Here is a 48,202-nt window from a genome sequence, read left to right as displayed (position 1 = left end):
TAGACACTATTTATTTGAGTCTGTATATCATGACATGTAGTTGAGTTTCTAATATTATAAGTTAGATATAAAATGATAATTTAAGAGTAAAGCTCCATCTGTTTGTATCTCTTAGTAACTAATTTGTGGTCATTTACGTGGTCAGTGGTCAATTTTTATTGGCCACTTTCTTTTTATACAACTAGCATCTGTATTATAGCTTTTGTTAGCACCGGCAGCAACTGAATAAATACATAAGCTATAGTTGTTTTTGTTAGCCAAGAAATACTTTTCTCTTTGAAGTTTACAATGTACATTAATCCAGCCATTGTTATTATGATACTGGCAAGTGGATAAGACACGACGCATATAATATCCAAGAAAGGTTCAATTTTATCATATGCTACATTGGCGCCCATCTCCTTTGTCTGCTCGACAGGATGGAGTGCCCAATCTAGCAACCCATTGAAAGAGGCTGCCGTTCCTAGTGTAGCCTCTTTATTTATGAATTCTGTAATCGTTCCTACGGTTTGAACTTTGCCCCACATGAGAATACCTCCTTAGAATCCTGTTGTTACTGATACGAGCAATCTCATAAGCATCGGTGATAACTGGACAATGATATAACCAATTGTTGCACCTTGCATCATTTCTAATGCTTTAGGTCGATTTCCAAGCAGCCAATAGATGCCTGCTGCACTAAAGGCTAAAAATGCAAGTGGATAAGATAAACCTTGAACTAATTCAGTTAGTGGATTAAATGCATCGATGACTTTTCTGGAGACTTCTTCTTTAACAGAGGCTGAAGCTGTTGTAGCTGCAAATGACATAGAAGGTTGCATAGTGAAGAAAACAGGAAACATAGCACCGAAAACAAATGGCATACCTTCTTGCCCTGTAATAACTTCTGTGGATTCTTTAACTGGAGATGGATTTAAAAACTCTTTGATTGTACCAACCGTTTGAATTTTCTTAGATGTAAACATATGAATTCCTCCTAATAAAAATCTGTAATGGTAAAGATCTGTACGTCTAACCCTTCACACATTTTCAAAAGCTGCTTACGACGATATTCAGTAGTAGTCATCCAGATAAATGTTGGAGATTTTAATTTTCCGTAAGATATTAATTTTTTATATTTTTCAATTTTGGTTTTATTGGCACTCATCTTCTGAGTATGATCAATTTCGATTAAATAAAATTTTCCTTCTTCTTCGAATAATGCGTCTGCAACAACATTGACATCTTTGTACTTCAAACGCATTTCATTTTTCCATCCGTCAGGACAACCATACGCAATAAACAAATAGTTGCGCATAATATAGTGCTTAGCAGTTGTAAGCTTTTTGCAGACTTTTTTGCACCCCGTTAATTTTCGCCCTTCTGCATTTAAATAATAGATCTTCTCGCCATCCATAAAACTAGAAACATATTCACTAAGCTGTTGCATAACTCTTTGCGCAGTGCGAGTAGAACCAATATTGTGCATCGTCTGTATCTGTGAACGACTTAGATAACTACACTGGCTCAATGATAAGAGTATCTTCTCCTGTCTCTCCTGAGTCTTCACCAGTTGTTTCATCTTCATCATCCTTTCGGGCTTTGATTACAATATGAGGAGTTATAACCTTTTCAATTTGTTGGTCATCTAAAAAATAGCTTTGAACCTGCACTGTACCATCAGGTGTACGAACAATAGCACGACCTTTAATAGTTATCTCTTCTGCTCCAGTATGATCAAGAACGACATAACTTTGTGTTCCGGTGTCCAATCTATAGCAAATCTTAGTTATTGTATTAGCTTTGACTTGGCTATCTAAAATTTCAGCTGTTGGATATTGAGTTGAGAAAATCAAATAGATTCCAAGCGATGCTGCTTCACAGGCAATCATTTTCATCCATGATTTACATTGTTCATACATAAACTTAGCAGCTTCAACATCTTTTTTTGATTTTAATTCCATTCGTCTATAATCTAAATTACTTGCTTCATCAATGATGACGTAATGTCTTGTGATGGGTTGTTTAACATCTTGAATTTTTTCGACGCCTAGCTTCTTAAACCATGCTTTACGATGTTTCATCTCTTGTAAAACGTCGTTGAAACAACTATGAGCACTGGATAAATCCTCAGCCATATTTATAACCTGTTTACAATCTTTATAACGTTGAAAAGATAAACCTGATTTTAGATCAATTAGACTGAATTCCACTTCATCAGGATGAAGCTTTAAGAATGTAGCAATTAATAGATGGAGAAAGGTTGTTTTTCCGTATCTAGTTGTGCCAGCTATAACCGCATGCCCGTCATCCAAACGGATAAAATGTACACCATCTTTTGTTTCTCCAATTGGGACATGCCACTTCTTACATTGTTCCCACACAGATTCTCTAAATGGAAGGTAAGTTGGCATTGCACGATCATAAACCTTTATTTTTAACATTCCGTCAAAGCTCATTTCAACACTTTTTCGGATTAACTGCTTTTCACCAAACATCCGTTTAAATTGTTCGGGCAACTCTTTGAACGAATTGATTTTCCTTAACTCTTTCCAATCAACCTTTTTCAAATCCTTGAAGCTTAAAAAATATCTTGTTTGTTTATTATTTAATCCATCTTCGAACTTTTGATGTTTTTCTTGGAAGTCTTCCAAGGATAAGCCCAATGGTATTTGATAAATATACTCCGTATAATGCTTATTTTTAGGACGATATTTTCGATGAATTCGAATTGACTGACCATTCTTTTTTAACCCAACTGCATCAGCAATCATTTTGATTTTCTGATGATCATTTGTAGGACTCTCTCCTCCTTTTAATTTTGCTGCTAAATAAATACCGCCAATAATTGAAGATGAAACCACTTCTAAAATCATTGTTGCTCCCCACCCCTCTAGAGTATCTACATAGTAGATAGCCCCGAATGTAACGACAATTTAAAATACCTAGAATCATTATGATCATTAGATTTGGAGTGGCGCTTATTGTGCGTAACTACGTCATACAGTACGTCACGATAACCGCCACTTAACTCTTTGATAAATAGTATGGCGGAGAATGATATATCAGAATTTGTCCTTTAATTTTTTTTACAGAAAAATTTAACCTACACTAAAAAGGGGTTTAAATAAATGTAAAGAATATATAACTTAGGTGATGGAAATGAAATCAAATATTGACAAGTTAATCAGTGAAAAAGGGTACCAGAAAAAATTCGTAGCTAAACAGGTAGGCGTTTCGCCAACTCAACTATCGCTTTGGATTTCTATGAGGAATTTCCCTCGAGCAGATAAGTTGTTTAAATTGGCACAAGTTTTAAATTGTAAAGTAGATGACTTGTACGAATATGAGGAAGAAAAATAAGATATTGTCTTTAAAATCTTCACTAAGGTGGGAGCTTTATGGTACGTACACTCATAACTTTCGAGGGACTCGAAGCAGAGGTTTTCAACTCACAGATGGAGGAATTATTTAAAGAAGCTTATAAGAAGGGAGTGGAAGATGGTAAAAATCATTTTTCTTATCCGCCAGTACTGACAAATAAAGATCTTGCAGAAATCTTTCAGATTGCTGATTCGACCGTCACTAAGTTAACAGCAGATCCATCATTCCCTCGATTGACCAAAATTAAAGGAAGATACCCAAGAGATAAAGTGTTTGAATGGATTAACCGAAATTCCACAAAGAGTAAATAGAATGTTATAATTTAAAGTTCTAAACCCTCTAAATACATACATAGCTTTGTAAGAGACAAAGGAGGGTTTAGTTATGCAGAGAATAAGTAAGATAGGAAATTTAATTAATTTATGTGAGGATTTACAGGTGAAAGTCCATTTAAACGAAATAGATAGAGGACCAGAATGTTTGCAATTTCCGTGTGATCTATTTCTAAGAAGTATACTTATGTTGTTCGATTTAAGCCAACAAGGGGCATCAGCAGAAAAAGAACTTGATTACTTAACAGGAAACCTTGTTGCAGCGTATTCCCGAATAACAAATGAGGATGTAGATGTTATACTTGAAAGATATAATTTAGAATTGTAATTTGAAATAAAATAAGCCCACTACTCATATGAGCAGTGGGCTTTACCTTTTCTGCTATCAAACAGAAAAGGATTTGCTAAGGGGATTGTTTGCTATCAGGGGAGATAACAAAGGGTTTCAACAACATTACATTGTCAAACAGTAAAGTGATGATAGTAAAACAACCATCGTTATAAAGTGTACTCCTGTAAAATACAGCTGTCCACAATTCTGCTTCAGATGTTCTTTTTCATTCCGCAACTCGTACATTCGCGTAGAAACTTGCCGCCACCTACGCTGCTTTTGAATTTAACACTGCCGCAGTTATCGCAACGACCAGAGACTTTATCCGGTAGATCAGCGTATTCATAAACCTTGTTTAAATCGATATTGGCATATTTGTCTTCTTGGTTTTCCATCGTTAATACCTCACATTCTTTACTTATCATAGCAATATGTAAACAATAAAAAAACCTTTGCCCAAACAGACAAAAGCTTTTATATATGTAAATTCAGATTATCTAGAAAACTATAATTATAGGCTTTCTCCTTCATCGTCCTCGTCTTCGTCTTCAAAACTTAAACCGTAGAATCCTTCTAATAAGACTTGAAGTTCAACTTTCTTATCATCTGATATTTCCCCTTGTTCCTCGTACAAGTCAACTTTTAAAATGGGTTGGCTTAGTTTAAGTTGTAACAGACAATCCACTTTTACGTTATCATTAGATTTCGAAAGTTCTAAGTCAAAAGCTCTTTTTAAATCGACTCTATGAGATAAAGGCGCAACTGTCACAATAGGACAAAGTGGATGATAGTTCTCATTATTATTTGAGATAACTACCACCCACCTTTCCGGATGCACATTCCTTGTACTGCTCAGCTTATCTATCTGTGGAATTGATACATCTCGGTCATCAACTTTCCATACAGAACCAAAATGGAATTCTCTAGTGTCTCTTAAATCACTTTTAGAATTATAATTACTGCTCGGCAAGGTTCGCTCTCCTCCTTGTATCAGAGAATTTTTGATTTTGATCTACAAGGTGAGCATAATATTCAATGTCCGAACCTCTAGACACCTCTTTAGATTGCAATCTTTTCTTAGCTTCCATTCGGGCTTTACGACTTGACTTAAAAACTGGACCTGATTTTGCCATGTCAATCACCCTTCCATAAAGTTGAGATCCTGTTTGTATTTCTTCCTCTAGGATCTCTTTCATTGGCGGAGTACTATATGCTATGTCTAATACTCCCCTATAGTTTTGATTCCACAAAGTATCAACTACGAAACCTGCCACGAGCTCAGCATTGGCCGCAAGCTCATAATCAGGAAAGCTATCTTCTAATAGGTGATGGTCGTAGGATGTCCCATCATAAAAGTTTTTATACGCTTCAACAGCAATTAGCCCCTCAGCTTCAAGAGCGTAAGTTGCTTCCACAACAGATGATTGATTAGGACCAAACTTATACCTTTCAAACACTAAGTCTGTGTATTGCTTTCCATACATTTGAAAATAATAATACTCGAATAAATAAATATACTTCATTAATTCTGTTCTTCCTAGAGTTTTATGTCCGTTCTTCATAAAAAACAGAATCAACCTTTTTAAATCCATTCTATTCATCCCCCCTCTAATAATGACAAAATCGAACTAAATTCTGTGATTATTAAATTAGCCAAACAATAACAAATATCCTTCCATATATTAAATGTTGTTTGACTATTTAGCAAACTTTCAACATTATATTACATAAATCTACAAATAGAAAGAGAAAAAATAGGAAAATAAGGAATAAATACATGAAATGACTCTTTTTAAGCTTGAAAAGAGTTATTGAGCTAAACTTCTTTTATTTATGTTTTTAAATCCGCACGAAAGGATATTATCTACTTTAAAAGTTCGCTTCTCATTTCTCAATAAGCACCAAACTTTAATTGATTTGCCACTAATCTCATTAACAATAATTGACCTTTGTGTAACAGAGCCATTATCAGCCATATAGATTACTTCAATAGGTTTTTTAGAAATACGACTTTCTTGCAATAAACGTAGCATGATACCATCTCCTTATATACCTATTATACCGAACAGGCGTTCTTATTTCAAGCAAATAAAAAGCCCTCACTCCTAAGAGCAAGGGCAATGTTTAATATCCTTTTGATTTCAAAACAGCTTGTAATTTCTCTTTTGTATCTAGTCCATAAATGCCATCTACTTGATAAGGTAAATAAACTTTTTGGAATCGTGTTACTGCATCTTTTGTGTTGGCTCCATAAATGCCATCAGCTGTACCACATTTAAAATAAACAGCATTTAAAGCGTTCTGTAATTGTTGAACGGCTGTTTTATCCGTTGAACCTGTTTTTAATACACCAGAAGGTAACGGATACTTATATTCAGATTGTTCTTTTTTAGGAGCTGTTGCTACTGGAGTATAAGTATTTTTAGCTGCGCCAAGTTTGATTGTTTGGCCAACTTTTAACTCCGTAGGATTTACATCTGGATTAGCAGCAATTAAGTCATTAACTGTGATACCGTCTTTCTTTTCTTTTAAAGCAATACTCCAGAAAGTATCACCCTCTTGAATTGTATAAAGACCTGGAACTACAGAAGGTTCTTGTCCTTTAACCGGCAATGTAACTACAGCATCTTTAAACGCCTTTTTATAATCATATACACAGCAAGCTTTCCAGCTGTATCCTGGCATTTCATTGTGTGCTTTATCGTATTTACCAATGCCGTCTTTAATTAAGGCTGCGTGTAAATCTTGAATGGACTTAATTGTAGCAGCATCCAATTTGTCAGTGCGATAATCACCAATAACACAGATACCTAAACCAATCGTGTTGCTGTTACCTACATGATAACTACGCTTAGCAATATCTACGCAATAATAAATAGCTGCTTTACCGTCAATCACATGCTTTGGATCAATGATTAAAGCATAAGCGATTTCTGGCCATCCATTTGTACGGACGTGAAAATCTGCAAAGGATTCAATTTTGGAACCGCCAGCTGATAATTTGGTTAAAGAATGATGCCATACTCGGATTGTAATAGAATCTACACCTTTAGAACGTTTACTATACCAACCGTTATGAACTAACTTTCCTCGTTTATCAACTAACTGCGGTAACTTTTGAAATTCGTACATATCCATCTCCCTTTCGAATTTTAGTTATATAAAAAAGCCACCCATAAAGAGTGACTGAGTTTTATTTATTCTGTTTTTTAGCTTCTCTCTTTCTTATCCAATCTCTAAGCCCTTGAACAAAGTGTGTATTCTTCCACACTGCATAGATATTAACAACAAGTGCTGCAAAGGCTGAAACAACAATGACAAAGGCATTAATACTCTCGGTTGTGAACCAATCAAAACTCACACCAATTGTTCCAAAGAAAAACAAAAGAGCTGTTAAAAAACCTCCTAACAGCGTGAATACGTCCTTTTTCATTTTCAACTACCTCCTAGTTTTGTAAAACGGTATAAAAAATAGCGATTGCACCGCCAATAACTCCGGTACAAATCGCTGTAATAATTCCACCCATGATAGTTCGTTTAATCCAAGTCGTGTTATCTTCAATTTTGCTTAATTTTTCATTTAGCATAAAAATTTGTTGGTCCTGTAAATCTGATTTCCTTTCAACCGCATAAAGTCTAACACTTATTGATTCAATTTTCGCTTTTAATTCAGTTACGATATTTTGTGGTGCTTCCATCGTCTGCCCCTCCACAGTTTGTGACATCCCCCTCACCCCTTTTATAAAATAAAAAAAGACCCTAAAAGGTCTTTTTCACACATCATTTCTTTCATATCCATATCTATCAACTAATGGTTCATCTTTGCGGCCAGGATTAATTTGAATGCGAGCGTCAAAATAAAGTTCTTCTCCGTTTTCGCGCCAAGAAAACTGATAATCAGTACCCCACTTAGTTTCCACACGTACTTTCTCTAGATTTTGAGAAAGCAAATTTTCTATTTCCTTGATTTCCATTGACCCATACCCTGATAATCCTCTAGTACGAGCTATATACTTTAATTCTGACTTTATTTTTCTTTCAAACTCATTCACAACCATTTGACTCATAATAAAAAGCCTCCCTCAATCGAAACATAAATACAATTATAGCCTAGAGGAAGCTTTGTTTGCCACAAAAACACAGTTTATTCCATTTACTCACATCAATTAATTAGTATTTTGCCCAACCTCTAACACATCTATAGCATCTTTAAATTGATCCAATGTTTTTAAGTACTGATAACCTTGCTTGATAAAGTTATATGAATAATCAGCTAAATTAGGTGGACAAGAAAACGTTTCTTCTCTTAATGCTGCTTTTCCTTCTGTAGCTGCCGTTTTATCAAGATAAGATACTAAAGTAAACTTTAACTCTTTTTTGTCACCGTTGTACGTCTCAATTCGATGATAAGCATCTGTTACTTCTAAACCACTTTCTAATAAGATTGACTTGTTAAGAGCCATATAGCATATACCTCCTGATTAATTAATAATGGTTCCATCTTTCACACTTCGCCAGTCTAAGCCATCTGAGTAAGCTGGTGTTGGTCCTCCTGTCGCATCTCCTACAAATATAAGACCAGAATATCCCTTAGTTATATCAGGTAACTCATTCTTTTTATAAGTTTTTAGTTGAAGGATACCATGGACCTTTGTTAAATCTGAAAACAGGTTAACAACTCCAATGTTTCCTCCACCGTCTTTTACAACTCGTAGTTCTGGCGAGGTGCCTGTCATAACAATTTGTGACAAAGCACTTAGAAACTTTAAATCTTTTGCAACTTCAACCATTTGTCCATATAGAAAGATTTTAGGAATTGGCTGGCCATCATACCCCATAATTCCAATACTATTGGTTGTTTCCGTTCCAAGAATCGACCAATCTTTTTTATAAATATTCATTTCACTCATTACATCGAATTTACCTTGAATCGAAGTTCGCCCTTTAAAAACAATGTTTTTAGATGGATCATCAGGATGAAAACGCAAATCTCCCTCCGGTGTGATTTCTAAAAATTTTAAGTTTGTATCATTGTTGAATAACTGTAATAGGCGATTGATAGGGTCAAATTCTGTTCCTAGTCCATTTAAGTTAGTCCCTCTATTTTTGTACGTGTTGGCAATAAACATCTTATCTGTATTAATAAATTCACCTACGATATTATCAACATATGAACAAATATAAATGTTACGAGAAAAAGAGGCTGACTTCTTTTCATTAATAATGTCAAAGTATTTTCCTGGTGTATTATCTTTACCTGACTTCAAAGAAAGAATAGTAGCTGTTTTAGTACCGTTAGAAATGACCTCTCCTACTCGATAATCAAGGGTATCTACCTTAGCTAACACGTAGTATTTAGCATCTCTTCTGTATGTTGCTACTACCTTACTTGATGCCTTGGACGATTGACCTGTGATAGTATTGTCCGTTTGTATGTTGCCTGTTACATCTACTTCGATTTCAACTAACCCTTTTCCGTTGAAATCAAGGGCTGAATTTACATACTGGAATCCGCATCCTTCACGAAAATAAATGCCACCCCACGCGTTATTTGCGATGAAGTTATAATTGATTCTTGTGTTTTCGCAATGATAGTTAACAGCATTCATGTAGAAACCATAATTATTTTCATTCACAAGGTTCCCATTAAGACTGATATCACAACATAAGAAATTAGGATTTTCTACATAATAGAATTTGTCCATATTTTCTGCATTACCTACATAGATATCAGAGTAGCTTAAACCACGGTTATGAATCCCGTTGACCTTTCGATTCACTCCATCCAAACGCTGAATAGTAACCTTTACCTGTCGCTGTTCAAACGTAGAGTGTGAACCAAATATAATAAGGGATTGCCCTGTGAATACATCTGTTGGCTTGAGTTCTTGGATATCTAGCTCAAATCCTTTAGGCAGATCATCTAGAAGAATGGGTTTACTAATCGCATGTATGCCAGAAGCAATAATTTTCTTATGACCATTATCTAGTGCATATTGAATAGCCGTTGTAATGGCACTCCAATCATCGGCTACTCCATTGCCTTGCGCTCCGAACTTTTTAGCGCTAATACCTCTATACTCCAGTTCATGATTGATGTCATTAAACTCAGACATAAAACGTTCCCTTGCAATTGAGTACCAAGTACCGTCAGAGCCTTCACGCAAGTCTTTTATTTCTTGAGGCTGATCTACTGATGTTATTTGTTCGTCAATCCGTCTAATCTGTTGGGTAATCTGTTTTTGCTGTTCATCCATATCTTCGCCAATATAACGAAGAATTTGATTTAACCAAGTGATAAACTTGCGACCAAAACCTAGACTACTATTGAACGGATTGTATGGGAATTTAGGCATCTTTTCACTCTCCTCTCTTAGTTCATGGAGAACTAGGGGTTTCAAGAGCTGCTACACGCTCATTCAATTGCGTGATTTCCTCTTGTTGTTCTTGAATGGTTTGCTTTTGTACTTGGATATCTTGTTCGTGTTGAGAAAGTAGTTGTTCAATATTTGATAGGTCTACAATAACTTTTCCGTCCTGATCCACTTGAATTACATTGAGCTTCTGATACAACTCTGCACTCATCAATCCTGCATTCAAAGCAGAGGCTAATGGGATATTCACATTCCCATCGTCACCCACGTTTAAATTCGTTAATTTCACGTAGTCTTGAGCGCTAATCAGCCCATCTTTCACAGCTGAAGCTACTTCATATACAGGAATTGAAAAAGACAACTGCGTTTCATTCAGTTGTCCTTTAGCTTTAGCGAGATTGACTTCAATAGTTGATCCGTCAATTGCGGTTGATTTTACTTTCTTTTTACTTGGATCATAAATCACATCTACATTCTTAGCTGTTTGTTGTAAAGTAGCCATAATTGTAGATGCTTTCTTTTTTATAGACCCTAATGTAAAAACAGGTGACTTGTTTTCATCTTCATAATCTTCAATATCTACTACTCGAATACGTACATCTATATCAAATGGATCTAAAATACACCATAAATAATCACCTTTACGTACATCGCTTAAATCCATTTCTGCCAATTGCACACCTGTTAACTTAATAGATATTTCAATCGTATCGGTCAGTGTTTCTTTTAAATGGTTTTTAAGTGAGGCTTCATCAGTGAAACGTTCATCCGGTTCTGGATCAGCAATTAATATGCCATAGACACTAGCTAAAGGTGAGGTGTATTCTGTAACAGCCATGTAAATTTCATCACCAATTAACTTTCTATAGACTTTAATAATATTGCCGTCTAATAAATAATTGTGAGGCTTTACATCATCCCCTTTGGTATTGGGATTACTGGAGTCTTTACCCTTGAAAGTAGCAACAACAGAGTGTGTCTTATCTTCAAGCCCTCTTACGACTTCGTATGTCTGTGGCGCTGCTACTACATCTTTGTATGTGGAAATGGTTTTTGTCTCTGTTCCGTCAATGGAAAACTCCCATTCTCCACCTAAAAAATGAGCCAGTGTATCAAAACTAAACCCTGTACCTGTGAAAGAGAATTTGAAAGTTGCGCCCACTTCCCAAGTAGCTAATTTGTTTTGCCCTGGCTCAATCTCGTATTTCCCTGTTCTTGAAGCATAAGGAAGAGATACCCCACTTAATGTGTCTGTCTCTTCTTTCACTTTACCTGTACCACGGATATGTGTACGAAGGTTCGTTGTATCAATTTCTGTAGATGGACTGTTCACATTAAATCCATAACGTAATTGTTTATCCGTTATACGTCCTATTTGCTTGGCCACAATGACTTCTGTATTTGTATAATCAAATTCACCTTTTAACTTATTTGGCACTAAATCTTGCAACAAAGCCAAAGGGTTATTATTACCGAAGTTTTCGACCTCTATTTTAGATGGTAAATCTGTTGTATCAAGTACTAACGTATAACCAGTTCCTTTTAAAGAGAAATCAAGCAGCTCTTTAGGCGTAAATGTTCCTGTGATAGTTTCATAAATACGACTACGTAGCTTCATATTCTGATAAAAAATATGATCAGCTGAAATATTCTTCTTTACTCGTTTACCAACTGTTACTTCATTTGCATTTTCAATAACATATGTTTCCCCTTCAAAGACCAAATACGCTTTATTTTGGATTTGGTTATACCCTAATTGATTTTGCTCTTCTTGAAGCACCGTAACCTTGATAGTTCGACTGGCATTATCCGTGCTACAATTACGCGTCACTGTATAAAGGCTTAAAGGCCATTCTTCACCTGATAAGGACTTTACATATAATTCCCTCATAAAGCACCTCACAAATAATAAAAACGAAAGTCGAATATAATTTCAAAACTTCCACTTGTTCCTGTAACCTCAAAGTCATTCCATCCTGTCAAAAGAGAAATCCGCTTATGGTTTGTATAGGTGAATATATTCGTATTGTTCTTAAAATGCTGTATACGATCTAGCAAAATAGTATCATTAGGACCTGACGAACTTGAATAAACAAATGTTTCACCTGTTGTCTTATTTCTGATTGTTAGATTGTTTGATGCTCCTTTAAACAAAATGCGTAAAGGAAGCTTTTCAGGATCCAAATACACACCAGCGTTGTAGATTTGAAAACGATTTGTTGTATGCCTATAAATCAACTCTCTATCAGCAGGTAAATTCATCCCTACCTGCCACAAATCTGAATCAAAATTAAATTCATCTAATGTAGTTCCAACCGATTCACAATAGGGACGAGGCGATAAAAATGCAATATCGAACTTTCCTGTTTGTGGGTTGACATAATCAACGTCGTATGTGCTATTAACTACAGCTTTCCAACGCTTACCTGGTTGACGTGAATCTATAATAGAAATCTCTTCTTTTGTAGCAAATAATTGATGAAGTTCATCGATTAATAATTGGAGCAGAATATGGCTATCTCCATTTAATTTAAAAGTGGCTTGTAAATCTCTTGGCCCAAATGTTGTACCAGTTCGAATAGCCCCGTCATAATTATCAAATTGTTCAGTTTGATGATTGTGAGCGACAGACTGCTTTCTGAACTTAGCTAACTCTAAACCATAATCGCGGGAGTCGATTGTACTCCCCAACTTCTCAATGATTAAATGCACAATCGACTACCCCTTTCTTCTAATTATTGAATTAATTTCTGTATTTTGTTTGTCTTCCATATAGTTAAAAGCGAATTCTCCTATCTGGTCGCCATCAAGATAAACCTTTGCTGTTGCTGGTTGAATATTAACCTGAATAGCTTGTCCTGAGCTTCCAGGAACAGATGAAACTACTTTATTAGAGACGTTACTCATGACGTTTTGCATACCGGAGAAGTTACTAGCACCCAGCCCTTGAGGTTGCGCATTAAACATTCCTGTCATATCAAAGCCAAGCTTTTCAGCTGCATACATCAGTAGCTGAATAGCACGGTCTTTAAATTGTTCTAAAGGAATGATGACTTCTTTCTTGCCACCTTCTCCTACACGAGCAATTTGATCACGGTCAATGACGCCACCTTTTGCATACCAGTTATGACTTCTCCACCAGCTTAATGCACCACCAATACTCTTATAACGGTCTTTGATGTATTTAATCCCCCAATAGATGTTGTTAACAGGGTTATACGGATCTCCTTTGTAGTTGAAATGTTTCAACTGCATCAGACCTTTTGCAGTTCCGTCAGAAGTCATCGCGCCTTCAGCTCTTGGATTACCAGTTGATTCTTTATTGATGATCCACGCTAGGCCGTTTTTCCATTCAGAACCGGATACACCGCGCATTTTCATTGCTTGGTCAATCCAGTTTGAGAGTTTACCACTTATAGGGCCACTATAACCGCCACCACCTTGACCTGCTGGTGGGAAGAAGTCTGCGTGAACGTGATCAGTATGAGGATTTTTTCCTCCTCCACCATAAGGACGCCACTTCTTTCCTTTACCTGGTCCCGAAATTCTATGATTATAAATAACGTACTGTAAATTACTTGCTGTAGTTCGTAAGTACTCTGCGATTTTCGACATCGTACTCTTGGACCCGGATATATCAAAGGCTCGGCCATAAGCATGCATTGATTTTGAGCTTCCCCCAACCATGTTACGGTTGTTATAACCACCAGCAAATGAAGTTTTTCCAAACATATCTTTTACTCGGTTGTACCAGGTTTCAACATATGTTCTCATGCCGCCATAACCACTACCTGGACCTACCTTGTTTGAATCGCCATCATCACCAAATGAAGGCATGAACTCATCCATTTTAGACTTAATAAAGCCTACGGCTCCATCTTTAATTTTGGAGACACCTGATTTAGCAAGTTGCCCCATCATTCCACCAACATCCGGCATTTTAAGGTTTAGGGCGCCAAATACTTTCTTCATAAGCTTTCCTGGATCAGATGCATACGACCATACATCACCAATAACGTCAGATACTTTGTCTTTTGCTTTTCCCGCAAGCTCTTTTGTTTTATGAGCAGCGTCTTCAGCTTTAGTTTGCACCCATTCTTTAGCCTTCTTAGCTCCACTAGCAAACTTGTTTGTCCCTTTCTTGTAAGCAGAAATAGATGAAAAGAACTGTTTAGTTTGCTGTCCGCTTAAAACTTCTGTCCCTTTTGGCATGTTTGGGATAAGAGTTGTCTTATTCGGGCTTAAATAGGTACTCCCATCAGGTAAACGAATTAACTCTTCTTGCCCACCATCGCCTACAAAAGCAGGTCCGTCTTGTGGATGCCCACCGGTGCCTTTTTTGTAGCCTGGGATCTTCAGTTCTGGAATCCAGTTATCTTCATCAACGCCAATTTTATCTAATACCTTATTAATACCTTGTTGAGTAATAACGTTAACGACTGTTTTTAGACCACCAGCTAGTTTTTTACCGATAGCATCAACGCCATCTTTTACCTTGCCAGCCATCGCTTTAATACCGTCACCAATACGTTTAGGTAAACCTTTAGCTGCAGATACAATATCATCAAAGATGGATTTCACTTTTGATTTAATGCTATCAAATATCTTGGTTGTTTCACTCTTAGCTGTATTCCATCCATTTCTCATGCCTTGCCAAATCATTTTGACTGCACTGGCCACAGAATTATAAATGCTAGTGAAAACAGACTTAATGAAGTTCCAAATAGCGTTAAAAACGGACTGGGTAGTTGATCTAGCATTATCCCAATTTGTTTTAATGACTGTATAAATCTTACGGCAAATCGTGACGTAGAAATTATAGATTGTCGTAAAAATGCTTTTTATAAATCCCCATACAGCGTTAAAAACCCTAGTTGTTACTGATTTTATTGCATCTAACACTGTGTAGAAAACAATGCGTATGTCATTCCAAATCGTACGATAAAAATTCAATGTACGTGTGAAATTCGCTTTAATGAAATTCCAAATAAAATTTAATACAGATTGTACAACCGCTCTAATACCAGCTAAACCATTCGAGAATGCTATATAGATACGCTGGAATATCGAAACGTAAAAATTATAAACGGTTGTAAAAATAGTTTTAATGAAATTCCATATAGCGCCTACAACGGTACGTACAACATTCAACATACCTGTAAAGTTATTCTTGGTTCTTGTTAAAATAGCTGTATATATTTTACTGATAAATTCACGGATTAATAGTAACCAATACTGGACATTGTAACTAATCGCACCCCAACCGGATTTAAACAGTGCTAATGCTCCAGTGAATAAAGATTTAAAGATTCCAAGTACCTTACCTAGCATCATTAAGTTGATGTAGTTCCATATCAGAATTACGACATTCTTAACGATTTGCCACAGGTTATTGAAGGCTGACTTCCAATTTCCTTGCAGAATGTTTGTGAAGAATTGAAATAAATTTGTGATGATAGCAATTCCACTAGTAACAATGTTTTTAATGTTATTCCAAGCGCTTTGAACCAGGAATACAATAACTGACCACACAACTTGGAATATCTTACCAATAACAGTGTTCCCGTTTGTTATAGTGCTGACCAATGTTTTCACAAAACCAACAATGGACTTCACCATTTCCCCAATTCGTGGAGCAATACCAATGATGAAACCTACGATATGTTGCAAGGCGTTACTGAATTGAGGTAGCAAAAAGTTGACAACCACATTTATGACTTTTGCTATAATATCTCCAAGCGTTTGCCAAAAGCTCTTTATTGAATCGCCTTTACCACCCGTCATATGGTTTAATGCTTCTGAAATTTCCTTCCCCATGTTCCGCAAAGCAGGCATTAAATAACTTAACGCTTGAGATATACTTTGTTTAATTCCATCCCAGGCTCCTGTCACCGCATTTCTCAAGTTTTCAGAGGCTTTCCACATCTTCATGAAGCTTCCAACTACAATAACAATTGCGGCCGATAGGATTGATGCCATACCCGCTATTCTGAGTAACCCAAGCACAAACGGTTTGATCGTAGTCATTACAAAGGTAAAAGCCGCAGCCATCCCTTCTGCTCTTCCAATTCCAATTGCCATCGGGGCTAAGAAGAGGGAAATACCCGTAAATAAGTAAGAAAACATTCCTATAGAAGAAGAAATGCTAGGATTTAACTCATTCATTTTGTTGATGAATTCACCAACAGCTGTTGCCGCGTCTACTGCTTTAGCTGCAATCTTCCCCCAGAGTTCTACAAAAGGAGAAAGTGCTTCAGCCCACGTTTTCTTAAACTTCTCTACAGATAAACCAAGTGGCGTTAAGGAATCCTGAAGTTCTTTGACTTTTTGCTCGGTTTGCAACTTTAATTTTTCAAGTTCGGTAACAGCAGCTTGCCTTGCGAGTTGATATTTTTGCCTCCATAGTTCAACGTATTTATTTAATTGACCATTGGACATTTGAGTTAATGCTGCTATTTGAGAAGCGGCTTCCGGCCCCATCTTACGTAAACTTTGAATAAAGCCTTCATCTAAACCTCTACTAGCTAACCCAGCTAGGTTTTTGGACCAATCCTCTAGGACTTTTATTTGCCCTTGTAAATTGGACATCAGTTTAGCAGGATCTAGCTTTTCAAACTGTGCTTTTTCAAATAGCCCCCATGTATCAATAATCTCCTGTGTACGTTTATCAACAGCCTCATGGTAATCAGCCCAAGCTTGTGCCTGTGACTCTAACGTTTTAGCAACATCAGGTCCTTTTGCAGCATTGAACATAGCTGCTGTAAAGCCAGCAAATGCAATACCTACCCACAATGCTACTTGTTGCATACGCATTAGACCTTGGTTAATTAGCATGATGCGATCATTAAGATCTTTCATACTTGCGTTAGGGCCTAGCATACGCAAAGCGATATTGGCTGCTGTTCCTCTTTTAGCCATGTCCTCAAGACGATTACCAATACCTAAAAAGAACTTATCTACTCGCTGAATATGGCTGACTTCAGGTAGAATATCCATCATCTTTTTAGATTGATTACTCTTTGCGTTCATCATATCGACTGAACGAATGAATTGATCTTTATAAGCTTCCATAGCAATAGCTGCTTGGTTCGCTGTATCAGATGTATTTACACCCAGTTCGTTAATCATCTTTTGATAAGCCTGTCCACCTTTAGAAGCCGCGTACATTGCTCTATTCACATCAGCCAACTTCTTCTCTACAACACGCATACCAGCCTCATAAGAGCCAAAATCACCAGCATCACGAAGAGCTTCAAGTTTACGCTTAGAATCTTCTAGTTCCTCTTTAAATTGCCCAAGACGTCTTGTGGTCTCTTCGGTAGAGATTTTGACGGTACCATTTCTATTAAGCCCTAAAATAGCTAGCTGCGTTTCCTTTGTTGAATCGCCTAAATCTTGAATGATTTTGATTGCAGACTTACCAGATTTCGTAACACTGGTGATTTTCTCTAATCCCACACTGGACTTAACAGCTGCATCAGCTAAATCATCCAACGACTTAGTGCCTTCTTGAGTCATTTGACGCATTTGGCGACGAGACTCATTTAATTCACGTTGAAATGGTTTAAGATGATCAGGTAGATTCTCTAGCTGATTAAAACGAAAGCGTCTTGTAGTAGATTGAAAGCTTTGAAACTGGCGCTCTGTTTGAGCTAAAGCCTCCCTCATTTCCTCAAAAGGCTGGTCATCTCCAAGTTCATTCAATGTACTTCGAACACGCTCTATTTCCTTTTGCATTTCTTTTAAACTTTTTTGACTAACTTGACCTGTTGTTTTAAGTCCGTTTTGAACGCGATTGAGAGATTTTGTAATGCGTTGAAAGGTTTTACCTTCACCTAGCCCCTCGAAGTCGTCTTGAAGTCCGGCTAACGTTTGACGCGTATTCTTCACACTGTTAGTTACCCCAATTAAAGGATCAAAGCGTTGCATACGATTTGTAAAACGTCTTCCTTGAGCTTCCATGCCTCTAAAGAAACCACCAATGGTTCTCCTCGCCTGTTGATCATCAGCAGTGATTTGAATGTTTGACTGTCCAACTGTAGACATGTTTTACCTCCTTCCCTCCAAACTAAAAAAAGCCTGGATTACCCAGACTTTTTCCACCATGAACCTTTGACAAAGTTCTCTTCTTTTTGAATGATTTGTTCTTGTTGAGCTTCCATAGCTTTTTCATACGAGGAAGGAAGGATTTCTTCACTACCTTTTCCTTTATTGAATAAGCCATCTACTAATAACATTAGGCTAGTTACACCTTCTGTAATACGAGAACGACTCTCTTCCCATTTCTCTTTTTGGGCTTGCTCGTATTTTCTACGAATCCAGTCAGGCGTATGTTCTAACACATATTCCTCCGTGTAATTGTAGTGAGACGAAACAAACCCTATCTGAGTAATGATTTGGTCAATAAAGCTTTCCCAACTTAAGCCGATGCTTCTTCTTTTTCCATTTCCTCTTCCTTCACTTCCTCCGAAGTCTCCTCTTTCACTGGTTCCATCGGTACTTCCGGAAATGCTCTGTCGATTAATTCCTTGAAGTCCGGCAGCTCTTTGTTGAATAGCTTCTTCATCAACTGACGGACTTGAGTAAAAGTTTTTTCGAAATCTAGATTTTCACCTAAAACTAGCAGAACATCTAATGATTCGTTAATATCTAAAGCTAATGCTTCATCGTCTTCAATATCAAGAATGATTGAAAAGATACGCATAACTTGCGACTCTTGAATTGATTCTAAAATCACAGCATATTTCTCAATCTGATCATATGAATCATCAATTAATACTTCACGTGCTTGGCTATAAATCTTAGCTCCATCTACACCAAGAAACTTTACGATTTGAATAATTTTCAACATAGATAGCTTAGGGACAGGGAGTTTTTCCCCGTCCGAAAGTGTAACTTCACCAAGTGTTTTTTGAATATCTAATGTTTTTAATTTTGCCTCTACACCCATTTATAAGTCCTCCCTTAAATTGCTTGTTCGATTTCGTAATATACGTTTTCTTCTTTTGCTACACCGTCTTCAGGGAAGGCTTGTAACTGGAACGGAAGAACGCGTTTCTCTTTATTAAATGCTTGTTCTTTTGAATCTCCGGATACTTTCGCTTTGCGTACAACTGCCATATAAAGTGAGCCATCTTTCTTTTGACTAATTAGCGCATAACGCTTGAATGGAATGTCTGTCACCGTTCCATAACCAATACGCTTTGTAGGCAATTCCGTCACAGGATAGACTTGATCAGACGTTGTATAAGCCTTGCTCACTCCTGTTTCTAAATAAACAGCTGTACCTTCAACTTTGGTAATTTTAATTAATTCATTCGTCCCTAAACGTAACCATCCGCCTGTCTTAAATGCTACATCTGCAGTGGATAAAGTAACAATACGAGCTCCCGCTGCAAGAGCACCGCCTAATACTTGGCCTGTGCCGACTGTAGCTGGCGTTTCAATAATCGATCCCCCTGCTAAAGCCAATTGACGATTCTCAATTGTATTCTCTGCTAATTGTGTTTCTAACGTATGTTCAAAGCTTGAAACATCTGTATCAGCGGCACCCATAATTTGATCTACTTCAAAATCTTCTGTGTCCCAACCACGAGAAATGGAAATCCCATCATTCGTTGCTCCAAGGTCTGTCCATCCTTCCTTTAAATTAAAAGGATCTGTTAAATCCATAACATCTGAAATCTTTTCTGGAGCAGCCACATTCATGTCAGCCACAACCAAACGCCCTGGACCACCAACAAAATTCTTCGAATTAACTTTATAAATATCAGCCATTATTTAGTCACCTCTTCAAATTTCCAAGTTTTTGAGTCTAGCAATTGATTTGCTGTTGCTTCTGAAATATCTTTATCATCGCCTACAGTGAGGGTTTGACCCTTCACGATATCAAACGATTTACCGCCTTTTCTTTCAGGTGGTAAGCGAAAAATAATAGCCCCATTGTTTTTATCAACGGGGCCTTTGCAGATAATCTTGCGTTCAGTTGTTGGTTTTGCCTTACTTTCATTTTTTTTAGCCAATGTAATGACCTCCTATGCTTCTAAATGTTCTAATCGCATGTAGCACCATGCTTCTGACTTTTGTGTGTCCTCGTCTCGTGACGGGATAGGATTACCTTCCTTTCCACACCACTCAACGCGCAATCCTTGTATAAAAGCAGCTTGAGATTCTAACAAGTTCATGCAATTAATAAGTTTGCTCATTGCTTCTGATTCTTCTGAAGCACGATAAATAAGCTGGATACGGCTAAAACCGATACCTCCAGCACTACGAACCAATAACCCTTCACTAATGTTTGATTGAAAGGTATTAGCGTCTATATGATAATCTGTTCGATCTTTAAAAAATCGAAGGATAGGAGGAACGGGATCTACATACTTAATCATGAGTGCCTCCTATAAACCTAATGTCTTTTGGATTTGAACTTGTGCTACGCGATCCATTCTTTCACTAGCACGGTCTAACCCACGAGCCATAATGTTATATTTCTTTTCGAGGATTTCAGCGTAACTAACCCCTGAACCTGTTAACAGGATAGTTGTGTCAGCACCTTCAATGAGCTCATGTACAACATCGTTTTGAGTAGCTGTACGTGAACCTTTCCCTGTTTTATCCTGTGCCGGAATGTCTGTTAGGTACCCAATGGAGTTAATGTACAAGGACGTATCAATATGATCATCCTCTCGTACAATCTCCTTTGTTTCATCTGCCCATGCTATTGCAGCAGCAGTCACAGCGTTTCTCCTGGCCTCTTTTAACCTTTCAGGAGATAGCTGATCTTTTACAGATTCATCAATCTTAAAATCGAATTTAAGATTCTTTTTAGCCATTTCCATCACCCTCCTTTTGAAGTGTGACTTCATAGTGATGAAGACGTACTTTAGAATAAATAGGCTGTGCTTTTTCGACAGTATAAACCCCATCCAACACCGGCCTATCTTTTAAGTCCCGAATATCTTTTATTTTTGCATCACTTGGAATTTGTTTGTCGGGACCTACAAACAAGATGTTTTCAATGATGAAATCTACTCCGTATTGATCGACAGAAGCTTTTCGTCTAATCTGATCAGCGCGGCAAGGAACATTTCCAATAGGAACATCACTATAAATAGGCTTGCCATACTCGGTTTCACCTATCTTCTGACCAGTTAAAACGATTGTGCAACGATGAGTAAGAATACGCTCAAACCTCATACACCATACCCACTTGAAGGACCCGAGATAGAAAAGAATGAAATACCCGTTGGGATATCCTGTTTAAGAGACTGCAAAATTAAATCTAGCTCTTTTATGCCTGTTCGCGTGCCTTCATACTCCCTCTCTTTGATGGAGTCCACTGTTTGAACATCCCTCATGGTATAAGAGTAGGAACCTACCTTTTCTGTTTCGATAGGGCTTAATGAGCTTTCTTTAATATCAGGGTTATCCTGGTACCATAAGTACTCAACAAGCAATACGGTAGCTGTGCGAAGGTCTGCCAATAAATCCTCATCTGTTTCATCTTTAAACTTCCGTTGAGCTTCTCGATGAATCCAAGAAGTAGCACGATCAATGTACCCTTGTAGTTTGATATCAGTAAGAGCAGCGATTTCAGAAAATGAAACGCGCTCTTTGACCTCTGCTACTGTTGCATAAGGCATGTTATTCCACCTCTTCAATAAAACCTGCTTCAATACGTTTTAAAAGCTCCTGAGAAGGATTCTTTGGTAACTCCTTCTCTTGCTTTCCAGCCAATGAAAAAGACCCTTCACTAGTTACCTCAGCGAACTGAGTAGCAGGGTCTTTTAATTTATATTTTTTCTTTTTAGCAGCAGCCATACTAACCCTCCTTATCGTGCCTCATCAAGCGTTAAAATCATACGAGCATGTGGATCAAATGGAATGTAATCAGATGTTTCAGTTGCATATGAACCTTCAACCTGCGTTTTCACATCGCGGTCATTTTCAACAGAGAATGGCTTGAATTGATATTTAGCAAGAGCAAACTTAGGATCTACTAATACCATGCGGCCATCTGGAATATCTTCAGAGATAAACGGCTGATAATCTAGCACATCAGGCATATCTCCATTTTTCAGCTCATTAAGGAAAATGAAGTTTCCGTTGGCTTCTTTTTGAGTAGCCCATTGTTCTGCTGTTTTCAAGTTCATTAAGCATTTCGTATAGTTAAAACCATATTTTTGATAAGCAAATTGTTTTGCGTACCAAATATCAGCTAATGTCCAATCGTTCGCTGTTTTCACTCCAAGCGTAGGAGCTGCATCTGTGCCATCTTTGAAATAGCCATTTAATAAACGATGAACAGCTAATTTCTCTTCAGTACGACCGATTTGCACACCGCGTTTGCGTAAGTGAAGAGAAAGCATATCAAAGCGCATTGCTTTTGCTTCGTCTGTAATTTCAATACCACCGCCGCGCTTGTAGACGAAAATAGTGTGGTCTGTATCTAATTTGATACTTACAACCGGAATTGGAGCACCTTGACCAATGAAGCTTAGGTCTAGATCATCATTATCCTTATTTTCTAACGTGTAGTATTGGTAACTCATTTGATCCATGCTGATTGTTTGACCAATTAATTGATCAGAACGTCCACCAGCTAAGAATCCTTCACGGAAACCATCCTCTAACACAGCATTAAATAAAGGTTTTGTATTGTCATTTTGATAAAGAGCACGAACCTGTTGAGAGCTAATGTCTTCAATACCCAATGCACGGACAGCATCTTTTACCGTTACACCTTGAGAAGCAAGATAAGAACGGAAAGCAGCTGAACTATTTTTGCTAAGTAATTCTTCAGCTTGACCAGCAATACGGCCGTCTTTTCCTGCTGAATCTTTCATAGCAGTTCGTAATTCTGAACCATTCTTTAATTCAATAATTTCTCCACGACTATTTTTAATTTTGCCTGTAAATTTCATGCTTTCCCCTCCATTAAGGCAGTAGAACTTCTACTGTGCCTTTACTTGAATTAACTAATGCCACATAAGAACCATTGGCTTCGGTTGCTTTCTTTACACCACCAGTGCCATTCGCAACTACTGAATCGCCAACTGCAATGGTTCCTGTGTACGGAAATTCATTATTACGTTTGTGGGTATAATCGTATACACCAAGTGGAGCTTCTTTTGATGTAACAGTATGCTTGGCCATTAATTGAATAGCATCACCATCAGCGCATTTAACTGCGTGATAAGCACCTGTTGTTGCCAATTTAAGTGGTGTTCCTGCCTTCACTGGGCTTTCAGATGTAGCATCTTGCGCAAAAACAGTGAGGGATAATCCATAACTATCTGGTACAATACCGCCTACTTTGTTAAACATTACTTATCATCTCCTTTGTATGATTCTGAAACAATGATGTCGTCCTCTTCGTTGCCTGCGCCATGACCTCGATTAGGATCATCAGGGTTTGTTTGACGACCACCTGTGAAACGCTCGCCTGCCATTTCTTCGTAAGCGTTAATTTCCTCTTTGACATAGTCCAGGTCAGCCGAACGAATAAGCATGTTTTTATAAGACTCTGCATTAAATTTGTCTCCTTGAGCACGAGTACGTGCTGCAACAGCTTGGTCAACTAAATCAGCAGCGTACTGACGACCTTGTTCAGCCTCTACCTTTAATTGCTTAACTCCTTCTACGGTGGCTTGCTCGCCCAATTCATTGCGTAATTGAACATCCTCTGGTTGACGAAAGACTTCACCTTCTGACGATAAAACGTTATAAATAGCACTCTTCTCAAGCTTTCCTTCTTTCAATTCACTTCTGATTTGATCAAGTAAACCCATACGCTTGTTATCCTCCTTTTTAGGCATAAAAAAAGCAGCGCCATCTTTTCGTTCAAAACGAGTTTGGAAGCGTTGCTCTAATTTCGCTATTTTATTTTCTTCTAATTCACCTTGTTGGACATAAGCTCTCGCCTTGTCGATGTAAGCACCAGGTGTAGCACCTTTATATACAGTCGATACCTCTCTAAGCCTAGCATTTTCAATCCAAGCAAAGGACATTCGACCGGTTTCATCTTCTAGCCCTGGAATATGAGGACATTCCCAATCCCATAAATCACGACCACAAGATCCACAACGATAGGATTCATCAGAGAAACCAACGGACATATCACGTGTAATACCAGCCTTAATAGCTCGTATAGTGTCATCTGTAGACTCACCATTGATTTTTACACCTTTAAGAATGTACCAATCACCGCGCACTGCATTAGCATTGTCAGTGTCACCTTGGATTAACTGGCCGCCATATGAACGTCCAAAAGGAGCCGTATAGATATTATGGTTTCCTAATAAACTAACACCGTTGTTTAAATCAGCAGCATAGTTTCGTAATGTAGTTACAGGGTCCATTCGTGTAAAGTAAGAATCTAGTCTGTCATTCGAGCAAACACCTGAGAATGTAAAAATATCATCAGCTGTTACAGGCTCAAGCGTATGACGGTTAATTGCATCTATATCGATTTCCTGCTCTTGTGCTACTTGTAAGCGCACTGGTAAATGTAAAGCTGCTCCCATTTTCTATTCACCTCCCTCCAATAAGAGTAGATTAAACAGGGTCAATAATTTCCCCTTCAGGCCAATACTTGTGTTCATCTGCTCTAAACCAATATTGTTTATTAGTTGTTAAATCTTCTATAACTACTGAACCATGATCTACAGGTTTTATTTCAATATTAAAGTTTTGCTCGATGATTTTTAAAGTTTGAACAAAGGTTTCTAATTCAATCTTTCTTTGTTCTTCTTCAGTCAAGGAACATTCATCAATGAGCTCGATACGCTCTTCAATACCGTTATCCTCAGCCCATTTGTTGTGTTCTTTAATACCTATATTGACACGTTGAATATGAAGTTCTAACTGCTTCTCATTAAGTTCAATAAGCTCGGTATTTGTTTCTATGTCACGTTCAATTTTCTTTTGAAATACATCTTGTTCTTTTAACCATTCTTTAAAGTGCTGAATATATAGCTTTTTTTGTTCTTCTAAAATCATTTACTCACCCCTCCAATAAGTGCTCTTCACCTTCAAGGATACGTTTATACCAACAACGGCAGTTAATAACATTGTCTGCTGATGCTGATGAACTATCGCCTGGATACATTAACGGTTCAAATTGTCCGTCTGCATTCGCCACATAAAATGGTTCATCTAATGTTTTAACCTGTCCATCTGCTTCCCTATGGCCGTCTCTTGTACGATCTTGCTGAGCAGAACGCCATATCTTGCCGATGACCATGCCTGATTGCTTATCAGAATGCCATTGACCGGTTCTTGCAGCTCCTACCATTTCAGTACGAGCAATAGTTCTTGCTCTTCCTTTTGAGAAAGCAAAGTCTTCTCGTAATGCATTAGCTGCTTTGGTTACACTGTATTGACCTTCAAAAGCAACGTCCCATAAAGCCATAATCACATGTTCATCAGTGACACCCTGAATCAATTCGGCATCCCTTCGAGAACGATCAGATAGGGAACGTAGGAAATCATCAGCTGTATCATCAAATACAAGCTCTGTATCGATTTCCATAATGTTGTACATTCCTGCTATTTTGGCTGATTGCTCTATCCAATCAAAACCTGCAGCATCCCATAATTCCAATTGCTCACCTTCATCTGTTAAGATATTGGACTTAATCCAATCAATGAACGATTTAGGAACGTCTGAGAGGTCTTTTCGATTATTCGAATACATAAACCTATGAACATCTATCAAGACACGCGTAGGAGGCGTATCGGCTTCTTCAAGTCTACTGATATATGTCTCTACTTGATTCTGTAAAAGGTTATAGAAATCATCAGCTGCTTTTGTGGTTAGGACAGCAACTTCAGGTACCCAATCACCTTGCATTTCCTTTACATACTCATCTTCAGTATCATCGGCGCGTGTTTTTGGTTGACGCTTGACTTGTACACGCCTTGAACGTGAAATAGCTGACGTGGTTGTAACTGGTGCTTGTGGCTCAGCAACTGCATCATGACCAACTACCTCATTAGCAGCCTCATTGTTATCAACCCATCCTTGATTAACCCTTGATATCCAGGTATTTGTTTCAATCTGTTCAGCCTGAGCATCTTGGAAACGGTCTGTAGTGCGCAGCTTATTAAAGGTTAAACGAGCTTTACTCTGTTTTCCTTGCACCTGCAACGCAACATTATAAGCACGTTCTATAACACGCTTAACACCTCGCTGAATGCTTTCAATACCTGCCACATATATTTGCCATTGCACAGTACCATGCGTTTCCGTGGTACCTTCATTACGCCCTAAAAGGATAGGTAACTGCTTTAAGGCAGAAACGAGTTGCTGATTAATGATATTAATTAAGGCTGTGGCGTCCATTGATTTACCAGCGGTACCCCCAACCATAGCAACCTTCACAGAGTCAGAGTGAAAAAAATTGTCATCAGCTTTCAATTGTTTGAATCGATTTTCGATAGATGTAACAAAAGTTTGAGCGTAGTTAGCAATAGCTTCCGCACCCTTCATCTTGATTTCTTGAGGGATATTTTTCAGAATAGCTTCTTCGGCTACAGAGATATCTAAACGGGCATGCCCTTGATTATGAGCGACCGCTTTTAAATCTTTCAGTACCTCAACCTGAAAGAAGACAATTTGCAAGAGCGGCAGAATAGGAGAACGTCCATAAGGATCTCCAATATCGGGATCAAACGGTAAATAGAATACTTGCTCTCGGTTTAGCACCTTATATGTACCATCCGATTGCTTTTGCACCAATTGGACTTCACCTGTTTCTTTATCCTTACGAAAATCTACGGTGCTAGGATCTACCGCATGAAAGTCTACAACATCATTCAAGCTCTCATTCAATTCAACCTCTAAACAAATGGCTCCTTGTGTAAACCCTGTAAGGTTCAATACATTAATCAATTGATCCATGCCGCCGCCATATAGAGCACCTACACGCTTTGCTAGACTATTAATATAATCTAGCCCCTGCTTGTCATTGGAGCCTGTAGGTTTTAAGCATTCAAGCTCATGTCCTGTATTGGATAGGCGAAGAAAGTTCCATATAGCCATGGAAGCATCTGGATTCAAGTCACGAATGATTTTAAGACTTTCCATAACATCCTTATTGCGGAACTCATTGCGGTTAATCATGATACCCTCGTACCAAGAAAACTGCTTCTCCCACTTCTCATGCGTTTGTCTACCACTTTCTAAGCGAGTGTTGATTGAGTGGCTAAGATTACGAGTAAACTTCTTAAACTGCCTTTCAGCACGCCACGCTTTTAACCCATCGAGTAGTCCCATTAATTCTCACCTCCATTCATTGAAAAGCCTGTGATAAACGAATTCAGTACATATTTAGGAACTGGCATGTATTTGCGTAATTGAATGCCAATTGCAAATGCCATGACTAAATCATCATGACAGCCTCCTTGTGCTTCTTCCTTCCCCTTATCATTCACGATAAAGGTAAAACATTCACCAAGTAAGCGAGGACTATTTATAGTCATTAAGTGTTCCCTCATAACAGCCCTCAACTCTGACATCATAATAGGGCGAGTCTTAGCGTTCGTTGGCCATCCTGGTTCCTTCTTCTCTTCACCAGATTTCGAGTCATAATCTACGTGATAATAAAGGTTTTCATAGCCAACTTGATTGATAAGAGTATTAAGTACACTGTGACCGTGGTTATTACGTTCAGGTCCTATCATTGCTGTATTGTAATGCCATCCAAGGACAGCTAATTTCTTTCCAAAAATGTCCGGGTCCCAATGCCCTTGTAGCTCGGCAACTTGTTCTCCACTTGCCCACTCAAATACATGAGCTGTAGAAAAGTCTCTGCCAACCTTACCTTCTGCAACGTCACACGCAATAAAATATCGTTCATTAGGATCTGGCTCTTTCCAAATCCATAGCTCGCCTTCATCTTGCTCAACAATGGAATGATTCATGTTATCCACGTAATCAATGTAGTGAGTCGTATAAGGCTTCTGCTTGGCAACCTCAATCATGTCTTTTAAATCCTTAAGATTGAATACTGGACGACCTGAGCTTAAGAAACAGCTTTGGTCATCTTCCGGATACTCTTGAAGAAAATGTTCCTCTTTAGACATCCCATCCTTTTCAGGCATTTCGGATATCTTCCAGCGGCGCCATTTCACTTGCTCAAGAGTTAAACCGTAGAGCTCAATAATACGTTGCTCTGCTTTGGTAGGTTTGAACTCCTCACCTTCTAAAGATAGCTGATAGTCTGGATGATCAAACCACCGATAAAACTTAGGTTTCCAATCAACCACACCCTGTTTTGCCTCTTGATAAGTACGGTAGAAATAGTTCCCTACACCATTTGCTGTTGTTTCAAGAACGATACGGCCATCCCTAGGAACTGCTTGAAGCAACCCTGTCATTAAGGTTTCAGGATCAGGCCAGAAGGCAACCTCTGAACAGTGAAGGTTATGAATGGTATCACCACGTCCAAAGTCTGTACTTCCAGCGGTACCAACTGTAATACGGCTGTTGAGCGCTTCAAAATAGAACTCTTTTCGGTTGCCGTATTTCGGCTTTGTCTTGCCGTTATTCAGCTGCATTTTCTTTGCTTCAGGTAGATTGTTGTACATGAATTGAACAGCATTAAACAGCTTCTTAGTACTCTCTGAATCATGAGCAATAATAACAGTGGTTGTATTTGGATTGTTAATCGTATCGTCAAAGAACTCGGATAAAATTAATGTAGAAAATCCTAATTGACGCGGCTTCAAGATAATGTCACGGTTTGTCCGTTCCTCCCAGTAAATAGACTGGATAGGATTGAACTTCAGGTTCACAACATTTTTATCTTTGGTACGAATGAAAATTCTCTTTTGAATGCGCGTCTTGGCATCCTCTGGCTTCTGGTCATTACGTTTAGCAAAGCCCGTTGCTTGCTCACGTAAGCGGTCATGAAATTTCCCTAACACATTAAGCTTCACCCCTTAGTTGCATATGCTGGTCTACAATCTTTTGCATACGAGGATTAGCAGCTAAATGCTGAATAGCAACCTCGTAGCCTTCCTCTGACACGTCTCTGAATTTGTCCATAAAAATAGAGAGATACTCTTGAATTAAGCTGAATTCAAAAGCTTTCTCCCTTAAATCAACGAGAAACTTTGTATTTTCCCGTAATTCTTTATTTAACGTGGTTATCTCGTATACCTTACGCTTTAGCTCTTTATTAAAGCTGGCTTTCCAGTCATCTAAGTAATCATAGTCAATTTCCCCTCCTTCATGAACAGCGGCTAGGAGAGCATCTTTTAATTCGTTCATTCGCTGATCAAAGTATCCAGGTAAATCATCCACTAATTCAAAACGAGCAAGCAGCCTTTCAGTCGTCTTGTACTGAAGCTGGATAATATCAAACTCTTGATTCACTACTTTCACAACTCGACGCTTATCTTCTCTAATGACGGCTTTCTTTTTCTCTTGCCCTTTTATCCCTTCAATATAACGAGCAACAGCGGTATGAGATATTTTAACTCCTGCATGTTTTGTACACTCTTCAGCAATCTGCCTAACTGATTTAGGAGGGTCTGCTTTAATACCTGCAATAACGATGTCTTCACATTCATACTGCTCTATTTTTGATTGACGTGCCATGTAACGATACACCTCCATTCTGTAACACTTGTCACGCTATTTGTAACGTTACAAGCGAAACGTTACAGTGGGCATTTAATGTAGTCATTGATTTAGAAGGCTGTAACGCTATTATTTTTTAACGTTACAGTGTTACGCTTAGTTCAACTTTGGCTCACTCTTATAGGCTAACTATAAGGTAAACTTAATTAGTAAAGATAAACGTGGCTGTTAATGCGAAGATAACAAACACGAGGATATATTGAATATCTTTTCTGAGGTGCTCTTTTTCCTCTGCTACGGCTCCAATCGTCAATATAAACGCGATAGCCATTAACATAATTTTAAATGTTGTTAGCATGTACTTCCCTCCCTTTAATAAAGAATCCTTGGCTTATGAACTTTAGGTTTGTTATCCATTACTTGGCTTAATCTACGAGTATCTAGTTTAATGATCCATGATTGACGTAATAATCTAACCTTCTGTTCAGCTTCTATATGTTTGGTACGATATTCAGAAATCGTTTTTGCTAATGATATTAAGGCTTCTCTCATTCGCTCCCATGCTACTGCAACTGTTTCAGCTACTGCTACAATTACCTCACGTTGACTTTCATTCATTATTACTCATCTCCCTTTAGCTAAATAAAAAAGCATCCTCGAAAGGATGCTTAATGTTTAATTGTATTTATTAAATTAGCGTACTTTTCAGCAACGGGAGCAGCGTGCTCTAATAATACCCCCATGTCATTATCAGGATAGAACTTTTTATAGTATTTTTTTCTATAACTAGAATAAGTATCCCAAAAATCTCTTATAACATTAATCTCTTCTTGTTTAAAATAGGTGGCTAAATCTTCGTTAGTTACTAACAATTCTGTTGGGGCAGTTTTTAACTTCAAATTAATTTTTGATGCATTTGTATCCACAGTCGCATCGTGAGCAGCTTTTGACTGTTTGATTATCTCAGGAATTAACTGTTTCCTCATTTTTTCTGTAAATTCTTTTTGCCTTTCCTCTTCCGCATGACTTATTTGCTTGCTCAGCTCAAGCGTTGCTCTGGTAACTTCGTTTGTAGCCTCTGTAGCTTTTAACACGCGATAGCTAAACCAAGCTGTTACAACAATACTCACAAAGGTCAAGGCATATGTAATCCAATCTTTGGCCTCTGGCATTTTATCACCTCCTAGAAAAATTATAATCTAGGAGGATTTTCCTAACAACGAGACAACTGTTCGTTTTCCAAAAAATAAAAAGCACCCGTGGAGGAGGGCGCTTTATACAAGTGATGATACATTTACCATGTGTGTACCTTGTTCGATTAGTACTAATGCTAATCGTTATTCACAATATTCCCTTATAACCATTTCTTATACTATTTATTTAACACCCCATTACGCTAATTGCTTAATTAAATTAAACCCGTTCTTTATCAATCACCCGGGAGGAGGCCAGGATTGTAGTAACGGTTGCTGTACATAGAATGACAGACAGTAGTTTCGTGAAGGACTTGCACACTTCACTACCCCGTGGCTATCGTACGCAATACAGCTAGACTCCAGTTGTTCCCCCGTAAATTCAGCCGGCAACCTTCATAGTCATTCGATACACCCGAGTACGTCTTGATAAGGGAAAGGCGCTTCTCCCACAAGCAATTTGCTATTGCTTATAAGAAAATCTTACCTTTGATGGAAAAATAAAAAGGCCCCCAAAATGGACCCTTTTTTCTCTGGATTTTGTCGGGTTTTTGTCGGAAAAATATCTGAGGAATTAGATGATGCCTAGCGAGGTAGCAATGTTTAAAATGGCAGCACCTTTCTTCTCGTAATACTTTTCTTTTTTCAGCCCTAAATCCATATAGATATTAATATCCTTTGTCTGTTTTGATTCTAGGTACTTGACTTGGATGATTTCACGTTCGATTTCATCTAAGGAGTATTCAAGAGCTCGTTCAATTTGTTTCACTTTCAATTCAGCTAGGTTATCTTCTTTTCGAAGAACAGGGAACAGGCCGACCACGCCTGCTTCCTCTCTCTCTTTTTTATTTGCCAGCTGCACCTTTAATGCTCTATAGTTTTTTAATTCTCTTATAACCGTTTGACGAACTAACTTTTCATCCACTGGCTCAAGTAATGTTAACTGCTCTGCTCCCATCATTTAGTCTCCTTTTTAACTGGCTTGTCTGCTACAAATCCGTATCCTTTTACACAGCGCTGGAACATACATAGTCCGTTTTGCTGCCACACACACCGTTTGCAATAATCCTTCTCCACTTTCACTTTCATCGTAATGACCCCCTTATAAAATAAAAAGGACACCAAATAAGCTATTGCTTACTCAGTGCCCTCGGTTTTTCCGTTAAGGCTATTATCTAGTTGTCCAATTAATGTGCAAGTAACGTTCGGTCCAGCTTGTTCCCACAATAGTTGTAACGACCTTTTTTTGTATTGAAATCTCTAATCCTTCTAAACGCTTTTCTTTTTGCAATCCCTTTAAGAAATTAGGATTATTAAACAATATAGATTGATTATCGTTTGGTTTATTTAACTTAACTCGATAACCACTGTATCCTTTTGCTGCCGAATCTTTTATTTCAGAAATAAGGTTTGTTACAAACTGTTCTAGCATTTCTTTAAACTTTGCATCAGACGCATTTCTTAATTCATCAAGTAATGCCATTATTTCACCTTCTCCAATTTATTTTTAATTTCCTTAGCATGATCAGGGCAGACATCGCAATTTACCCATAACTTAACCGAGCATTCCTTACACATTCTTTTATCACATGTTTCAGTGATTTCTTGAAAGGTAGCACTAGTTACAACTCCAGTACCTGTTGCATAATCACAAAGACTAGTACTATCACGTTCTCCGCACACTTCACAGATGTTATTCATAAGGTTAAACCTTCCTTTTCGTCTTAGTTTCCAATCTATCGACCTTACCGCCAAGGGTAATAACTAACGTTTCTCCGTAATCCGGTAGATCATGTTCAATCAACTGGCCATCTTTTACAACGTACATTTTTTTATTGTTCATCAGGTCTATTTCAGCGGTCATTTTTTCTGTATTTACGTTCACCAGAAAATACCTCCTCGTGTTATAATTTCATTAGGTTCACTGGGAAGATGTTCCTGGTCTTTTTTTGTTCCACCTAGTGTATAATGAAACTACCTTTTATAAAATTATTTTACCTGTAAGGACGCTCTTGGCTGAGCGTCTTTTTTATTTATCTCTGTGACTGTGGCGTTAGAATTGAATCGTTCGGTGACCCCATTAAGCTGTGGGCAATCAAACCGCCTTTTACACATTCAACGCACTTTCAACCTTCACCGATTTCAAAGCCTCAAAGATATCTTCTTTTACGCCTGCTACATGCTTTTTCAATTCATCAAGACTAATTGCATCACTACCTTTGATTTCTTTCTCTATGAGAGCGTTAAATGCTCCATCCAAAGTGTTGTAATAACCAATTTGTTTGAAAGCTTCTTCCTCAGTCACATTACCTTCCTTATCCTTTTTGAAATACTTTTTATTTAAAATGATGTTAAGTGCATCCGATGTAATTTTATAATTTTGACCAACCATGATTTCCATTATTTTGTCCCCCTCAAGATCTTTCTTTTACTTGTTCAGCTATGGCAGAAGCAACAGCAGCTACTTGAATTAATTCTTCGTACAAGTCATCTGCATCTGTTTCTTTTATGCTTGTTAGCCCTAAAGGTCCTTGCATTGCTTGAGCTACTTCTCCGAACTCTTCAGCTAAAATAGCTAACCATTTACCCATATCATGACGCTGAAGACCCCATTTTTTATTCTGGCTAATACGCTCGGCAAGAACAGCCTTGTTTACATCGTTCATTAATTCCGTCACTTTTTCTTTCACTTCTTATCCCCCTAAGCTTTTAACTTAATCGTTTCTAATAAGCTAAAGTACTCACCACTTGCCATCAACTTATCTAATTGACGTGATACACTCATACGACTTCTGCCTAGTAACCTTCCTATATGGGCTTTCTTAAGACCTTTTTCGTATAAGGTCACTAATGTAATTAGCTCGCCTTCAGACCAGCCGATATATACATGTTTATTTCGAGGTGTATCATATTCAAGCTTATTGACTTCATATGTTATCCATCTATGACTGCATTCGCTGCAAACCCTAGTCCTCTTTACTGTACGATTATGCGAACGACTATCTATTACTTTGCTATTCGTTAATAGACCGCAGTTTGGACATTTCACCGTTCATCCCCCTCACCAATTCAAGGAACTTGTCCTTATCCCCATTATCAAGTGCCTTGTTAATGTGATAATCAAACAGCTGCTTTTCTAAAGCAAGAATCAACTTATCAACTTCCTCATGCTCTGTGCTGCACAAATCCGTCTGATCATTACTAGGAGGCTCATATCGGGACATATACTTTGTAAGAGGAATACAAGCCTCACTTCCTTCAACCACTTCTCCTATAACGACTCTTACAGCTTCAACATGAATGTGACGCGGTCTTTTGCAATAACTCAAGAATTTGCAGATAACGTGTAAACCGACTATCCGAAGCTCTAATAGTTCACCAGGCTTTAAATCTTGTAAGGTCATATTCTCGCCTCCAATTTGTTATCAACTGTAATCTACAAAACAACCACACCCACCGATATCAAATAGATCTATCTGTTGCCCTTCTTCTTGCATGTCATAATATAAACTTCTAATTGGATAGGGATTCGTTTCGTTATCCTTTGATTTCTTCATGAATGCATATTGCTTCAAGTGTAAATTGGGTTCAATAAAAGGTTTAGGTCTTTTAGCTTTACCTTTGAAATAAGGCTCATAGCATTGATCTAGCTGTTCAAGATACACTTCCTTTGCATCGCTTTCTAACTCATCCAAATTTTTAATATGGTGATAAGCTGAAACATATAGCTTCATGTAATGTTCTTGTTCCATCAGCTCCTGGAACACTTCAGGCATCTTCTCTTTCAAATTTCTAAAATGACCTTGTCCTGCTTTTACGCAACGACCCATGCAATTGTTATGAACAAACCCTAAGTCATATAATCTTGGCTGCTTAATATTGTATTTAGCTAAAATCTCGCTGTTATCAATCATATGTTCAATTAATGGCATTTCAACTTGATATGGCTGCCAATTCTTTTTAATAGCTCCTTCTCGATGCATTTCGTCCCATCCAATGCCAAAGTAAAGGACTGCATCTGTTGTGAAGTCTTCTTGTTTCAAGTACTGTTTATTGCGCCATTCTTCAACTTGAGGTTTCTTACCCTTCTTAATAAAATCAGCAGACACCTTCATCTTGAGTATTTTTGAACAGTTACCGATTCGACTGTTAAATACTACTTTTTGCTTAAACATTAGCTCTATAGGAGTTAAACCCATGCTATGTGTTAGTAAAGGAAGTTCTAACTTGTCTGCAGCTTCGTTGATAAATCTATATAAATCCTCATCTTCCCAGTTGGTATCAGTGAAGTATAAAACGATATTGTCATTGGGATAATGAGTTTTAACAAAATCGGCTACAGTAAAACTTGATTTACCTCCACTGAAAAAGATGATGTGATTTTTCATAATTCCTCCTCTGAAAATTAACTTTTGGTATCACATCTCCACCTAGCTTCTTGCATTCCGTACCACATCGAGTTGAACACTTTTTAAAAAGAGAGCAGCGTGTCTGGCACGCTGCTAGCTCATCTTCTTTTTTAATCCATGAGGGACGGTCATCAGCGATAATAACGTTAAGCTGCGCCATTTTCTTTGTTATCGTCAGACTCTTCAATCTTCTCTCCTGGTGCTTCTTCAGGGACTGAAAGGTCTAACTCTTCCTTCACTTCTTTTTTAGCTTCAGCAGGCTTTTCTGTTTGCTCTTCTTGGCTATCTTTCCATTCTTTCCACTTCTCAGCTAAAGGAGCAACCTTAGCTCGGTACTGATCCACTAACTCAACAATGGTTCCAGAGGAGATATTTAATTCATTTGCAATCTTCATATACGTTTCACCGTCATTTTTCCGTTTAATGACTTGAGGAATATCATAAGCAAATTCTGTTTCGAATTGTGGAGCAAGACCACTTGAGATAAATTCATCAACTACTGACAATTCAATTTCCTGTTTCTCTTCTACCGTTTTCACTTTTTCTTTAGGCAAACCAAGATCTGCTTCAATCTGTTCAGCAGCTGGCTCTACCTCCGATACAATACCTTTGTTATCAACTTTATAAGTTTTAAGAGGCTCATTTGTCTGAGCGTTTAATGTGATGTTAAAGCTAACTACTTGAGACTCAATAGCGCATTGAACTGTGCAACCAATCATTTTTGCTAATGTATCAAGCTTTCCATCTAAACCAGAATCACCGATTTCAAGAACGATTTCCTTTTTACCATCTGCTTTAAGATTTACCTTTTTCACCACTGGATTGAATTCTGCATATGACATAATTAATTTCCTCCTAGAATTTTAGTTTGATAGTAAAGACATTTGTTCTTGCTGTACTTCAAGCATTTGTACAGCTACTTCAATACGAGGTGTTTCGGAATAAAATTTACTTACATGCAAATCAACAATCTGGCTGTCGTCATTCCAAATGACTTTATTTAAAGCATCCTTAATGCCTTTTACATAGTTATCAACATCTGGTTTACTGATAGGACGTAACAAACCTTGCTCTGCTTCGATTTTTTTCTTTTTACTGAAAGACTTAAGAGTTGGTTTGAACACTTTCACGTCAAGCTGTAAAGGACCTGAAAGTAATTGACTTGGCTTATATTCAGAAGCAACTAGCTTTACATACTGTTTGAAATCCTTTGATTTCTTTGGATCGTACATTTTAACGAAACCGCCTCGAGTACTTGCTCTTGGACGACCTTGAGCGACCGGCTCTCCATATACCGTGAATTCAATCATTTCATCATTCCCCATTTCCTAATTGCTTGCCGAAATTAGATTTAACTTGAATATGAACTTGCTCTAACTCAGTTAGGCTTAATTCGTATAACTGTCTACCATTAGAAGTTTTAAAATATCCGTATCGCACCAACTCATTAATTAAATAACTTTGACGTTGCCGAACTGCTTTAGCTAATAGAGCCACTTCCTCTCACCTCGCTGTCTAAATATTGGTCGAACATCAAAATACCTAATGTTGCTTCTTGAGCTGACACAGCGCCTGAGAACTGTGATTGGAATACATGTGGATCCATAACTTTTCCTGTTTGACCATAATATTTTTTCATTTCTTGAAATACTTGATTTTTATCCAATTAACTCAGCCTCCATCTTGGCCTCTAGCTGACGTGACAAGTTGAGGAACTGGCCGTATTCTTTTCTAAATAATGTTTGTACGGTACCGACTGGACCATTACGCTGCTTCCCTAAGATGATTTCTGTAATGCCTGGGTTTTCCGAATCCTTGTTGTAGTAATCATCCCGGTATAAAAAGCTGATAACATCTGCATCTTGTTCAATGCTTCCTGATTCACGAATATCGGACATCATCGGACGTTTATCCTGGCGTTGTTCTACGCCCCTAGAAAGCTGTGATAAAGCGATGACAGGTACATTAAACTCACGGGCGATTTTCTTTAACATGCCTGAGATGTGACCGATTTCTAAGTCCTTACGTTCGAACTTTCCAACAGATGAAATGAGCTGCAGATAATCAATGATGACTAAATGCTTTTTATCTGGATGTTCCTTGAATGATTCTTTTATTTTTGAACGGATATCGTAAACCGTTTGGGTAGGTTCATCATGAATGTTGATATCCCATTTTTCATAATGGCCAATGGCATTTGCCATATTTTCATGATCTTCATTCGTAAATTCTTCAAATGGATTTGACCATTTCTTGCCGTTCACCCGTCCAAGCCCGGACAACATACGCTTAACTAGCTGTGTATCAGACATTTCAAGTGAGAAGATATCGGACACGCCGCCTTTTTCACAATTTGCCTGAGCTAAACTCAGAGCAAATGCTGTTTTACCCATTGAAGGTCTTGCAGCAACGATAATTAAATCTCCTCCTTGCCAACCACCAGTCATGCGGTTTAAGTCATCTAAGCCAGTGTCTATACCTGTGAGCCCTTGCGTTGGAGTACTCATATCAGAGAAGATATCTGCGAGAACATCGCTTTTTGTACGATTCTTTTTTCGTTTGATATCCTGTAATTCACCTAATGACTGAAGAATGTTTGGTACTTCCTCTTCACTTGTGACAGTTGCTAATTTGGCTCCTAACTTCCGTGCTTCTCTGACTCGATAGGATTCCAAAATCATTTGTTCATAGGTTTTAAAGTTCGCTGTAGATGGAACAGCGTTCGCTAAGTCGCTTAGATAAGACACACCGCCTACCTGCTCAATGGCTTCTCCTAGCTGTGTTACGATCGTTACGATATCTACTTGTTTATTTGCTTCCTGAACCTCTCTCATTGCTTTAAAAATGGCTCTGTGCGAAGCTCTTGCATATTGCTGTGTTTGTAAAATAGATTCATCTAACAAATCTGGCTCAAGAAAGATTGAACCTAAAACTGCTTGTTCTGCTTCGATATTTTCTACCCCTAATTGATACTCCACGTTTTCACCCTCACTTCCTTAAAAAGGAACCGTACTTTTTCTTTAACTCTGGTGACAAATGATCAACGAATGTTTTGTGATTACCTGCTTTTTTCTCTTGCTTAACTTGTTCTCTCCACTGAGACTGCTCGTCCAAGAACTCATTATTGGTTTGGACTTTAACCGATACTTCCGCAATAGTTGGTGGAAACTTTTCACGTAGAATATGTTGGTTCACTCGCTCTAAAACCGGCTTATATGGCATTTGCATTAGATGTGAAGACCAAACCTCAATTCGTCGCTCTCCGATTTCACCAGTCAAATCAAACTGTGTATAGGAAGCAGCTATTCTTTGCAGAATGTCTAGTGCTTCATGTATTTCCATCTTGCGCCCCTCCTAACTTGACTCCATGCTTTTGAGCATATTTCGCTAACGCATCTATGCTGTTTTCTCTTTTCTGCCTTGGAAAAGGTGTAACATTTGATGGATTCTGTATTCTGTTCCAATGGTTCATAATGGCTTTTTCGTAATAAGAGAAAGCATCTATACTCTTACCTGGATTATTTCCTTGATATTTCTGATGAACCTCATCCATCCATTTCAAAATCTTCTCTATAGGAATTTTTTTAGTTAACAATCTACTAATGGATTGACTGTCATTCGCGCTTAGATCAAAACCATAAGCTCTATATTGAATAAATTTATTCTGAATCTGTTCAAAAGCAGGAACGTCGATTTCTTCAGGTGGAATTGTGGTACCAACTTTCTCTTGATCACGTTCAACGGTGTTATCTGAATCCTGGTATTTGCAATAGTTAACGATAGTGAACAATGTTCCATATTCTGTTTCATCCACTGTAACCATGTTCTTTTTAACGAGCTTATCTACAGAACGCTTTATCGTACTTCGGTTCAATGTAGCTGTTCCACGACCTTGTGTATAAGCTAAATCCTCCACTAGCTTGGAGTAAGATCTTATGTATTGTCCCTTTTTTACCTCGATGCCGTTAACCTTTACTCCATCCTGATGACTTGCTTGTAAGAGCAAATAAGTGAAGAGTCTAAAACTTGTAACGTCATACCAGATATCATTTTCTAAAATTTTGCGATGGTACTTCACCCAGCCTTCCAAAACAACGTCCTCCTTCCTACTTATTTCTTAACGCAGATTACATAGTATTTTTCAATCCGCACCATTTTCAGATGCGGATGATATAGATTAAGAAAGCCTTGAATATAGCCTTCATACTGCTTTTTATTTCTAGCCAAAACCTTGTAACAGTAAGGAAATGCTATTCGTTCTTCCATATAATCACCCAATCAATTCAGCAAAGTGGATAATTGAATCTAATTTCTTGGTTGCTCTGCAATACTTACACTTACCGCAACTTTTTGGCTTTTCTCCACCATGCTTTACTTGCAGAATACGATCTAAATTCTTCTCAACTTCCTCAAGTTCAACTTGCATGATTCCCTCGTCCATATTAATAACTGCTTTATCAGGTGGATCTTCTTTAGATATGCCAACGATTAAAGGCTCTAACCAATCCTGACGACCTGTAAAACGCTTTTCGATTTCAGCATACAAAGCCATTTGAGTAATGTATCCGTATGCTTCTACAAAGGAGCAATATCCCAATTCAGGATGCCAAACTTTTTCTCTAAGAGAACGAGCTGTTTTTAAATCTGCAAAGCGTCCAGCTTCCGGTTTATAAACATCTAGCTTTCCCTTCCAAGGAACTCCGAAAAGTTCAGCTGTGATAATGACTTCCTTCTCCCCCTGGAGAATGAACATACATAAATCATCAATTTTCAAAGCCTTAATCATGGTATCTGCTTGCTTATATTGGGAATACAACTCACCTTTTCGATTAAAAAGAGAAGGTGTATTCTTTATAAATTCTTCAAAAGCCTTTTCACCTTCAAGCCAGGCATGTACATATTGACCGAAGAGAAGGGCCTCTGAAGAAGGCTCTTCCCATATTCCGTTCAATTCAGCCATTGTTGCTGCTTCACATGTAAGAAATTTTTTATACTGGGAATTAGACATATACTGCTTGTCTATTTCGCGACTATAATAGTTCTGACTGTTCAAAGATAGAAGGTTTTTCATCATTAGGAGCACCCTCTTTCTTATCAACTTTTGGCTCTTCTTTATTAGAAGGCTGTTCTTTCGATTCCGTTTGTTGTTTTTTAAATTCCTCTTCTGCCTTTGATTTGGTAGGAGTGCTTGTTTTTAAATCGAAGTAATCTTCTTTTTTAGCCATTCCATCTCGAAGAGAAGTGTAAATACGTCCGATTTTCAAAAAATCATGCTCTGTAAAAGAATCTGCGTTACTTCCGATATACTTTTCAATCATTTCTTTTGTAACTCCAAATTCTTTTTTAAAAAGACTGAATGCATTTCTTAACCGATCTTCTAACGGCTCTTTATGTCCACTGATAAGCGTTTTTTGACACATATCAACTGCTACATCTACAATGTCACCTGGAATAACTCCAAGGATGCAAGCACGTAATCGACGAGCTCCTTGGTTAGCAACTAATTCATAAATGTCACGAGGATCTGTTAGCTTATTAATGCTTCCTCTCGCCTTACGTTCATGCTTTACTGTAAAGACCTTTGTTTGACGTGTATTCGTTTCAAGGTCCCACGCATAAGCCATTACAGAGGATTCACCGTTCTTCTGCTCAAGCTCCATAATTCCGTAATCGATATTTCCCCAGTTCTGAGCTAAGGCTTCTGCCAATCGAATAGAAGGACCCGAAACTTTAGAGCCACCTCTTGGGTACTCGTATACTGCACTTTCAGCAAGAAGTTTTCGACCACAAGCTGTTTTAATCCGTTCAAAAGCTTGATACGTGTCACGAGGGAACTTTTTAGCAATTACCATCGCTGCCTGTACTTCCTGAGCTTGACGGCTTACCATTGCCTCTGTAGTAACACTTGTTTCTTTAGGAGCTGGGACGTAATCTGAATAATCGTTAACGGTTGATAATCCGTTCATTAATGTTTCCTCCTTGTGTTTTATGAAGTTTTTTTATAAACTGTAAGTAATTACATTTCTTGTGAGTACGAAGTCTGCACCTGGTCCGTGCAGGCTTTTTATTTTGCAGTTGCAAATTTGAAGCCGTACTCTTCTTCCAAGTACTTTTCCAAATCTTCTTTCAAGACCACTTCACCCGTGTTATCATCCGTTACGATTTCATCACCGATAAGAATTTCAGTTCCGAAATAATCAACTCCAGCATGTTCAGACTGAGCACTCATATTTACGTAGCCTGTACGATTTACTTGAGTGATTTCAGGATGTTCTAAATGCATGTTATTCACCTACTTTCTGATGCTATCTGTTCGCATCGTCATGACCAGGAAAATGAGTTGTGCCTTTACGGTTAAGGACCGATAAATAAAGGATTTTCCTGACCATGACGACAAGAACAATGCTTGTCGCCCACTTATGTAATGTGGTATAATTTACTTATCGAGTTGATTATGTTTTTCGAATAAAGCAGTTAGCTACGCCATTAGCTAGCTGTTTTTTTATTTGCCTTCACGTTTTGCCAAATTCTACGTTCAATATCTAAAAGTAAAACCGGATGACCCTTCAACGTCTTACACCACTTACTAACTTCACTTGCTTTCATCATTGGCAACTTATACATAGCTTGTCTCCTCCTTGTTTTTGAGGTAACGCGGAACTATATCAACATCCAATCCCTTACTTTGCATATCTGCTACAATTTGTTCTATGCGGCTTAATGAGCGCTTTTGGATTTTCCTAGCTGCAAGTACTGTGTCAAATGCTTCTTCCTGTAACTCCTGCATATCTGCGTTTAAATCGATTGATTCAATGACTGCCCATCCAGCCTCTTCTAAATCCCTTGCTCGCTCGTAGATGTTTAAAGCTTGTACACTCACTTAACTAACCCCCTTGATCTAAAGGTCATTTCCAGCTGCTGATCAATTTGTTTTAAAGAAAAACCGTACCTTTCACAAACAACAGCGAGTAGATTGAATTCAGCTGCAAGCTTTTCTGAGTACTCTTTTATGAACTGCCTAACCTCTTCACGTTCAATCTCATTAGCGAACTCAGGAGGTATGTGCCAAAAATCTTTTCTCCAGTACTCTTCTGCTTCTTTTCGCTCCTTTTCAACGAGCATTCTCATTGAAGCAATATCCCTGTGTATTCGATCTCCGTTCATGTAAGGAGTTAATGAAATACCTGCTGTTTCTTTCATGGTGCCGATGTAGTATTTAAAACTATCGAGGCCTCTTGCTAGAATAGGTTTGGCCTCCTTTGCGATAGTCCGGCTACCGTTGGCCCATTTAGAAATAGTTGATTGATCATAGCCAATTTCATTTGCAAATTCCGTTTGCGTTTTCCCCTGCTCCTTCAAGATTTCTCCTAGGTTTGCTTTTGTTTTCATAACTACCTCTCCCTGCCATATTTAATTGTCAGTTTCTGATATTGCAGCCATATTTCGTGCCTGTTTTTATGACCTGCTTGCATGTTACCCTTATACTAGAAGCCCGTTATTACATAATGTTTTTACTGAAAAAATCTGTGTTCTCTTCCACCCATTCTGTGTTACGTTCGATCCAAATTTTTAACATGTGAGTGGTTATCTTTAAACCTCCCAAAGCTTTAGTCTTCGGGAAGCCTTGGCGTCTGGTTAGGATATAAACTTGACTTTCACTGATTCCTAAGAATTCAGCTGTTTGTTTAACAGACATAAGTGGCGGACAATTATTCCAAACATCGTGTGCTGAATTAGCTGCATCCAAGCTTTTAGTTAAGCGTTTTTCCAAATATTCTAGTCGTTCCATAATCGGCGCCATGTCGATGGAGACACTGATTGAATTATCCATTTACGAATACCACCTTTTTGTTTGATTGATTTAATAGATTCTTGAAACAAATGAAAGCTTAACCCTAAAACGAATATGTTGAATGTTGTAACTGCGAACCAATATTTGAGTAACTCTTGCCAGTTCATAACTACCTCCTAAACTAAGTTTGGATTATTCTTCGTTTCGTATATTTTTTCTTCAAAAAATTTTTCAACTGGCTCATCTAAAATTTCTGCGATTTCTTTAATGAGTTCTACATAGATTTTACGTCTACCTAATTCATAACTATTATAGGTTTGAGTAGGGATATTAAGCTTTTCAGCCATGTTAACTTGTGTAAGACCTTTTGTCTTACGAATTTGTCTAACTCTTTCGTTGACTTTCAAATTATCACCTCCAAATATACGAATCGAAGAACTTGTAACTCAATAATAATTCTTCAATTCGTATATGTCAACAACAAAATATACTTTTCGGAGATTTTTTTTACTCAATTCGTATAATAATGTACAATTCGTATATATCAATATAAGTTTGGAGGGCTTCATATGGCTCTTGGAGACAGAATAAGAAGCTTACGTGAGAAAAGAGAACTCACTCAAAAACAACTAGCTGATAAGCTAGGCATACCTAATCAGAATGTGTCCAATTATGAACGTGGATTTAGACAACCTGATTATGATACATTACAAAATATTTCTAATTTCTTTGATGTTTCTATCGACTATTTAATTACTGGAAATGAACATCGAGTTTCTAGCGATGAAATGTGGAAAGAACTTCTTGATCCTAAGACAGAATTGTTCTTCAAGGATTTAAAAAGTGCTCCTGAAGAAAAGATTGAAGAGTTGATTCGTTTTTGGGAGTTTATTAAAGAACGTGATAAATAATTTCTTATTGACTAAAAGAAATTCATGTTATAAAATCACGCGCGCATATAATCATCTTCTTTAATTCTTTAATTATTGTTTTAGTTGCGTCTTTGTTGCGTAAACGTTGCACTAACTGTTGCATTAATTATTAAAAGTCCCTTAATAAACCTTTTATATTAAGGTTTGGAGCGACTTCTAGGTGTTGCGTTAACAGTTGCGTATATGAGAAGTTAATGAAAAGTTAAATATGTTTATTTACATACTAATGAGGTATATGACACGTATATATAGCGTGTCTTTTCTTTCAACTCCTAAAGGGAATTTTTACTATTTAAAACCATCTAATTGAGTATTTTGTTTTTCGGAGGATAACTAATGAACTACCAAACATCTTTATTAGAAGATTGGATTTACCAATTATATAAGCAGATTGGCATCTCCTCTCCTGGTCAACTAGACTTTCAGGTAATTGCAGATCGTTTGGAGGTACAGTTGGAGTTTTGGGAAGTATCTAGCCGTCTTTATAACAGAAAGTTAATTATCGACAGTAGACTTACACCTCAAGAGCAATGGCAAGAATTCGCCCATGAAATCTGCCATAAACTTCGCCATTACGGTAACCACTTGACAATGCCAGAAATGTTTTTAGAACTTCAAGAGTTTCAGGCGAATCATTTTGCACTGCATTTTTGTGTGCCTACTTTCATGTTAAAAAATCTAAATTTTCAAAAGTCACGCAAAGAAACTATTTATTTAATTGCTGTTACTTTTAATGTTACCTACGCATTTGCTGAAAAGAGATTAGTTATTTACGAGAATAAGATACTTTCTCAAAAGTGTTTAAGTAACGTCTAATTCCAGTATCATTTTGAGCTAAATTATGTACTTAATAAATGAATTTTACTTGAGGAGGAAAAAAGTATATGTCTACTAAATACACGAAATTGAATTCACGATTTGGAATTATTGAATACCCTGTTAGCTTAGAAGAGATGAAAGAGGTTATTCTTGAGCTTCCGAAAACAGAGCGGAAATTCTATGAGATAGCCCTCAAGCCTCTTCAAACATCTATGAGCAAAAACGAACAAATCCTTTTATTCACTATTGCCGACGCCAAATTAACAAAGACTGGTTTCATGGTAATCACAGATAAAAATTTATATTTAATTTCCTTAAAGGGAGGCCTTTTTGGAGGTGCGGAGATTGAGACACTTAAGTATGCAGATATTAAAAATGTCGACTTTGATATTACTCCTAACCTTTTCGGAATGGCTCAATTAGAATTAGGTGTTCTCTACTTAGAAATAAAAGGCCTTTTTGGAGGCGGTAAAAAGCGTACAATCCGAAATATACCTGAAGAAAAAGTTGATAAAATTGTGAGTTTAGTTCGTGAGCAAGTAAAAATTCATAATAAATAAGTTTTGGATTTAACATAGAGGATTATTAAAAATCGCTTTATGCTAATCATATATTATTAATATAGGGGGCTTTTACACATGGGACTATTTGATATGTTTAAAGGTGACAACACAAGAAATGAAAATGGAATGAATCCACACTTTGCTTTCGCAACTTCATTATTGTATATGATGGGTGCAGATGGGGAATACGACAACGAAGAGATTGGACAACTTCTAGCGGTCTTAGGTGGAAAAAGTAAAGGCGGCACTGTATACATAGGTGCAAACAATGACGATTTAATGGAAAAAGCTATTAAATACGTTCAAAGAAATTCACTTGATCAATTCCTTAAAGAAGCTGCTCCAGCTCTTACTGATGCTCAAAAGATGTGTATCCTTGTAAATATTATCGATTCTTCACTTTCTGACGGAGACGCAGAGCGCGAAGAGCAAGAAATGTTCGGTAAATTCTTAAACGCTTTTGATATCTCTGAAGAGAGATTTAAGCCATTTTTTGAAGTTATCGTGTTAAAAAATGATCGCGCAGTATTCTTAGATCAAAATCACGCTAAAAATAAACCGGGTTTCAAAGTTGAGTTATCGAAATAAAAATTATAGAAAAGTCCTTTTAAGAGGACTTTTCTTTTACCTACACAAACGAACATACATTCCCTTTATGGAGGTGGTATTTATGTTATAACTAACTGTGGTTGTTTAACGATACAACTTCTAAATAATATCTTTTTAAGGAGGTTTTAATTCAATGGCTTATTTTCGCAAAGTACCATCTAAGAAAGCAAAATCTGGCTATACATGGTCTTTCACCATTGAAACTGGTGTAGATCCACTAACCGGAAAACGTAAACAAACAACAAGAAGAGGCTTTGCTACAAAAAAAGAAGCTGAAAACGCAGCAAAAGAATTATCCACACAATTAGAGAACGGTTTAAATATTGTGGATAACAAAATGACTTTAAATCAATTTCTACCGAAGTGGCTTGAAATGGCTGCCAAACGGAAAGTAAGGGAAACAACATTTGATAATTATCAAAGAGCTGTTAACGTCCGCATCCTCCCTATTTTAGGGCATGTTGGATTAACAGAGTTGAATGGTGCTGTATGTCAAAAATTCTTTAATCACCTTGTAGACGAAGGGCTATCTGAAAGGTACATTGAGTACATTTATACAGTCCTTAACGGTGCTCTAGAAAAAGCAATTGATTGGGATTTACTCTTAAAGAACCCTTTGAGGAAAGTAGATATTCCCAGAGGCAGACGACGCAAGTATGTTGTATGGACAAAAGAAGAGTTAATTCGTTTTTTACAGTTTTCAAAGATAGAAAACGTTCACTACTCTGCTCTGTTTTTCGTCTGCGGTTATACGGGCTTAAGACGTGGAGAAATGCTAGCAATGAAATGGCAAGATATTAATTTTGAGAAAGGCACTCTTCATGTACAGCGCAATTTAATTTATCGTGAAGGTAATTTCTCTTTTGGTCCTTTAAAGACTGAATCATCTAACCGTGTTATTAAACTAGATGACGAAACTTTACGTGTGCTATCGCAACATAAAAAACGACAATCTGAACTGAAGCTATTATACGGTCCAAGATATAGCCAAGACGATTTAATTTTTTGTAGAGAAGATGGACAAGCAATCTATCCTCGGACAATGACTACTATCTTTAATCGTGTAATAAAAAAAGCTGAGGTTCCTAAAATTCGTTTTCACGATCTTCGTCATACTCATGCAACTTTATTATTGGAAGCTGGAGTTAGCTTGAAAGAAGTTCAAGAAAGATTAGGACATTCAAGCATTAAAATGACTGGAGATATTTACGCTCATGTAACGGATGGAATGAAAGAGAATACCTCTAAAAAATTCAGTGAATACATGCAAAAAAACGGCTAAAGGAGCAGTGCTATTATGAAAAATGATTTTCAACACAATCCAGATGGCACAACAACGATTTATTATGTTAGTAAGAAATCTAAACAGCTTCTCTATACAATTATTGATACAGAGGATTTTGAAAAGGTAAGTTCTATCAAAAATACCTGGTATATCTCTTCGAACGGAAAAAATGTTAAATACAGAGTCAAAGCAACTATCAATAAAAAGAAAGTCTATCTCTACAGATTTTTATTGGATTTAACTGATAATGACCTGGTAGTTGATCATATAGATGGGGACACTCTAAATAACACTAAGAAGAACTTAAGGATCTGTACAACAAGTGAAAATGCTCAGAATCGAATTCAAGGAAACTTACGCAGAAATATAACTTATAATGTAAAATTGAAAAAGTATCGTGTTTCTCTTTTTGTGAATGGGGAACGAAAACATTTTGGTCATTATCCAACTATTGAGGAAGCTGAAAAAGCAGCAAAAAAGGCACGAAAAAAATTCATGCCTTTTGCGACTTTTTAACAAACGTGGTCAAATTGTGGTCGATTTTGAAATAACCACTCCAAGAACGTTGTTATTTCAACGTTAGTGATACTACATTCTCCACATGTGTCGTAT

Annotated in this window: 70 protein-coding genes; 9 read left to right on the top strand and 61 right to left on the bottom strand. The window is 37.5% G+C overall.

The window, feature by feature from the left end:
* Window positions 1-173 precede the first annotated feature (173 nt).
* Genes NST66_RS29085 through NST66_RS29070 form a run of 4 tightly spaced genes read right to left on the bottom strand, consistent with a single transcriptional unit; the run spans window position 174 to window position 2,855 of the window.
* Window positions 174-527, bottom strand: a complete 354-nt coding sequence (locus NST66_RS29085; protein WP_340843935.1) for a hypothetical protein — start codon at window positions 525-527, stop codon at window positions 174-176.
* A gap of 12 nt (window positions 528-539) precedes the next feature.
* The gene (locus NST66_RS29080; RefSeq protein WP_340843934.1) at window positions 540-965 is read right to left on the bottom strand and encodes a hypothetical protein; all 426 of its coding nucleotides are present in this window, start codon (window positions 963-965) and stop codon (window positions 540-542) included.
* 11 nt (window positions 966-976) lie between these two features.
* Entirely contained in the window at window positions 977-1,510 is a 534-nt protein-coding gene (locus NST66_RS29075; RefSeq protein WP_340843933.1) for a hypothetical protein, read from the bottom strand.
* Window positions 1,497-2,855, bottom strand: coding sequence for an FtsK/SpoIIIE domain-containing protein (locus tag NST66_RS29070; RefSeq protein ID WP_340843932.1), 1,359 nt, complete (start codon window positions 2,853-2,855; stop codon window positions 1,497-1,499). The genes NST66_RS29075 and NST66_RS29070 overlap by 14 nt, the downstream gene beginning before the upstream one ends.
* A 286-nt stretch (window positions 2,856-3,141) precedes the next feature.
* Here NST66_RS29070 and NST66_RS29065 point away from each other — a divergent pair, with 286 nt between their 5' ends.
* From NST66_RS29065 to NST66_RS29055, 3 genes are all read left to right on the top strand, one after another.
* A complete protein-coding gene (locus tag NST66_RS29065; RefSeq protein WP_340843931.1) occupies window positions 3,142-3,342 on the top strand; it encodes a helix-turn-helix domain-containing protein in 201 nt (66 codons plus the stop codon).
* A 38-nt stretch (window positions 3,343-3,380) separates the two neighbouring features.
* The gene (locus tag NST66_RS29060) at window positions 3,381-3,674 is read left to right on the top strand and encodes a helix-turn-helix transcriptional regulator (RefSeq protein ID WP_340843930.1); all 294 of its coding nucleotides are present in this window, start codon (window positions 3,381-3,383) and stop codon (window positions 3,672-3,674) included.
* A gap of 73 nt (window positions 3,675-3,747) precedes the next feature.
* Window positions 3,748-4,023: a hypothetical protein gene (locus tag NST66_RS29055; protein WP_340843929.1), complete on the top strand. Its 276-nt coding sequence runs from the start codon at window positions 3,748-3,750 to the stop codon at window positions 4,021-4,023.
* 215 nt (window positions 4,024-4,238) lie between these two features.
* Here the strand turns inward: NST66_RS29055 and NST66_RS29050 are convergent, their stop codons facing one another.
* The 57 genes from NST66_RS29050 to NST66_RS28770 all read right to left on the bottom strand — a co-directional run bounded on the left by NST66_RS29050 (window position 4,239) and on the right by NST66_RS28770 (window position 43,789).
* Window positions 4,239-4,421 carry a hypothetical protein gene (locus tag NST66_RS29050; protein ID WP_340843928.1) on the bottom strand — a complete coding sequence of 61 codons (183 nt, stop codon included), beginning with the start codon at window positions 4,419-4,421 and terminating at the stop codon, window positions 4,239-4,241.
* Between the two features lie 116 nt (window positions 4,422-4,537).
* Window positions 4,538-4,996: a type II toxin-antitoxin system PemK/MazF family toxin gene (locus tag NST66_RS29045; RefSeq protein ID WP_340843927.1), complete on the bottom strand. Its 459-nt coding sequence runs from the start codon at window positions 4,994-4,996 to the stop codon at window positions 4,538-4,540.
* A complete protein-coding gene (locus NST66_RS29040; protein ID WP_340843926.1) occupies window positions 4,983-5,618 on the bottom strand; it encodes a type II toxin-antitoxin system antitoxin SocA domain-containing protein in 636 nt (211 codons plus the stop codon). Before NST66_RS29040 ends, NST66_RS29045 begins: the two co-directional genes overlap by 14 nt.
* 216 nt (window positions 5,619-5,834) lie before the next feature.
* Window positions 5,835-6,059 carry a hypothetical protein gene (locus NST66_RS29035; protein ID WP_340843925.1) on the bottom strand — a complete coding sequence of 75 codons (225 nt, stop codon included), beginning with the start codon at window positions 6,057-6,059 and terminating at the stop codon, window positions 5,835-5,837.
* Between the two features lie 91 nt (window positions 6,060-6,150).
* Window positions 6,151-7,158: a peptidoglycan-binding protein gene (locus NST66_RS29030; protein WP_340843924.1), complete on the bottom strand. Its 1,008-nt coding sequence runs from the start codon at window positions 7,156-7,158 to the stop codon at window positions 6,151-6,153.
* Between the two features lie 61 nt (window positions 7,159-7,219).
* Window positions 7,220-7,459, bottom strand: a complete 240-nt coding sequence (locus NST66_RS29025; protein WP_340843923.1) for a PTS mannose transporter subunit IID — start codon at window positions 7,457-7,459, stop codon at window positions 7,220-7,222.
* 13 nt (window positions 7,460-7,472) lie between these two features.
* Window positions 7,473-7,751 (bottom strand): hemolysin XhlA family protein, encoded by a 279-nt coding sequence (locus NST66_RS29020; protein ID WP_340843922.1) that lies wholly within the window; start codon window positions 7,749-7,751, stop codon window positions 7,473-7,475.
* 48 nt (window positions 7,752-7,799) lie between these two features.
* On the bottom strand, window positions 7,800-8,093 hold the full coding sequence (locus NST66_RS29015) for a hypothetical protein (RefSeq protein ID WP_340843921.1): 294 nt from the start codon (window positions 8,091-8,093) through the stop codon (window positions 7,800-7,802).
* Between the two features lie 99 nt (window positions 8,094-8,192).
* The gene (locus tag NST66_RS29010) at window positions 8,193-8,489 is read right to left on the bottom strand and encodes a hypothetical protein (protein WP_340843920.1); all 297 of its coding nucleotides are present in this window, start codon (window positions 8,487-8,489) and stop codon (window positions 8,193-8,195) included.
* A gap of 18 nt (window positions 8,490-8,507) precedes the next feature.
* On the bottom strand, window positions 8,508-10,382 hold the full coding sequence (locus tag NST66_RS29005; protein ID WP_340843919.1) for a hypothetical protein: 1,875 nt from the start codon (window positions 10,380-10,382) through the stop codon (window positions 8,508-8,510).
* Between the two features lie 22 nt (window positions 10,383-10,404).
* Window positions 10,405-12,291 (bottom strand): phage tail spike protein, encoded by a 1,887-nt coding sequence (locus NST66_RS29000; protein ID WP_340843918.1) that lies wholly within the window; start codon window positions 12,289-12,291, stop codon window positions 10,405-10,407.
* A gap of 8 nt (window positions 12,292-12,299) precedes the next feature.
* On the bottom strand, window positions 12,300-13,112 hold the full coding sequence (locus NST66_RS28995; RefSeq protein ID WP_340843917.1) for a distal tail protein Dit: 813 nt from the start codon (window positions 13,110-13,112) through the stop codon (window positions 12,300-12,302).
* A gap of 6 nt (window positions 13,113-13,118) precedes the next feature.
* Window positions 13,119-18,446, bottom strand: a complete 5,328-nt coding sequence (locus tag NST66_RS28990; RefSeq protein WP_340843916.1) for a transglycosylase SLT domain-containing protein — start codon at window positions 18,444-18,446, stop codon at window positions 13,119-13,121.
* Window positions 18,447-18,484: 38 nt separating this feature from the next.
* On the bottom strand, window positions 18,485-18,742 hold the full coding sequence (locus NST66_RS28985; protein WP_340843915.1) for a hypothetical protein: 258 nt from the start codon (window positions 18,740-18,742) through the stop codon (window positions 18,485-18,487).
* A gap of 77 nt (window positions 18,743-18,819) precedes the next feature.
* The gene (locus NST66_RS28980) at window positions 18,820-19,350 is read right to left on the bottom strand and encodes a hypothetical protein (RefSeq protein WP_340843914.1); all 531 of its coding nucleotides are present in this window, start codon (window positions 19,348-19,350) and stop codon (window positions 18,820-18,822) included.
* A 14-nt stretch (window positions 19,351-19,364) separates the two neighbouring features.
* Window positions 19,365-20,177: a hypothetical protein gene (locus NST66_RS28975; protein WP_340843913.1), complete on the bottom strand. Its 813-nt coding sequence runs from the start codon at window positions 20,175-20,177 to the stop codon at window positions 19,365-19,367.
* Complete coding sequence (locus NST66_RS28970) at window positions 20,177-20,422, bottom strand: hypothetical protein (RefSeq protein WP_340843912.1); 246 nt, start codon at window positions 20,420-20,422, stop codon at window positions 20,177-20,179. The genes NST66_RS28975 and NST66_RS28970 overlap by 1 nt, the downstream gene beginning before the upstream one ends.
* A gap of 12 nt (window positions 20,423-20,434) precedes the next feature.
* Window positions 20,435-20,788 carry a hypothetical protein gene (locus NST66_RS28965; RefSeq protein WP_340843911.1) on the bottom strand — a complete coding sequence of 118 codons (354 nt, stop codon included), beginning with the start codon at window positions 20,786-20,788 and terminating at the stop codon, window positions 20,435-20,437.
* A gap of 9 nt (window positions 20,789-20,797) precedes the next feature.
* Window positions 20,798-21,232, bottom strand: a complete 435-nt coding sequence (locus tag NST66_RS28960) for a hypothetical protein (RefSeq protein ID WP_340843910.1) — start codon at window positions 21,230-21,232, stop codon at window positions 20,798-20,800.
* Complete coding sequence (locus NST66_RS28955) at window positions 21,225-21,596, bottom strand: putative minor capsid protein (protein ID WP_340843909.1); 372 nt, start codon at window positions 21,594-21,596, stop codon at window positions 21,225-21,227. Before NST66_RS28955 ends, NST66_RS28960 begins: the two co-directional genes overlap by 8 nt.
* Window positions 21,593-22,042, bottom strand: a complete 450-nt coding sequence (locus NST66_RS28950) for a hypothetical protein (protein ID WP_340843908.1) — start codon at window positions 22,040-22,042, stop codon at window positions 21,593-21,595. The genes NST66_RS28955 and NST66_RS28950 overlap by 4 nt, the downstream gene beginning before the upstream one ends.
* A 1-nt stretch (window position 22,043) precedes the next feature.
* Window positions 22,044-22,220 carry a hypothetical protein gene (locus NST66_RS28945; RefSeq protein ID WP_263046055.1) on the bottom strand — a complete coding sequence of 59 codons (177 nt, stop codon included), beginning with the start codon at window positions 22,218-22,220 and terminating at the stop codon, window positions 22,044-22,046.
* Between the two features lie 11 nt (window positions 22,221-22,231).
* Window positions 22,232-23,323, bottom strand: a complete 1,092-nt coding sequence (locus tag NST66_RS28940) for a phage major capsid protein (RefSeq protein ID WP_340843907.1) — start codon at window positions 23,321-23,323, stop codon at window positions 22,232-22,234.
* 13 nt (window positions 23,324-23,336) lie between these two features.
* Window positions 23,337-23,726: a hypothetical protein gene (locus tag NST66_RS28935; RefSeq protein ID WP_340843906.1), complete on the bottom strand. Its 390-nt coding sequence runs from the start codon at window positions 23,724-23,726 to the stop codon at window positions 23,337-23,339.
* On the bottom strand, window positions 23,726-24,901 hold the full coding sequence (locus tag NST66_RS28930) for a hypothetical protein (RefSeq protein ID WP_340843905.1): 1,176 nt from the start codon (window positions 24,899-24,901) through the stop codon (window positions 23,726-23,728). The genes NST66_RS28935 and NST66_RS28930 overlap by 1 nt, the downstream gene beginning before the upstream one ends.
* 55 nt (window positions 24,902-24,956) lie before the next feature.
* The gene (locus NST66_RS28925; protein ID WP_340843904.1) at window positions 24,957-25,400 is read right to left on the bottom strand and encodes a hypothetical protein; all 444 of its coding nucleotides are present in this window, start codon (window positions 25,398-25,400) and stop codon (window positions 24,957-24,959) included.
* Window positions 25,401-25,404: 4 nt separating this feature from the next.
* The gene (locus NST66_RS28920; RefSeq protein WP_340843903.1) at window positions 25,405-27,678 is read right to left on the bottom strand and encodes a phage minor head protein; all 2,274 of its coding nucleotides are present in this window, start codon (window positions 27,676-27,678) and stop codon (window positions 25,405-25,407) included.
* Complete coding sequence (locus tag NST66_RS28915; protein ID WP_340843902.1) at window positions 27,678-29,198, bottom strand: terminase large subunit domain-containing protein; 1,521 nt, start codon at window positions 29,196-29,198, stop codon at window positions 27,678-27,680. The genes NST66_RS28920 and NST66_RS28915 overlap by 1 nt, the downstream gene beginning before the upstream one ends.
* Before the next feature lie 133 nt (window positions 29,199-29,331).
* Window positions 29,332-30,006, bottom strand: coding sequence for a hypothetical protein (locus NST66_RS28910; protein ID WP_340843901.1), 675 nt, complete (start codon window positions 30,004-30,006; stop codon window positions 29,332-29,334).
* Between the two features lie 184 nt (window positions 30,007-30,190).
* Window positions 30,191-30,346 (bottom strand): hypothetical protein, encoded by a 156-nt coding sequence (locus NST66_RS28905; RefSeq protein ID WP_340843900.1) that lies wholly within the window; start codon window positions 30,344-30,346, stop codon window positions 30,191-30,193.
* Between the two features lie 14 nt (window positions 30,347-30,360).
* A complete protein-coding gene (locus NST66_RS28900) occupies window positions 30,361-30,606 on the bottom strand; it encodes a hypothetical protein (RefSeq protein ID WP_340843899.1) in 246 nt (81 codons plus the stop codon).
* Between the two features lie 50 nt (window positions 30,607-30,656).
* Complete coding sequence (locus tag NST66_RS28895) at window positions 30,657-31,160, bottom strand: hypothetical protein (protein ID WP_340843898.1); 504 nt, start codon at window positions 31,158-31,160, stop codon at window positions 30,657-30,659.
* Window positions 31,161-31,755: 595 nt separating this feature from the next.
* Window positions 31,756-32,139 (bottom strand): ArpU family phage packaging/lysis transcriptional regulator, encoded by a 384-nt coding sequence (locus NST66_RS28890; RefSeq protein WP_340843897.1) that lies wholly within the window; start codon window positions 32,137-32,139, stop codon window positions 31,756-31,758.
* The gene (locus NST66_RS28885; RefSeq protein WP_340843896.1) at window positions 32,139-32,270 is read right to left on the bottom strand and encodes a hypothetical protein; all 132 of its coding nucleotides are present in this window, start codon (window positions 32,268-32,270) and stop codon (window positions 32,139-32,141) included. The genes NST66_RS28890 and NST66_RS28885 overlap by 1 nt, the downstream gene beginning before the upstream one ends.
* Before the next feature lie 82 nt (window positions 32,271-32,352).
* Window positions 32,353-32,664: a hypothetical protein gene (locus tag NST66_RS28880; protein ID WP_340843895.1), complete on the bottom strand. Its 312-nt coding sequence runs from the start codon at window positions 32,662-32,664 to the stop codon at window positions 32,353-32,355.
* 222 nt (window positions 32,665-32,886) lie between these two features.
* Window positions 32,887-33,066 (bottom strand): XtrA/YqaO family protein, encoded by a 180-nt coding sequence (locus NST66_RS28875; RefSeq protein WP_340843894.1) that lies wholly within the window; start codon window positions 33,064-33,066, stop codon window positions 32,887-32,889.
* A gap of 222 nt (window positions 33,067-33,288) precedes the next feature.
* Window positions 33,289-33,582: a hypothetical protein gene (locus tag NST66_RS28870; RefSeq protein ID WP_340843893.1), complete on the bottom strand. Its 294-nt coding sequence runs from the start codon at window positions 33,580-33,582 to the stop codon at window positions 33,289-33,291.
* Window positions 33,583-33,595: 13 nt separating this feature from the next.
* Complete coding sequence (locus tag NST66_RS28865; RefSeq protein ID WP_340843892.1) at window positions 33,596-33,871, bottom strand: MazG-like family protein; 276 nt, start codon at window positions 33,869-33,871, stop codon at window positions 33,596-33,598.
* 11 nt (window positions 33,872-33,882) lie between these two features.
* Complete coding sequence (locus NST66_RS28860) at window positions 33,883-34,230, bottom strand: NrdR family transcriptional regulator (RefSeq protein ID WP_340843891.1); 348 nt, start codon at window positions 34,228-34,230, stop codon at window positions 33,883-33,885.
* Window positions 34,196-34,585 (bottom strand): IDEAL domain-containing protein, encoded by a 390-nt coding sequence (locus tag NST66_RS28855; RefSeq protein WP_340843890.1) that lies wholly within the window; start codon window positions 34,583-34,585, stop codon window positions 34,196-34,198. Before NST66_RS28855 ends, NST66_RS28860 begins: the two co-directional genes overlap by 35 nt.
* A 21-nt stretch (window positions 34,586-34,606) precedes the next feature.
* The gene (locus tag NST66_RS28850; protein WP_340843889.1) at window positions 34,607-35,569 is read right to left on the bottom strand and encodes a phosphoadenosine phosphosulfate reductase domain-containing protein; all 963 of its coding nucleotides are present in this window, start codon (window positions 35,567-35,569) and stop codon (window positions 34,607-34,609) included.
* A gap of 167 nt (window positions 35,570-35,736) precedes the next feature.
* Window positions 35,737-36,432, bottom strand: coding sequence for a helix-turn-helix domain-containing protein (locus tag NST66_RS28845; RefSeq protein ID WP_340843888.1), 696 nt, complete (start codon window positions 36,430-36,432; stop codon window positions 35,737-35,739).
* A gap of 21 nt (window positions 36,433-36,453) precedes the next feature.
* Window positions 36,454-36,900, bottom strand: a complete 447-nt coding sequence (locus NST66_RS28840; protein ID WP_098779083.1) for a RusA family crossover junction endodeoxyribonuclease — start codon at window positions 36,898-36,900, stop codon at window positions 36,454-36,456.
* A gap of 4 nt (window positions 36,901-36,904) precedes the next feature.
* Window positions 36,905-37,087: a Fur-regulated basic protein FbpA gene (locus NST66_RS28835; protein WP_263046033.1), complete on the bottom strand. Its 183-nt coding sequence runs from the start codon at window positions 37,085-37,087 to the stop codon at window positions 36,905-36,907.
* Window positions 37,071-37,256: a hypothetical protein gene (locus NST66_RS28830; RefSeq protein ID WP_340843887.1), complete on the bottom strand. Its 186-nt coding sequence runs from the start codon at window positions 37,254-37,256 to the stop codon at window positions 37,071-37,073. Before NST66_RS28830 ends, NST66_RS28835 begins: the two co-directional genes overlap by 17 nt.
* Complete coding sequence (gene dnaB / locus NST66_RS28825; RefSeq protein WP_340843886.1) at window positions 37,249-38,568, bottom strand: replicative DNA helicase; 1,320 nt, start codon at window positions 38,566-38,568, stop codon at window positions 37,249-37,251. The genes NST66_RS28830 and dnaB overlap by 8 nt, the downstream gene beginning before the upstream one ends.
* A 10-nt stretch (window positions 38,569-38,578) precedes the next feature.
* The gene (locus tag NST66_RS28820) at window positions 38,579-38,932 is read right to left on the bottom strand and encodes a replicative helicase loader/inhibitor (protein WP_340843885.1); all 354 of its coding nucleotides are present in this window, start codon (window positions 38,930-38,932) and stop codon (window positions 38,579-38,581) included.
* Window positions 38,919-39,680 (bottom strand): hypothetical protein, encoded by a 762-nt coding sequence (locus NST66_RS28815; RefSeq protein ID WP_340843884.1) that lies wholly within the window; start codon window positions 39,678-39,680, stop codon window positions 38,919-38,921. Before NST66_RS28815 ends, NST66_RS28820 begins: the two co-directional genes overlap by 14 nt.
* A 180-nt stretch (window positions 39,681-39,860) precedes the next feature.
* A complete protein-coding gene (locus NST66_RS28810) occupies window positions 39,861-40,664 on the bottom strand; it encodes a PD-(D/E)XK nuclease-like domain-containing protein (protein WP_340843883.1) in 804 nt (267 codons plus the stop codon).
* A complete protein-coding gene (locus NST66_RS28805; protein WP_340843882.1) occupies window positions 40,621-41,556 on the bottom strand; it encodes a hypothetical protein in 936 nt (311 codons plus the stop codon). The genes NST66_RS28810 and NST66_RS28805 overlap by 44 nt, the downstream gene beginning before the upstream one ends.
* 98 nt (window positions 41,557-41,654) lie before the next feature.
* Window positions 41,655-41,873 carry a YqaI family protein gene (locus NST66_RS28800; protein WP_340843881.1) on the bottom strand — a complete coding sequence of 73 codons (219 nt, stop codon included), beginning with the start codon at window positions 41,871-41,873 and terminating at the stop codon, window positions 41,655-41,657.
* 203 nt (window positions 41,874-42,076) lie between these two features.
* Window positions 42,077-42,214: a hypothetical protein gene (locus NST66_RS28795; protein ID WP_340843880.1), complete on the bottom strand. Its 138-nt coding sequence runs from the start codon at window positions 42,212-42,214 to the stop codon at window positions 42,077-42,079.
* Window positions 42,207-42,470 carry a hypothetical protein gene (locus NST66_RS28790; RefSeq protein ID WP_340843879.1) on the bottom strand — a complete coding sequence of 88 codons (264 nt, stop codon included), beginning with the start codon at window positions 42,468-42,470 and terminating at the stop codon, window positions 42,207-42,209. The genes NST66_RS28795 and NST66_RS28790 overlap by 8 nt, the downstream gene beginning before the upstream one ends.
* Window positions 42,467-42,979, bottom strand: coding sequence for a helix-turn-helix domain-containing protein (locus NST66_RS28785; RefSeq protein ID WP_310876267.1), 513 nt, complete (start codon window positions 42,977-42,979; stop codon window positions 42,467-42,469). Before NST66_RS28785 ends, NST66_RS28790 begins: the two co-directional genes overlap by 4 nt.
* A 109-nt stretch (window positions 42,980-43,088) precedes the next feature.
* Window positions 43,089-43,421, bottom strand: a complete 333-nt coding sequence (locus tag NST66_RS28780; protein ID WP_340843878.1) for a helix-turn-helix domain-containing protein — start codon at window positions 43,419-43,421, stop codon at window positions 43,089-43,091.
* Window positions 43,367-43,549, bottom strand: coding sequence for a hypothetical protein (locus NST66_RS28775; protein ID WP_340843877.1), 183 nt, complete (start codon window positions 43,547-43,549; stop codon window positions 43,367-43,369). Before NST66_RS28775 ends, NST66_RS28780 begins: the two co-directional genes overlap by 55 nt.
* A 9-nt stretch (window positions 43,550-43,558) precedes the next feature.
* A complete protein-coding gene (locus NST66_RS28770) occupies window positions 43,559-43,789 on the bottom strand; it encodes a helix-turn-helix transcriptional regulator (protein ID WP_340843876.1) in 231 nt (76 codons plus the stop codon).
* 162 nt (window positions 43,790-43,951) lie between these two features.
* On the opposite strand from NST66_RS28770, the gene NST66_RS28765 reads away from it, so the two are divergent.
* From NST66_RS28765 to NST66_RS28740, 6 genes are all read left to right on the top strand, one after another.
* On the top strand, window positions 43,952-44,293 hold the full coding sequence (locus NST66_RS28765; protein ID WP_205663759.1) for a helix-turn-helix domain-containing protein: 342 nt from the start codon (window positions 43,952-43,954) through the stop codon (window positions 44,291-44,293).
* Window positions 44,294-44,650: 357 nt separating this feature from the next.
* The gene (locus NST66_RS28760; RefSeq protein WP_340843875.1) at window positions 44,651-45,130 is read left to right on the top strand and encodes an ImmA/IrrE family metallo-endopeptidase; all 480 of its coding nucleotides are present in this window, start codon (window positions 44,651-44,653) and stop codon (window positions 45,128-45,130) included.
* Window positions 45,131-45,198: 68 nt separating this feature from the next.
* Window positions 45,199-45,693 (top strand): PH domain-containing protein, encoded by a 495-nt coding sequence (locus tag NST66_RS28755; protein WP_340843874.1) that lies wholly within the window; start codon window positions 45,199-45,201, stop codon window positions 45,691-45,693.
* A gap of 78 nt (window positions 45,694-45,771) precedes the next feature.
* Window positions 45,772-46,284 carry a tellurite resistance TerB family protein gene (locus NST66_RS28750; RefSeq protein ID WP_340843873.1) on the top strand — a complete coding sequence of 171 codons (513 nt, stop codon included), beginning with the start codon at window positions 45,772-45,774 and terminating at the stop codon, window positions 46,282-46,284.
* A gap of 154 nt (window positions 46,285-46,438) precedes the next feature.
* Window positions 46,439-47,587 carry a site-specific integrase gene (locus tag NST66_RS28745; protein ID WP_340843872.1) on the top strand — a complete coding sequence of 383 codons (1,149 nt, stop codon included), beginning with the start codon at window positions 46,439-46,441 and terminating at the stop codon, window positions 47,585-47,587.
* A 15-nt stretch (window positions 47,588-47,602) separates the two neighbouring features.
* Window positions 47,603-48,106 carry an HNH endonuclease gene (locus NST66_RS28740; protein WP_340843871.1) on the top strand — a complete coding sequence of 168 codons (504 nt, stop codon included), beginning with the start codon at window positions 47,603-47,605 and terminating at the stop codon, window positions 48,104-48,106.
* Window positions 48,107-48,202 lie beyond the last annotated feature (96 nt).

Source organism: Priestia sp. FSL W8-0524 (assembly GCF_038005965.1).
GTDB lineage: Bacteria > Bacillota > Bacilli > Bacillales > Bacillaceae_H > Priestia > Priestia zanthoxyli.
The sequence above is the reverse complement of the archived record's forward strand: the minus strand, read 5'-3'. Positions and strand labels throughout refer to the sequence as shown.

Coding starts and splice junctions, on each gene's coding strand:
- NST66_RS28795 (WP_340843880.1), bottom strand. CDS start 42,214: ATGTATAAGTTGCCAATGATGAAAGCAAGTGAAGTTAGTAAGTGGTGT.
- NST66_RS28950 (WP_340843908.1), bottom strand. CDS start 22,042: ATGCCTTATGCAACAGTAGCAGAGGTCAAAGAGCGCGTTTCATTTTCT.
- NST66_RS28755 (WP_340843874.1), top strand. CDS start 45,199: ATGTCTACTAAATACACGAAATTGAATTCACGATTTGGAATTATTGAA.
- NST66_RS29050 (WP_340843928.1), bottom strand. CDS start 4,421: ATGGAAAACCAAGAAGACAAATATGCCAATATCGATTTAAACAAGGTT.
- NST66_RS28820 (WP_340843885.1), bottom strand. CDS start 38,932: ATGGAAATACATGAAGCACTAGACATTCTGCAAAGAATAGCTGCTTCC.
- NST66_RS28740 (WP_340843871.1), top strand. CDS start 47,603: ATGAAAAATGATTTTCAACACAATCCAGATGGCACAACAACGATTTAT.
- NST66_RS29005 (WP_340843919.1), bottom strand. CDS start 10,382: ATGCCTAAATTCCCATACAATCCGTTCAATAGTAGTCTAGGTTTTGGT.
- NST66_RS28800 (WP_340843881.1), bottom strand. CDS start 41,873: ATGCATTTAGAACATCCTGAAATCACTCAAGTAAATCGTACAGGCTAC.
- NST66_RS28980 (WP_340843914.1), bottom strand. CDS start 19,350: ATGGGTGTAGAGGCAAAATTAAAAACATTAGATATTCAAAAAACACTT.
- NST66_RS29020 (WP_340843922.1), bottom strand. CDS start 7,751: ATGTCACAAACTGTGGAGGGGCAGACGATGGAAGCACCACAAAATATC.
- NST66_RS28850 (WP_340843889.1), bottom strand. CDS start 35,569: ATGAAAAATCACATCATCTTTTTCAGTGGAGGTAAATCAAGTTTTACT.
- NST66_RS28745 (WP_340843872.1), top strand. CDS start 46,439: ATGGCTTATTTTCGCAAAGTACCATCTAAGAAAGCAAAATCTGGCTAT.
- NST66_RS28765 (WP_205663759.1), top strand. CDS start 43,952: ATGGCTCTTGGAGACAGAATAAGAAGCTTACGTGAGAAAAGAGAACTC.
- NST66_RS29060 (WP_340843930.1), top strand. CDS start 3,381: ATGGTACGTACACTCATAACTTTCGAGGGACTCGAAGCAGAGGTTTTC.
- NST66_RS29055 (WP_340843929.1), top strand. CDS start 3,748: ATGCAGAGAATAAGTAAGATAGGAAATTTAATTAATTTATGTGAGGAT.
- NST66_RS28890 (WP_340843897.1), bottom strand. CDS start 32,139: ATGGGAGCAGAGCAGTTAACATTACTTGAGCCAGTGGATGAAAAGTTA.
- NST66_RS28910 (WP_340843901.1), bottom strand. CDS start 30,006: ATGGCACGTCAATCAAAAATAGAGCAGTATGAATGTGAAGACATCGTT.
- NST66_RS29080 (WP_340843934.1), bottom strand. CDS start 965: ATGTTTACATCTAAGAAAATTCAAACGGTTGGTACAATCAAAGAGTTT.
- NST66_RS29065 (WP_340843931.1), top strand. CDS start 3,142: ATGAAATCAAATATTGACAAGTTAATCAGTGAAAAAGGGTACCAGAAA.
- NST66_RS28870 (WP_340843893.1), bottom strand. CDS start 33,582: ATGGAAATCATGGTTGGTCAAAATTATAAAATTACATCGGATGCACTT.
- NST66_RS28900 (WP_340843899.1), bottom strand. CDS start 30,606: ATGAATGAAAGTCAACGTGAGGTAATTGTAGCAGTAGCTGAAACAGTT.
- NST66_RS28940 (WP_340843907.1), bottom strand. CDS start 23,323: ATGAAATTTACAGGCAAAATTAAAAATAGTCGTGGAGAAATTATTGAA.
- NST66_RS29035 (WP_340843925.1), bottom strand. CDS start 6,059: ATGCTACGTTTATTGCAAGAAAGTCGTATTTCTAAAAAACCTATTGAA.
- NST66_RS29000 (WP_340843918.1), bottom strand. CDS start 12,291: ATGAGGGAATTATATGTAAAGTCCTTATCAGGTGAAGAATGGCCTTTA.
- NST66_RS28760 (WP_340843875.1), top strand. CDS start 44,651: ATGAACTACCAAACATCTTTATTAGAAGATTGGATTTACCAATTATAT.
- NST66_RS28920 (WP_340843903.1), bottom strand. CDS start 27,678: ATGGGACTACTCGATGGGTTAAAAGCGTGGCGTGCTGAAAGGCAGTTT.
- NST66_RS28845 (WP_340843888.1), bottom strand. CDS start 36,432: ATGTCATATGCAGAATTCAATCCAGTGGTGAAAAAGGTAAATCTTAAA.
- NST66_RS28895 (WP_340843898.1), bottom strand. CDS start 31,160: ATGCCAGAGGCCAAAGATTGGATTACATATGCCTTGACCTTTGTGAGT.
- NST66_RS28925 (WP_340843904.1), bottom strand. CDS start 25,400: ATGATTTTAGAAGAACAAAAAAAGCTATATATTCAGCACTTTAAAGAA.
- NST66_RS28905 (WP_340843900.1), bottom strand. CDS start 30,346: ATGCTAACAACATTTAAAATTATGTTAATGGCTATCGCGTTTATATTG.
- NST66_RS28990 (WP_340843916.1), bottom strand. CDS start 18,446: ATGTCTACAGTTGGACAGTCAAACATTCAAATCACTGCTGATGATCAA.
- NST66_RS28945 (WP_263046055.1), bottom strand. CDS start 22,220: ATGGCTGCTGCTAAAAAGAAAAAATATAAATTAAAAGACCCTGCTACT.
- NST66_RS28880 (WP_340843895.1), bottom strand. CDS start 32,664: ATGGCATTACTTGATGAATTAAGAAATGCGTCTGATGCAAAGTTTAAA.
- NST66_RS28960 (WP_340843910.1), bottom strand. CDS start 21,232: ATGGCTAAAAAGAATCTTAAATTCGATTTTAAGATTGATGAATCTGTA.
- NST66_RS29025 (WP_340843923.1), bottom strand. CDS start 7,459: ATGAAAAAGGACGTATTCACGCTGTTAGGAGGTTTTTTAACAGCTCTT.
- NST66_RS29015 (WP_340843921.1), bottom strand. CDS start 8,093: ATGAGTCAAATGGTTGTGAATGAGTTTGAAAGAAAAATAAAGTCAGAA.
- NST66_RS28805 (WP_340843882.1), bottom strand. CDS start 41,556: ATGAACGGATTATCAACCGTTAACGATTATTCAGATTACGTCCCAGCT.
- NST66_RS29070 (WP_340843932.1), bottom strand. CDS start 2,855: ATGATTTTAGAAGTGGTTTCATCTTCAATTATTGGCGGTATTTATTTA.
- NST66_RS28780 (WP_340843878.1), bottom strand. CDS start 43,421: ATGGATAATTCAATCAGTGTCTCCATCGACATGGCGCCGATTATGGAA.
- NST66_RS28750 (WP_340843873.1), top strand. CDS start 45,772: ATGGGACTATTTGATATGTTTAAAGGTGACAACACAAGAAATGAAAAT.
- NST66_RS28785 (WP_310876267.1), bottom strand. CDS start 42,979: ATGAAAACAAAAGCAAACCTAGGAGAAATCTTGAAGGAGCAGGGGAAA.
- NST66_RS28840 (WP_098779083.1), bottom strand. CDS start 36,900: ATGATTGAATTCACGGTATATGGAGAGCCGGTCGCTCAAGGTCGTCCA.
- NST66_RS29010 (WP_340843920.1), bottom strand. CDS start 8,489: ATGGCTCTTAACAAGTCAATCTTATTAGAAAGTGGTTTAGAAGTAACA.
- NST66_RS28855 (WP_340843890.1), bottom strand. CDS start 34,585: ATGACCTTACAAGATTTAAAGCCTGGTGAACTATTAGAGCTTCGGATA.
- NST66_RS28955 (WP_340843909.1), bottom strand. CDS start 21,596: ATGAGGTTTGAGCGTATTCTTACTCATCGTTGCACAATCGTTTTAACT.
- NST66_RS28935 (WP_340843906.1), bottom strand. CDS start 23,726: ATGTTTAACAAAGTAGGCGGTATTGTACCAGATAGTTATGGATTATCC.
- NST66_RS28975 (WP_340843913.1), bottom strand. CDS start 20,177: ATGGCTGATATTTATAAAGTTAATTCGAAGAATTTTGTTGGTGGTCCA.
- NST66_RS28885 (WP_340843896.1), bottom strand. CDS start 32,270: ATGAAAGTGAAAGTGGAGAAGGATTATTGCAAACGGTGTGTGTGGCAG.
- NST66_RS29085 (WP_340843935.1), bottom strand. CDS start 527: ATGTGGGGCAAAGTTCAAACCGTAGGAACGATTACAGAATTCATAAAT.
- NST66_RS28775 (WP_340843877.1), bottom strand. CDS start 43,549: ATGAACTGGCAAGAGTTACTCAAATATTGGTTCGCAGTTACAACATTC.
- NST66_RS28810 (WP_340843883.1), bottom strand. CDS start 40,664: ATGATGAAAAACCTTCTATCTTTGAACAGTCAGAACTATTATAGTCGC.
- NST66_RS28965 (WP_340843911.1), bottom strand. CDS start 20,788: ATGATTAAGTATGTAGATCCCGTTCCTCCTATCCTTCGATTTTTTAAA.
- NST66_RS29040 (WP_340843926.1), bottom strand. CDS start 5,618: ATGGATTTAAAAAGGTTGATTCTGTTTTTTATGAAGAACGGACATAAA.
- NST66_RS29030 (WP_340843924.1), bottom strand. CDS start 7,158: ATGTACGAATTTCAAAAGTTACCGCAGTTAGTTGATAAACGAGGAAAG.